This is a genomic window from Propionivibrio sp. (genome assembly GCF_041441355.1).
GTDB lineage: Bacteria > Pseudomonadota > Gammaproteobacteria > Burkholderiales > Rhodocyclaceae > Propionivibrio.
This window is the reverse complement of record NZ_JASDTF010000029.1, coordinates 1-55038: the sequence shown is the minus strand read 5'-3', so window position 1 is coordinate 55038 and position 55038 is coordinate 1. Positions and strand designations below refer to the sequence as shown.

57 protein-coding genes (1 of these 57 only partly in view) are annotated in these 55038 nt (G+C 65.2%); 36 read left to right on the top strand and 21 right to left on the bottom strand.

All coding sequences use genetic code 11. From position 1 onward, the window contains the following. Positions 1-358 carry the end of a cyclic-di-GMP receptor FimW-related protein gene (locus QMB55_RS11520; protein ID WP_497588855.1) on the top strand. The gene continues 1178 nt to the left of window position 1, outside the view, so only the last 358 of its 1536 coding nucleotides appear in the window; its start codon lies beyond the left edge, outside the window; its stop codon occupies positions 356-358. 118 nt (positions 359-476) lie between these two features. Here QMB55_RS11520 and yjgA read toward each other — a convergent pair whose 3' ends face one another. Further along, complete coding sequence (gene yjgA, locus QMB55_RS11515; protein WP_497588854.1) at positions 477-1037, bottom strand: ribosome biogenesis factor YjgA; 561 nt, start codon at positions 1035-1037, stop codon at positions 477-479. A 93-nt stretch (positions 1038-1130) separates the two neighbouring features. On the opposite strand from yjgA, the gene pmbA reads away from it, so the two are divergent. Next, positions 1131-2504, top strand: a complete 1374-nt coding sequence (gene pmbA, locus QMB55_RS11510; RefSeq protein WP_497588853.1) for a metalloprotease PmbA — start codon at positions 1131-1133, stop codon at positions 2502-2504. A 137-nt stretch (positions 2505-2641) separates the two neighbouring features. Next, a complete protein-coding gene (locus QMB55_RS11505; protein WP_497588852.1) occupies positions 2642-3724 on the top strand; it encodes a TRAP transporter substrate-binding protein in 1083 nt (360 codons plus the stop codon). A 72-nt stretch (positions 3725-3796) separates the two neighbouring features. On the opposite strand, the gene QMB55_RS11500 is transcribed toward QMB55_RS11505, so the two are convergent. Together QMB55_RS11500 and QMB55_RS11495 are read right to left on the bottom strand one after the other, a co-directional pair. Further along, a complete protein-coding gene (locus tag QMB55_RS11500) occupies positions 3797-5233 on the bottom strand; it encodes a TRAP transporter large permease (protein WP_497588851.1) in 1437 nt (478 codons plus the stop codon). After that, positions 5230-5826, bottom strand: coding sequence for a TRAP transporter small permease subunit (locus tag QMB55_RS11495; protein WP_497588850.1), 597 nt, complete (start codon positions 5824-5826; stop codon positions 5230-5232). Before QMB55_RS11495 ends, QMB55_RS11500 begins: the two co-directional genes overlap by 4 nt. A 260-nt stretch (positions 5827-6086) precedes the next feature. Between QMB55_RS11495 and QMB55_RS11490 the strand changes: the two genes are divergently transcribed. The 4 genes from QMB55_RS11490 to ribD all read left to right on the top strand — a co-directional run bounded on the left by QMB55_RS11490 (position 6087) and on the right by ribD (position 9699). Further along, a complete protein-coding gene (locus tag QMB55_RS11490; protein WP_497588849.1) occupies positions 6087-6743 on the top strand; it encodes a histidine phosphatase family protein in 657 nt (218 codons plus the stop codon). A 61-nt stretch (positions 6744-6804) separates the two neighbouring features. Continuing rightward, entirely contained in the window at positions 6805-8055 is a 1251-nt protein-coding gene (gene glyA / locus QMB55_RS11485; protein ID WP_497588848.1) for a serine hydroxymethyltransferase, read from the top strand. Positions 8056-8061: 6 nt separating this feature from the next. Next, positions 8062-8541: a transcriptional regulator NrdR gene (gene nrdR / locus QMB55_RS11480; RefSeq protein ID WP_497588847.1), complete on the top strand. Its 480-nt coding sequence runs from the start codon at positions 8062-8064 to the stop codon at positions 8539-8541. Between the two features lie 36 nt (positions 8542-8577). Continuing rightward, positions 8578-9699 (top strand): bifunctional diaminohydroxyphosphoribosylaminopyrimidine deaminase/5-amino-6-(5-phosphoribosylamino)uracil reductase RibD, encoded by a 1122-nt coding sequence (gene ribD / locus QMB55_RS11475; RefSeq protein ID WP_497588846.1) that lies wholly within the window; start codon positions 8578-8580, stop codon positions 9697-9699. On the opposite strand, the gene QMB55_RS11470 is transcribed toward ribD, so the two are convergent. From QMB55_RS11470 to QMB55_RS11455, 4 genes are all read right to left on the bottom strand, one after another. Then, positions 9696-10505: a HesA/MoeB/ThiF family protein gene (locus QMB55_RS11470; protein ID WP_497588845.1), complete on the bottom strand. Its 810-nt coding sequence runs from the start codon at positions 10503-10505 to the stop codon at positions 9696-9698. The genes ribD and QMB55_RS11470 overlap by 4 nt on opposite strands. Before the next feature lie 67 nt (positions 10506-10572). Continuing rightward, positions 10573-11001, bottom strand: coding sequence for a hypothetical protein (locus QMB55_RS11465; protein ID WP_497588844.1), 429 nt, complete (start codon positions 10999-11001; stop codon positions 10573-10575). Between the two features lie 24 nt (positions 11002-11025). Continuing rightward, positions 11026-12468, bottom strand: coding sequence for a S41 family peptidase (locus tag QMB55_RS11460; RefSeq protein WP_497588843.1), 1443 nt, complete (start codon positions 12466-12468; stop codon positions 11026-11028). A 21-nt stretch (positions 12469-12489) separates the two neighbouring features. Next, a complete protein-coding gene (locus tag QMB55_RS11455; RefSeq protein WP_497588842.1) occupies positions 12490-13851 on the bottom strand; it encodes a murein hydrolase activator EnvC family protein in 1362 nt (453 codons plus the stop codon). 88 nt (positions 13852-13939) lie between these two features. Between QMB55_RS11455 and QMB55_RS11450 the strand changes: the two genes are divergently transcribed. The 6 genes from QMB55_RS11450 (at position 13940) to QMB55_RS11425 (ending at position 16978) form a co-directional block, all read left to right on the top strand. Beyond that, a complete protein-coding gene (locus tag QMB55_RS11450; protein ID WP_497588841.1) occupies positions 13940-14248 on the top strand; it encodes an ArsR/SmtB family transcription factor in 309 nt (102 codons plus the stop codon). Between the two features lie 67 nt (positions 14249-14315). After that, a complete protein-coding gene (locus QMB55_RS11445; RefSeq protein ID WP_497588840.1) occupies positions 14316-14735 on the top strand; it encodes a rhodanese-like domain-containing protein in 420 nt (139 codons plus the stop codon). After that, entirely contained in the window at positions 14732-15007 is a 276-nt protein-coding gene (gene grxC / locus QMB55_RS11440) for a glutaredoxin 3 (RefSeq protein ID WP_497588839.1), read from the top strand. Before QMB55_RS11445 ends, grxC begins: the two co-directional genes overlap by 4 nt. A gap of 53 nt (positions 15008-15060) precedes the next feature. Beyond that, entirely contained in the window at positions 15061-15531 is a 471-nt protein-coding gene (gene secB / locus QMB55_RS11435; protein WP_497588838.1) for a protein-export chaperone SecB, read from the top strand. Between the two features lie 19 nt (positions 15532-15550). Continuing rightward, positions 15551-15985 (top strand): SH3 domain-containing protein, encoded by a 435-nt coding sequence (locus tag QMB55_RS11430; RefSeq protein ID WP_497588837.1) that lies wholly within the window; start codon positions 15551-15553, stop codon positions 15983-15985. Next, positions 15986-16978, top strand: coding sequence for an NAD(P)H-dependent glycerol-3-phosphate dehydrogenase (locus QMB55_RS11425; protein ID WP_497588836.1), 993 nt, complete (start codon positions 15986-15988; stop codon positions 16976-16978). It begins immediately after the preceding gene. 26 nt (positions 16979-17004) lie between these two features. On the opposite strand, the gene QMB55_RS11420 is transcribed toward QMB55_RS11425, so the two are convergent. Beyond that, entirely contained in the window at positions 17005-18990 is a 1986-nt protein-coding gene (locus QMB55_RS11420; RefSeq protein WP_497588835.1) for a methyl-accepting chemotaxis protein, read from the bottom strand. Between the two features lie 75 nt (positions 18991-19065). Continuing rightward, the gene (gene trmL / locus QMB55_RS11415) at positions 19066-19542 is read right to left on the bottom strand and encodes a tRNA (uridine(34)/cytosine(34)/5-carboxymethylaminomethyluridine(34)-2'-O)-methyltransferase TrmL (protein ID WP_497588834.1); all 477 of its coding nucleotides are present in this window, start codon (positions 19540-19542) and stop codon (positions 19066-19068) included. Between the two features lie 134 nt (positions 19543-19676). On the opposite strand from trmL, the gene QMB55_RS11410 reads away from it, so the two are divergent. The 17 genes from QMB55_RS11410 to QMB55_RS11330 all read left to right on the top strand — a co-directional run bounded on the left by QMB55_RS11410 (position 19677) and on the right by QMB55_RS11330 (position 37514). Further along, positions 19677-21389 carry a GspE/PulE family protein gene (locus tag QMB55_RS11410; RefSeq protein WP_497588833.1) on the top strand — a complete coding sequence of 571 codons (1713 nt, stop codon included), beginning with the start codon at positions 19677-19679 and terminating at the stop codon, positions 21387-21389. A 113-nt stretch (positions 21390-21502) separates the two neighbouring features. Next, on the top strand, positions 21503-22744 hold the full coding sequence (locus QMB55_RS11405; protein ID WP_497588832.1) for a type II secretion system F family protein: 1242 nt from the start codon (positions 21503-21505) through the stop codon (positions 22742-22744). Positions 22745-22754: 10 nt separating this feature from the next. Continuing rightward, on the top strand, positions 22755-23210 hold the full coding sequence (locus tag QMB55_RS11400; protein WP_497588831.1) for a hypothetical protein: 456 nt from the start codon (positions 22755-22757) through the stop codon (positions 23208-23210). A 65-nt stretch (positions 23211-23275) separates the two neighbouring features. Then, positions 23276-23863 carry a prepilin-type N-terminal cleavage/methylation domain-containing protein gene (locus QMB55_RS11395; protein WP_497588830.1) on the top strand — a complete coding sequence of 196 codons (588 nt, stop codon included), beginning with the start codon at positions 23276-23278 and terminating at the stop codon, positions 23861-23863. Between the two features lie 20 nt (positions 23864-23883). Beyond that, entirely contained in the window at positions 23884-24285 is a 402-nt protein-coding gene (locus QMB55_RS11390) for a type II secretion system protein (RefSeq protein ID WP_497588829.1), read from the top strand. 107 nt (positions 24286-24392) lie between these two features. Then, a complete protein-coding gene (locus tag QMB55_RS11385) occupies positions 24393-28562 on the top strand; it encodes a DUF6701 domain-containing protein (RefSeq protein ID WP_497588828.1) in 4170 nt (1389 codons plus the stop codon). After that, positions 28559-29050, top strand: coding sequence for a pilus assembly FimT family protein (locus QMB55_RS11380; RefSeq protein WP_497588827.1), 492 nt, complete (start codon positions 28559-28561; stop codon positions 29048-29050). The genes QMB55_RS11385 and QMB55_RS11380 overlap by 4 nt, the downstream gene beginning before the upstream one ends. Beyond that, positions 29047-29565 (top strand): type IV pilus modification PilV family protein, encoded by a 519-nt coding sequence (locus QMB55_RS11375; RefSeq protein ID WP_497588826.1) that lies wholly within the window; start codon positions 29047-29049, stop codon positions 29563-29565. The genes QMB55_RS11380 and QMB55_RS11375 overlap by 4 nt, the downstream gene beginning before the upstream one ends. Continuing rightward, positions 29565-30425 carry a prepilin-type N-terminal cleavage/methylation domain-containing protein gene (locus QMB55_RS11370; RefSeq protein ID WP_497588825.1) on the top strand — a complete coding sequence of 287 codons (861 nt, stop codon included), beginning with the start codon at positions 29565-29567 and terminating at the stop codon, positions 30423-30425. The genes QMB55_RS11375 and QMB55_RS11370 overlap by 1 nt, the downstream gene beginning before the upstream one ends. Beyond that, positions 30409-30837: a hypothetical protein gene (locus QMB55_RS11365; RefSeq protein ID WP_497588824.1), complete on the top strand. Its 429-nt coding sequence runs from the start codon at positions 30409-30411 to the stop codon at positions 30835-30837. Before QMB55_RS11370 ends, QMB55_RS11365 begins: the two co-directional genes overlap by 17 nt. A gap of 194 nt (positions 30838-31031) precedes the next feature. Further along, a complete protein-coding gene (locus QMB55_RS11360) occupies positions 31032-31925 on the top strand; it encodes a hypothetical protein (RefSeq protein WP_497588823.1) in 894 nt (297 codons plus the stop codon). A 10-nt stretch (positions 31926-31935) separates the two neighbouring features. Then, a complete protein-coding gene (locus QMB55_RS11355; RefSeq protein WP_497588822.1) occupies positions 31936-32634 on the top strand; it encodes a PilN domain-containing protein in 699 nt (232 codons plus the stop codon). After that, on the top strand, positions 32631-33290 hold the full coding sequence (locus QMB55_RS11350; RefSeq protein WP_497588821.1) for a hypothetical protein: 660 nt from the start codon (positions 32631-32633) through the stop codon (positions 33288-33290). The genes QMB55_RS11355 and QMB55_RS11350 overlap by 4 nt, the downstream gene beginning before the upstream one ends. Then, complete coding sequence (locus QMB55_RS11345) at positions 33275-33649, top strand: hypothetical protein (protein ID WP_497588820.1); 375 nt, start codon at positions 33275-33277, stop codon at positions 33647-33649. The genes QMB55_RS11350 and QMB55_RS11345 overlap by 16 nt, the downstream gene beginning before the upstream one ends. Before the next feature lie 25 nt (positions 33650-33674). After that, positions 33675-35414 carry a secretin GspD/PilQ domain-containing protein gene (locus QMB55_RS11340; protein WP_497588819.1) on the top strand — a complete coding sequence of 580 codons (1740 nt, stop codon included), beginning with the start codon at positions 33675-33677 and terminating at the stop codon, positions 35412-35414. Between the two features lie 23 nt (positions 35415-35437). Then, positions 35438-36274, top strand: a complete 837-nt coding sequence (locus QMB55_RS11335; protein WP_497588818.1) for an ExeA family protein — start codon at positions 35438-35440, stop codon at positions 36272-36274. Between the two features lie 4 nt (positions 36275-36278). Further along, positions 36279-37514, top strand: a complete 1236-nt coding sequence (locus QMB55_RS11330; protein WP_497588817.1) for a tetratricopeptide repeat protein — start codon at positions 36279-36281, stop codon at positions 37512-37514. Here QMB55_RS11330 and QMB55_RS11325 read toward each other — a convergent pair. Both QMB55_RS11325 and QMB55_RS11320 read right to left on the bottom strand, forming a co-directional pair. Further along, entirely contained in the window at positions 37507-39273 is a 1767-nt protein-coding gene (locus tag QMB55_RS11325; RefSeq protein WP_497588816.1) for a PglL family O-oligosaccharyltransferase, read from the bottom strand. The genes QMB55_RS11330 and QMB55_RS11325 overlap by 8 nt on opposite strands. Before the next feature lie 76 nt (positions 39274-39349). Further along, complete coding sequence (locus tag QMB55_RS11320; protein WP_497588815.1) at positions 39350-40048, bottom strand: ComFC family protein; 699 nt, start codon at positions 40046-40048, stop codon at positions 39350-39352. 153 nt (positions 40049-40201) lie between these two features. Between QMB55_RS11320 and bioB the strand changes: the two genes are divergently transcribed. The 3 genes from bioB (at position 40202) to gpmI (ending at position 43919) form a co-directional block, all read left to right on the top strand. Further along, entirely contained in the window at positions 40202-41203 is a 1002-nt protein-coding gene (gene bioB / locus QMB55_RS11315) for a biotin synthase BioB (protein ID WP_497588814.1), read from the top strand. Between the two features lie 19 nt (positions 41204-41222). Then, entirely contained in the window at positions 41223-42119 is an 897-nt protein-coding gene (locus QMB55_RS11310; RefSeq protein ID WP_497588813.1) for a methyltransferase domain-containing protein, read from the top strand. Positions 42120-42275: 156 nt separating this feature from the next. Next, complete coding sequence (gene gpmI / locus QMB55_RS11305) at positions 42276-43919, top strand: 2,3-bisphosphoglycerate-independent phosphoglycerate mutase (protein ID WP_497588812.1); 1644 nt, start codon at positions 42276-42278, stop codon at positions 43917-43919. Positions 43920-43997: 78 nt separating this feature from the next. Here the strand turns inward: gpmI and QMB55_RS11300 are convergent, their stop codons facing one another. Both QMB55_RS11300 and QMB55_RS11295 read right to left on the bottom strand, forming a co-directional pair. After that, positions 43998-44429, bottom strand: coding sequence for a CBS domain-containing protein (locus tag QMB55_RS11300; RefSeq protein ID WP_497588811.1), 432 nt, complete (start codon positions 44427-44429; stop codon positions 43998-44000). A gap of 82 nt (positions 44430-44511) precedes the next feature. Beyond that, the gene (locus tag QMB55_RS11295; protein ID WP_497588810.1) at positions 44512-45147 is read right to left on the bottom strand and encodes a c-type cytochrome; all 636 of its coding nucleotides are present in this window, start codon (positions 45145-45147) and stop codon (positions 44512-44514) included. A gap of 109 nt (positions 45148-45256) precedes the next feature. Here QMB55_RS11295 and yihA point away from each other — a divergent pair, with 109 nt between their 5' ends. The 3 genes from yihA to QMB55_RS11280 all read left to right on the top strand — a co-directional run bounded on the left by yihA (position 45257) and on the right by QMB55_RS11280 (position 48918). Beyond that, positions 45257-45970, top strand: a complete 714-nt coding sequence (yihA, locus tag QMB55_RS11290) for a ribosome biogenesis GTP-binding protein YihA/YsxC (RefSeq protein WP_497588809.1) — start codon at positions 45257-45259, stop codon at positions 45968-45970. Between the two features lie 243 nt (positions 45971-46213). Further along, positions 46214-47230 (top strand): porphobilinogen synthase, encoded by a 1017-nt coding sequence (gene hemB / locus QMB55_RS11285; RefSeq protein ID WP_497588808.1) that lies wholly within the window; start codon positions 46214-46216, stop codon positions 47228-47230. A 140-nt stretch (positions 47231-47370) separates the two neighbouring features. Beyond that, positions 47371-48918 (top strand): methyl-accepting chemotaxis protein, encoded by a 1548-nt coding sequence (locus tag QMB55_RS11280; protein WP_497588807.1) that lies wholly within the window; start codon positions 47371-47373, stop codon positions 48916-48918. Positions 48919-48975: 57 nt separating this feature from the next. Here QMB55_RS11280 and QMB55_RS11275 read toward each other — a convergent pair whose 3' ends face one another. The 8 genes from QMB55_RS11275 to aspS form a co-directional block, all read right to left on the bottom strand. Further along, on the bottom strand, positions 48976-50049 hold the full coding sequence (locus tag QMB55_RS11275; protein WP_497588806.1) for an acyltransferase family protein: 1074 nt from the start codon (positions 50047-50049) through the stop codon (positions 48976-48978). Beyond that, positions 50046-50657 (bottom strand): nucleoid occlusion factor SlmA, encoded by a 612-nt coding sequence (gene slmA / locus QMB55_RS11270; protein WP_497588805.1) that lies wholly within the window; start codon positions 50655-50657, stop codon positions 50046-50048. The genes QMB55_RS11275 and slmA overlap by 4 nt, the downstream gene beginning before the upstream one ends. A 47-nt stretch (positions 50658-50704) precedes the next feature. Then, on the bottom strand, positions 50705-51346 hold the full coding sequence (locus QMB55_RS11265) for a pyrimidine 5'-nucleotidase (protein ID WP_497588804.1): 642 nt from the start codon (positions 51344-51346) through the stop codon (positions 50705-50707). An 88-nt stretch (positions 51347-51434) separates the two neighbouring features. Beyond that, positions 51435-52322 carry an acetylglutamate kinase gene (gene argB, locus QMB55_RS11260; protein ID WP_497588803.1) on the bottom strand — a complete coding sequence of 296 codons (888 nt, stop codon included), beginning with the start codon at positions 52320-52322 and terminating at the stop codon, positions 51435-51437. A 192-nt stretch (positions 52323-52514) separates the two neighbouring features. Continuing rightward, the gene (gene nudB / locus QMB55_RS11255; RefSeq protein WP_497588802.1) at positions 52515-52973 is read right to left on the bottom strand and encodes a dihydroneopterin triphosphate diphosphatase; all 459 of its coding nucleotides are present in this window, start codon (positions 52971-52973) and stop codon (positions 52515-52517) included. After that, positions 52970-53425 (bottom strand): barstar family protein, encoded by a 456-nt coding sequence (locus tag QMB55_RS11250; protein WP_497588801.1) that lies wholly within the window; start codon positions 53423-53425, stop codon positions 52970-52972. Before QMB55_RS11250 ends, nudB begins: the two co-directional genes overlap by 4 nt. Continuing rightward, positions 53422-53850 carry a guanyl-specific ribonuclease gene (locus tag QMB55_RS11245; RefSeq protein ID WP_497588800.1) on the bottom strand — a complete coding sequence of 143 codons (429 nt, stop codon included), beginning with the start codon at positions 53848-53850 and terminating at the stop codon, positions 53422-53424. The genes QMB55_RS11250 and QMB55_RS11245 overlap by 4 nt, the downstream gene beginning before the upstream one ends. A gap of 6 nt (positions 53851-53856) precedes the next feature. Beyond that, positions 53857-55038, bottom strand: a 1182-nt coding sequence (aspS, locus tag QMB55_RS11240) for an aspartate--tRNA ligase (protein WP_497588799.1), incomplete at its 5' end; no start/stop codon positions are given.

Sequence of the window (55038 nt, the reverse complement as noted above, 5' to 3'; positions counted from 1 at the left end):
GCCCGAGGGCGGGGAGAACTGGGTGCTCGGCGTGGTGTGCCGTTTCGGCCGCGACGCGCAGGGGCGCGCCAGTGTCGGCATCCGCACGCTGTCGCGCCAGGCGCAGGGCGTCGAACTCGCGCCACGTGCCGCAGGCTTGGCGGCGGCCTCGGCCGTGCCGGCGATCTGGCTGCGCGAAGGCGACGCCGAGGGCGAAATGCGTTTCGTCCTCCCAGCGTCGGGCTTCGACGTGCGCCAGACCCTTGAGTGCGCAGACGCGGAAGGCGGGCCGTCGCGCGTGGTCCTGGCGCCGATCGAACTCGAGGAAAGCGGGAGCGGCTTCGAGATCGGGCGTTACCGCGTGCGGCCGGAGGCCTGAGCCCAAGGGTCGATCGCTGCGCGCATTCGAGCGCGCGGGACGGTCTTGGTAAAACCGAACTTCGGATTTTTTCTGGCGAGGCGTCCGCCGCGCGCGGGCTATCGAGCCCGGACCGGGGTCAGGCCGCGCCGGTGTCGGGCGTCGATTCGTCCCCTGACGCCGCGTCCGCAGCGTCGGTTTCCAGCGACTTGAGCGCCTGGAACAGCGCGCGGTAGTTGCGCGGCGGCTTTTGCTGCTCCTGTTCCTTGAGCGTGGCCCGGCGCAGGGTGCGCAGGTGTTGCAGGTCGGCGCCCGGGTGGCGCTCAGCGATGCCGTGCAGCACGCCCTCGTCGGCCAGCAGGTCGGCACGCAGGCGCTCGAGGCGGTGCAGGCGCGCGGTTTCGGCGGCCGAGTCGCCGCGCGCCTCGGCGATGGCAGCGCGGATGGGCTCGGCGTCGATGGCCCGCATCAGCTTGCCGATGTATTGCATCTGGCGTCGTTTGGCCTCGTCCTGGCGCTGCATGCGCTGGGCTTCGAGCACCGCCGTGCGCAGTTCGTCGGGCAGGTCGACCTTCTTCAGGCGTTCGCTCGGGAGGGTCACCAGATCTTCGCCGAGGGCTTGCAGTTCGGCCATTGCCTGTTTGCGCTGGGTTTTCGAGGGGCGGTCGAATTGATCTTCGTCTTCGGTGTGGTGGGGCATGCGTTCTTTCTCGGTGTGGGGCGGTCCGTCGGTCGGAGCCGGTGGACGGTGTACTGCTATGATAGCGGCTTTCCAACCGAGCTTCCCGTTCCCATGGCCCGTCGTCCCCTTGCTCCCGCCAGCGATTCGCGCTTCGCCACGCCCTTCGAAACCCTGCAGCACTTGGCGCAGGATGTCCTGGCCGTCGCCCGTGCGGGCGGGGCGAGCGACTGCGAGGTCGACGTCTCCGAAGGCTTCGGTCAGTCGGTCACCGTGCGCTGCGGCGAAGTCGAGACGATCGAGTACAACCGCGACAAAGGCATCGGTGTCACCGTTTATCTCGGCCAGCGTAAAGGACATGCCAGCACTTCGGACTTCTCGCCCGAAGCGGTGCGCGAGACGGTCGCCGCGGCGCTCAACATCGCCCGCTTTACCGCCGAAGATGCGTGTGCAGGGCTGGCGGACGCGGAGCTGCTCGCCGATCGCGAACACTCCTTCCGCGACCTCGGCCTGTACCGGCCGTGGTCGCTTTCGGTCGAAGCCGCGGTTGATGTGGCTCGGCGCTGCGAGGCGGCGGCCTTCGCCGTCAGCCCGCAGGTGAGCAATTCGGAAGGCGCCACGGTGTCGATTCAGGAAGGGCAGTTCGTCGCCGCCAACAGCCGCGGCTTCATCGGCGGCTACCCGACTTCGCGCCATTACGTCTCGTGCTCGGTGATCGCCGGCGAAGGTGACGCGATGCAGCGCGACGACTGGTATTCGATCGGCCGCGACGCCGCGCAGCTGGCGGCCCCCGAGGCCATCGGCGATTACGCCGCGCGGCGCGCGCTGTCCCGCCTCGGGGCGCGCAAGGTCAAGACCTGCAAGGTGCCGGTGCTGTTCGAGGCGCCGCTGGCCGCCTCCCTGATCGGCAACCTGGTGCATGCTGCAAGCGGCGGCAGCCTGTACCGCAAGTCGTCCTTCCTCGTCGATGCGCTGGGCAAGCCGGTTTTCTCGAAGCGGGTGAATATCCGCGAACTGCCGCACCTCCCGGGCGCGTTGGCCAGCAGCCCGTTCGACAACGACGGGGTGGCGACGCAGGACCGCGACTTGGTGGTCGACGGCGTGCTCAACGGTTATTTCCTCGGCGCCTATTCGGCGCGCAAGCTCGGCATGCGCTCGACCGGTAACGCCGGCGGTTGCCACAACCTGCTGGTGCAACCCGGCGAACACGATTTCGCCGGATTGATCAAAGGCATGCGGCGCGGCTTGTTGGTCACCGAACTGCTTGGACAGGGCGTCAATTACGTCAATGGGGACTACTCGCGCGGCGCTGCCGGTTACTGGGTCGAGAACGGCGAGATCGTGCATCCGGTCGAGGAGATCACCATCGCCGGCAACTTGCGCGAGATGTTCATGGACATCGAGGCGATCGGCAACGATGTGCTGGTGCGCGGCTCCAAGCAGGTCGGTTCGATCCTGATCGGGCGGATGAAGGTCGCCGGGCAGTAGGCCTGTGCCGGGTGGTTCCGGCGGGTTTTTGCGGTTTTATGCCGGCGGCGGCAATCGCTGCGCATCTTCATGGGGTTGTTTGGCTATAATCGAGCGGTTGCATGCCGATTACCAACATAACCCAAAGAGGATGAACCATGGAGAGACGTTCCTTTCTGAAGAAGGCCGGCGTCGGTCTGGCCGCTGGCGCAGTGGCCGCCCCCGCCCTGGCGCAGAACGCGCCGACGATCAAATGGCGGATTGCATCGAGCTTCCCGAAGAGCCTGGATACTCTGCACGGCACGGCCGAGTTCCTGGTCAAGCGGATCGCCGAGATGTCGGGCGGCAAGTTCCAGATCCAGCTCTTCGCTGCGGGCGAAATCGTTCCCGGGCCGGGCGTTCATGATGCGGTCAAGGACGGCACGGTCGAAATGGGCTTCACCTGCTCCTACTACTATTTCGGCAAGGAACCGACCTACTGCATCGACACCGCGATCCCGTTCGGCATGAACGCCCGCCAGGTCAAGGCCTGGTATCGTCAGGGCAACGGCGCCAAGCTGATGAACGAGTTCTTCGCCAAGTCGAACATCGTCTCTTTCCCGAGCGGCAATACCGGCGTGCAGATGGGCGGCTGGTACCGCAAGGAGATCAAGAGCGCGGCCGACTTCAAGGGGCTCAAGATGCGCGTCGCCGGCCTCGCGGGCGCAGTGCTGCAAAAACTCGGCGTGGTCCCGCAGCAGATCGCCGGCAGCGACATCTATCCGGCGCTCGAAAAAGGCACCATCGACGCCGTCGAGTGGGTCGGCCCCTACGACGACCAGAAGCTGGGCCTGAACAAGGTCGCCAAGTACTACTACTACCCGGCCTGGTGGGAAGGCGGTCCGCAGATCTCGACCTACATCAACAAGGCCAAGTGGGCAGAGCTGCCCAAGGAATACCGGGCGATGATCGAGGCCGCGTGCGCCGAAGCCGACGCCGAAATGTGCGCCCGCTACGACGCCAAGAACCCGGTGGCGCTCAAGCAGCTGCTCGGTTCCGGGGTCAAGGTGCTGCCCTTCCCGAAGGACGTGATGGAAGCCAGCTACAAGGCGGCGATGGAGTACTACGCCGAGACCTCGGCCAAGTACCCGGACTTCAAGAAGATCTACGACGACTACAAGAAATTCCTCGATGAGCAGAACTTCTGGTTCCGCGTCGCCGAGAACGAGTACGCCAAGTTCATGTACAGCCGCAAGGGCTGAGCGGTGGATGCCGTCTGAAACGGCCAAGAAAAACGGGGGCATGGCCCCCGTTTTTTTGTCCCCGTCGCGCCCTTATTTCGGGGCGGGCTGCAGTTCCAGTGACGGCGGGACGGACGGCTCGTCGTAGTGGGTGTCCGGCAGTTCCATCTGGATGTTGCTGATGTCGACCGTCGCCTCCTGAGCCAGGCTGAAGGTCACCATCTGCGGGAAGGCGATGACCAGCGCCACCATGATGATCTGGATGCCGACGAACGGAATCGCGCCCCAGTAGATGTCCGAGGTCTTTACCGACGCTGGCGCGACCGAGCGCAGGAAAAAGAGCGCGAAACCGAAGGGCGGGTGCATGAACGAGGTCTGCATGTTCACCCCGAGCAGGACGCCGAACCAGATCAGGTCGATGCCCAGCTTTTCGGCGACCGGGCCGAGCAAGGGGACGACGATGAAGGCCAGCTCGAAGAAGTCGAGGAAGAAGGCGAGCAGGAAAATCAGGATGTTCACCACGATCAGGAAGCCGATTTTGCCGCCGGGCAAGTTGCCCAGCAGGTGCTCGACCCAGAGGTGGCCGTCGACGCCGTAGAACGTCAGCGAAAAGACGCGTGCGCCGATCAGGATGAAGACGACGAAGGTGGTGAGCTTGGCCGTGCTTTCCATCGCTTGGCGCAACAGCGGCCAGGTGAGGCGCTTGCGCATCACCGCCATGATCAGGGCGCCTGCAGCGCCCATGGCGCCGCCCTCGGTCGGGGTGGCGATGCCGAGGAAGATCGTTCCGAGGACCAGAAAGATCAGCGTCAGCGGCGGCAGCAGGGTGGTGACGACGCGCAGTGCCAGCGCTTTGCCGTGCAGGCTGCGGGCCGAGAGCGGGAGCGCGGGTACCCACTGCGGACGGATGAAGGAGACAAGCAGTACGTAGCCGATGTAAAGGCCGGTGAGCACGAGACCAGGAACGAAGGCGCCGGCGTACATGTCGCCGACTGAGCGGCCGAGCTGGTCGGCCATGACGATCAGTACCAGCGAGGGCGGGATGATCTGCGCCAGGGTGCCGGAGGCGGCGATGACGCCGGAGGCGAGGCGCGGGTCATAGCCGTAGCGCAGCATGATCGGCAGCGAGATGAGTCCCATCGAGATCACCGAGGCGGCAACGACGCCGGTGGTCGCGGCGAGCAGGGCGCCGACGAAGATCACCGCGTAGGCGAGGCCGCCACGGATCGGCCCGAACAACTGGCCGATGGTGTCGAGCAGGTCTTCGGCCATGCCCGAGCGTTCGAGAATCAGGCCCATGAAGGTGAAGAAGGGCACGGCGAGCAGGGTTTCGCTCGCCATCACGCTGAAGATGCGATCAGGCAGCGCTTGGAAGAGTTGCGGCCCGAGCAGTCCCAGCTCGATGCCGATCAGGCCGAAGACGATGCCGTTGGCGGCGAGCGCGAACGCCACCGGGAAACCGGTGAGCAGGAAGATCACCATCGAAACGAAGATGATCGGGGCCATGTTGGCGATCAGGAATTCGCTCATTTTGCGTCTCCCTGTTGGGCGTGCGCCTTGATCACGGCGGCCAGTTCCTCTTCTGCGCTGGGGGCGTTCTTCTTCAATGTCGGGTCGGGGCAGGCGCCGCGTAGAAACCCGATACGTTTGATCAGCTCGGAGCTGGCTTGCAGGATGAGCAACAGGAATCCGGCCGGGATCATTAGGCGCGCCGGCCACATTGGCAGGCCGCCGGCGCTGTTGGACATTTCATTGCTCAGCCAGGCGTTGACGAAGACCGGCCAGGACAAAACCATGATCGCGATCGCCATCGGCAGGAGGAAGAAGAGGATGCCCAGGATGTCGATCCAGGCTTGGCCGCGGCGCGAGAAGCGGTTGGAGATCAGGTCGATGCGAACGTGTTCGTTGCGCAGTAGGGTGTAGCCGGCGCAGGCCATGAAAATCAGGCCGAACAGGTACCACTGGATTTCGAGCAGGGCGTTCGAGCTGTAATTAAAGGCGTAGCGCATCAGCGCGTTGCCGGAGCTGATCACGACGACGATCAGCACCAGCCAGATCGTGGCTTTGCCGATGCGCGTCGTGGTCGCGTCGATCAGGCGCGAGAGCTTGAGAAGGGCGTTCACGGTGGTCCTCGGGGTCTTTGGCGTGCAGGATTTATCGTTGTCGTCGCGACAGCGCGCTTGTATGGTGCGCGCTTGCCGTTTCCGGAACGCCGGGCCGCGGGGCTCGCAGACTTCGGGTTCCGCGCTGCAAGCGCGTGATTATGACACAGAAAATTGCTCAAAATGGCGCATTCGTGGGCGATTTCATTCGTTTTGCGGCTTCCCTTGTCCGGCGGGCGGACAACTGATTTAATTCTCTGTTTTTTGCACCTGAAACCATCATGTCCTCGAATCAAGCGACGCGCCTCTGCCTTGTCCGGCATGGCGAGACCGAATGGAACCTCGGCCAGCGCATCCAGGGGCACCGCGACATGCCGCTCAATGCCACGGGGCTGAACCAAGCCCAGGCGCTGGCTGTGGGCTTGACCGAACAGCGCTTTAGCGCGATTTATTGCAGCGACCTGCAGCGCGCTCGGCAGACGGCCGAACCCCTGGCGAAGGCCTTGGGCATGACGGTGAATATCGAGCCCGAGCTGCGCGAACGGAACTTCGGTTGTTGCGAGGGGCAGACTTTCGAGGAGATCATGGCCGGCGACGCCGAGGTGGCGCATGGGCTGACGTCGCGCCAGCCCGATTACGTCCTGCCCGGCGGCGAGAGCCTGCAGCAGCACTTGGCGCGCGTCGAGCGCTGCCTGTCGCGTCTGGCGCAGGCCCACGCTGGCGAATGCATTGCGGTGATCACCCACGGTGGCGTGCTCGACCTCGTGTATCGCCGCGCACGCGGCATTCCGCTTGGTCGGCCGCGCGACTTTCCGCTGCCCAACGCCTCGATCAACTGGATGACCGTCGATCGCGATTACTGGCTGATCGACGACTGGGGGCGGACCGAGCACCTCGGCGACGATTTCGTGCCCTTGCCTTTCGTCGTCCGCGTCTGACCCAGTCGTTCCGGGCTGCGTGCTACAATCTAATTCTTTTCAACGGCTTGTGAGGCATACGATGTTTTCCGCAAAAGATACATTGGCGAAAGTTGATCCCGAACTCTGGAAAGCGGTCGAAAACGAAAACCGCCGCCAGGAGGATCACATCGAGCTGATCGCGTCCGAGAACTACGTCAGTAAGGCCGTGATGGAAGCTCAAGGTTCGCAGCTGACCAACAAGTACGCCGAAGGCTACCCCGGCAAGCGCTACTACGGTGGTTGCGAGCATGTCGACGTCGTCGAGCAGATCGCCATCGATCGCCTCAAGGCCTTGTTCGGCGCCGATTGCGCCAACGTGCAGCCGAATTCCGGTTCGCAGGCCAACCAAGCGGTGCTGATGGCTTTCGCCAAGCCGGGCGACACGATCATGGGCATGAGCCTCGCCGAGGGCGGTCATTTGACGCACGGCATGCCGCTCAACATGTCGGGCAAGTGGTTCAACGTCGTCGCCTATGGCCTTGATGAGAACGAAGCCATCGACTACGAGAAGATGGAAGCGCTGGCGCGCGAGCACAAGCCGAAGATCATCATCGCCGGTGCTTCGGCCTATTCGCTGCGCATCGACTTCGAGCGCTTCGCCAAGATCGCCAAAGAAGTCGGCGCGATCTTCTGGGTGGACATGGCACACTACGCCGGCCTGATTGCCGCCGGCTGCTACCCCAATCCGGTGCCGTTTGCCGACGTCGTCACCTCGACCACGCACAAGACCCTGCGCGGTCCGCGCGGCGGCGTCATCCTGATGAAGGCCGAGCACGAGAAGGCGATCAATTCCGCCATCTTCCCCGGCCTGCAGGGCGGTCCGCTGATGCACGTCATCGCGGCCAAGGCCGTGGCCTTCAAGGAAGCCGCATCGCCCGAATTCCGTGATTATCAGGAGCAGGTCGTCGCCAACGCCCGGGTCATGTCGCGGGTGCTGGCCGAGGAGCGCGGCCTGCGTGTGGTTTCCGGCCGGACCGAATCGCACGTCTTCCTGATCGACCTGCGCGCCAAGAAAATCACCGGCAAGGAAGCCGAAGCGGCGCTGGGTAAGGCGCACATCACGGTGAACAAGAACGGCATTCCGAACGACCCGGAGAAACCCTTCGTGACCTCGGGCATTCGCATCGGTTCGCCGGCGATGACCACGCGTGGCTTTACCGAGATCGAGGCCGAGCAGGTCGCGCATCTCGTGGCCGACGTGCTCGAAGCGCCGAACGACGAGGCCGTTCTCGCCCGGGTGCGCAAGGATGTGGCTGCGCTGTGCGCCAAATTCCCGGTGTACGGTGCCTGACCGGAAATGAAATGTCCCTTCTGCGGCGCGGCGGAAACCACCGTCGCGGACACCCGCATCAACGACGACGGCGACATCGTGCGCCGTCGTCGGCGCTGTCTTTCCTGTGACAAGCGCTTTTCGACCTACGAGCGGGCGGAGATTCGCCTGCCGCAGGTCGTCAAGAAAAACGGTTCGCGCGTCGATTTCGACCGCGACAAGCTCTCCTCCAGCGTCTGGCTGGCGCTGCGCAAGCGCCCGGTGACGGTGGAGACGGTCGATGCCGCTTTGGCCCGCATCGAGGAAAAGCTGCTCACCCTCGGCGAACGCGAAATCCCGTCCGAGAAGGTGGGCGAGATGGTGATGCGTGAGCTGAAGAAAATCGACAAGGTCGCCTACGTGCGTTTCGCCTCGGTCTATCGCAACTTCGAGGACGTCGACGAATTCTCCGACCTCGTGCGTGAAGTCTCGCGTCCGCTCCGGCCCTTGCCGCGCCGCGGTCGTTGAGCGTTGCGGCGCGAGTCGCCTGCCTTTGGCTTGAACATGCCGCCCCATTCCCTCTCTTCCACGCCTTTGTTTTCCGCCGAGGACCACGCGCGCATGGCGCGCGCCTTGCGTCTGGCTGAATTCGGGCTGTATTCGACGGCGCCCAATCCGCGTGTCGGTTGCGTCATCGTCAAGGACGGGCAAGTGGTCGGCGAGGGCTGGCACCGCATCGCCGGCGAAGCGCATGCCGAAGTGCGCGCCCTGCAAGCGGCCGGGGCGCGGGCACGCGGCGCCACCGCGTACGTGACGCTCGAGCCGTGCAGCCATCATGGCCGCACCCCGCCGTGCGCCGAGGCCCTTGTCGCGGCCGGCGTGGCGCGGGTCGTGGCGGCCATGCAGGACCCGAATCCAAAGGTTTCCGGGCGCGGGCTTGCGTGCCTGGCGGCGGCCGGGGTGCGCGTGGAGTGTGGTCTGCTGGAAGCCGAAGCGCGTGAGCTGAATCTTGGCTTCGTTTCACGCATGACACGCGAGCGCCCTTGGGTGCGCGTCAAACTGGCGGCCAGCCTGGACGGCAAGACGGCGCTCGAGAACGGTGCCAGCCAGTGGATCACCGGCGAATCCGCTCGCCACGACGGGCACCGTTGGCGCGCCCGTGCCTGCGCCATCCTGTGTGGGATGGGCACCGTTCTGGCCGACGATCCTCAACTTTCCGTGCGCGGCATCGAAACGCCGCGCCAGCCGCTTAAGGTGGTGGTCGACAACCGCCTCGAACTGCCGCCGACCGCGCGAATGCTGGATGATGGTCGGACCCTGCTGGCCGCGCCACTCGCCGCCGATCCGGCACGGGCCGAGGCGTTGCGCGCGCGCGGCGCCGAAGTGCTGACGCTGCCGGCCATCGATGGGCGGGTCGACCTTGCGGCGCTGCTCGCCGAACTCGCCCAGCGCGGGGTCAATGAAGTGCATGTCGAAGGCGGTCCGCGCCTCAGCGGTGCTCTGTTGAGCGCGGGCTTGGTCGACGAGCTGTTGCTCTATCTCGCGCCGTCGTTGCTCGGCGATCAGGCGTGTGGGCTGTTTTCCGTGCCGGCGTTGACGTCGTTGGCGGAGAAGCAGAGCCTACGCTGGCAGGACGTGCGCCGGGTCGGCGACGACCTGCGCATTCTGGCCCGGCTGAGCGCTTAGCGCCCGAGCGTGCACTGCGCCGCCGGAGGCTCGGCGGACGGTGGTTCGAGCGGAGGTGCTTCCGGACTGCAGACCGGGCAAAGCGGGTCGCGTCCGAAATTGACCTGTCGCCATTCCGTCCGCAAAGCGTCATAAAGCTGCAGACGTCCCGTTGAAGGACGGCCGGTGCCGCTGATGAGCTTGATCGCTTCGGCCGCTTGCAGGCTGCCGATGACGCCAGTCAGCGGCGCGAAAACGCCCATCACCGCGCAGCGCGTTTCCTCGACGTCCTCGCCTTCCGGAAAAAGGCAGTGATAGCAGGGCGCATCGTCCTGGCGCGGGTCGAAAACGGCCAACTGACCGGAAAAGCGGATCGCAGCACCGGAGACGAGTGGCGTGCGCTGTGCGACGCAGGCGTGGTTGATGGCGTAGCGTGTGGCGAAGTTGTCGCAGCAATCGAGGACCACGTCGGCGCTGGCCACCAATTCGCTCAGTCGCGCCGGGCTCAGGCGCTCGGCCAGCGCTTGCACGCGCGTTTCGCGGTTCAGTTCCTGGAGCGCCTGGCGGCCGGATTCGGCCTTGTTGGCGCCGATGCGCGCCTCGCGATGCATGATCTGGCGCTGCAGGTTGGTGAGGTCGACGCTGTCGCCATCGGCGAGGAGGATTTCACCGACGCCGGCCGAGGCCAGGTAGAGCGCGGCCGGGGAGCCCAGGCCGCCGGCACCGACGATCAGCACGCGGGCGGCGAGCAGGCGTGCCTGTCCTTCGATGCCGATTTCGTTGAGCAGGATGTGTCGGCTGTAACGCAGCAGTTGTTCGTCGTTCATGGCATGGGGGCGCGCTTTGCCGTTAGGGCTGGCCAAGGCCGGGCGAGGGCAGGCAGCGGCGCGCGGCTTATTTGTATTCGCGCCACTCCGGCGGGGTGGTGTCGTGGTCGCCGTGCGGGTGGCGTTCCCAGGCTTGCGTGTAGGCTTGGTTCTGCGACTTGTTGCGCGGGCGTTCGCCGTCGGCTTCGAGGTTGTGCAGTTCGGTCTCCTCGACGTAATGCACGAAAGCGCGGATCAGCTTGCTGAGCAGCGTGTTGTCGAGGTGGTAGCCCTTGTCCTCGAGCGACGCCTCAAGCTCCGCCAGGGTGTGCGCGCGCAGGTCGTAACCGACGCCGAGCGAACGACGTTCGAGGTCGGGGCTGACGTCGACGTCGCCCAGGCGCTCCAATTCGTCAGCAGCCTCAGGCACTTGCCCGGGCGGGAACTTGGAGAAAACGATCGACCGCGCCTTGGGTATCGGCGCGGGGGCGATCGGTAAGACGGGCGGGCGTTTCATGCGCTACCTCCGTCGTTGCGGCGCTCAGGGCTGTTTAGGCTCGGTGAGGCTCAAGCCTTTGAGGTGGTTGAGCGCCTGGTTCAGCTGGTGATCCTTCTTTGACGCGAGTTCGCGGCTCGGCGGTTCATCCGCGTCCTCGCTGCCGGACGCCGGGGCCTTGCCTTGCGGTGCAGCCGGCTTGTCCTTGTCCGCCGGTTTGTCTTTGTCCGGCGCCTTGCTCTGCGGCTTCGTCGCTTCTTTACCCGCGTCTTTCTCGTTCGGGTTGCTCAGGTGGTGCTCGAGGTCCGCCTCGCGCAGGCGCGCGGCGGAAGTGCCGTTGGCGGTTTCCTCGACGATGATGTCGGGCACGATGCCTTTGGCCTGGATCGAGCGGCCCGAAGGCGTGTAGTAGCGGGCTGTGGTCAGCTTGATCGCGGTGTTGCCCGGCAGCGGCAGGATGGTCTGCACCGAGCCCTTGCCGAAGCTGGTGGTGCCCATGACGGTGGCCCGTTTGTGATCCTGCAGTGCGCCAGCGACGATCTCGGACGCCGAGGCCGATCCGGCGTTGATCAGCACGACCATCGGCACGTCGCGTGCAGCGGCGGGCAGGGCCTTGATGTAGTCGTCGCGGTTGCCGCGCAGGTAATCCTCGGGGGCGGCGAAGTACTGGTGCTTGGCATCCGGCGTGCGGCCGTCGGTCGAGGTGACGAGGACGCGCGGGGGCAGGAAGGCGGCAGAGACGCCGACCGCGGCGTTGAGCAGGCCGCCCGGATCGTTGCGCAGATCGAGCACCAGGCCACGCAGCGGGCCGCCCTTGTAGAGGTCGCCCAGGTGCTTGACCACCGACTGTGCGGTGTTCTCCTGGAAGGAGGTGACGCGCAGGTAGCCGTACCCATCCTCGAGGCGCTTCGATTTGACGCTCTGGACCTTGATGATCTCACGCGTCAGCGTGACTTCGATCGGCTTGGCTTCGCCCTTGCGCAGGATCGACAGCTTGATCTGGGTTTTTGGCTTGCCGCGCATGCGCTTGACGGCGTCCGAGAGGCTCAGGCCTTTGACCAGCGTGTCGTCGAGCTTGAAGATGAGGTCGCCGCTCTTGATCCCGGCACGGTCGGCCGGCGTGTCTTCGATCGGCGAGATGACTTTGACGAGGCCGGCGTCGTCCATGCCGACTTCGATGCCGAGGCCGCCGAATTCGCCTTGGGTGCCGACCTGGAGGTCCTTGAACGCGTCGGCGTCAAGGTAGGCCGAGTGCGGGTCGAGGTTGGAGAGCATGCCGCTGATCGCGTGGGTGATCAGCTTCTTGTCTTCGACCGGCTCGACGTAGCCCTGCTTGATGGCGTTGAAAACCTCGGCGAAAGTGCGCAGCTCCTCGACCGGGAGTCGGGCACGGGTGTCTTTCTCAGCCATTGCCGAGAACTGCAGGCTGATCAGAATTCCGCCGATCAGCCCGGCGCAAACCAGTCCGGTTTGTTTCCACTTACCCATCACTCAGGCTCCACGACGATGTCATTTAAAGTTGACCCATTTGAGGGGGTCGATCGGCTGCCCACGGTGCCGCAGTTCAAAGTATAAACCGGATTCAGGGTTGCCACCGCTGTTGCCGACCGAGGCTACCGTGTCGCCGCCGCGCACCGCATCGCCGACCTGCTTGAGTAGGGCGTCGTTGTTGCCGTAGATCGACAGGTACTGGCTGCCGTGGTCGACGATCAGGAGGTTGCCGAAGCCGCGCATCCAGTCGGCGAAGACCACGCGCCCTGCGGCGATGGACTTGACCTCGCCGCCCGAGGCGGCGCGGATGAACAGCCCCTTCCAGGTGCTGCCTTCCTGACGGGCGCTGCCGAAGCGGTTGGTGACGGTGCCGCGTACCGGCAGACGGAGGTTGCCGCGTAGCGCGGCGAAATTGCCGCTGGCGCTGGCGTCCGGGCTTTTGTCGTTGTCGATCCCGCTCTCCGCGGGGCGCGCGGGCGACGGTCGCGAAGCGTTCCCACGCTGGGCCTGGCGTTGTGCCGCTTCGCGTTCGGCGGCCGCGCGTTGCGCCGCTTCCCGGCGGGCGGCCTCGCGTTGCTGCTGGGCGATGATGCGGTTGAGGCGGTCGATCAGCTGGCCGAGTTGCTTCTCGTCGCGTTGCAGCGAGCCAATCTCCTTGCGCTGCGAGGAGAGTTGTGCCGAGAGCGAGTCGAGCATCGCCTTGCGCTGACCGCGCTGGGCAAGCAATTTGTCGTGCTGTTGTTTTTGCTGTCCTTCGACCGCGCTCAACTCCTCGGCGCGTTCGCGCGTGTCGGCGGCCAGCGCCTGTTTGCGCCGCAGCGTGTCGGCGATCTCCCGGGTCAATTGACTGCGGGCCTGGCCGATGATCGCCAGGTAGTGCAGGTCGCGCGCCGCCTGGTGCGGGTCGTCGCCGTTGAGCAGCAGGCGCAGGGCGTCGGGGTTGCCGCCCAGGTATTGACGGTAGACGAGGCGCTCAAGTTGCTCATGTTGCGCCTTCAAGCGTGTTTCGAGGTCGCGTGCTTGGCCGCCGAGGTCTTTCAGGGTGTTTTGCAGGCGTTGGCGCTGAGTGCCGAGTTGATGCAGCTCGCGCTGGGTGGTCGAGATGCTCTGTTCAACCCCTTTGAGCTGGTCGGCGGCGCTGGCGCGTTTGCCTTCGGTGGCCGCCATTTCCTTGCGCAGCGCGTCGATCTGATCGCGCAGTTCCTTGAGGTCGCTTTTCTTCTCCGCGACGTCGGCACGCGTGGCAGCGCGCTTGTCCTGCGCTGGGGCCGGGGTGGGCCAGAGCGCAGCGAGCAGGAAAATGCCGCTCAGGCTTGCGGCGAAGGCGATCGTGCGGAGGGAATGCAAAGGGCGGGCGCGATTGGGGCAGGAACGTTCCATGGCGACTAAGCAGGGTTCCGTGGGGACGGCCCCCGGGAACGGGAATTATTTTATAATGATTCCCCACACTTCACGAGTCCGGGTCGCCGTGGCCATTCAAGTTAGTCTGATCGACAAGCAGGAGCACATCGAACAAGCCGCGCGCGCCTTGAAATCGATCTCCCATCCCTTGCGCCTGAAAATCCTGTGCGTGATCGGCGACCAGGAGGCCTGCGTGCAGGAAATCGTCGAAGCGGTCGGGACCTCGCAGAGCAACATTTCGCAGCACCTGGCCATCCTGCGCGAAAAAGGCATCCTGATGACCCGTAAGGATGCCAATCGGGTTTACTATCGCGTCGGCGACGGCCGCACGCTGCAACTGATCGGAATGATGCGCGAAGTGTTCTGCGGCGGTTGATCCGCTGCGGCCACGCCCGGTCTTTCCGGTTTTCAATCTTCAACCTTAGCCGTACTTGGAGTTCGACTTGGAATTCATTCAGCAAAACCTGTTCATGATCGCCGTGGCCCTGATCAGCGGCACGATGCTGCTGGTCCTGTCGGTGCGTCGCCCGGGCGGGCACAACGCCCTCAGCCCGGCGAAAGCGATCCAGCTCATCAACCGCGAGGACGCGTTGGTGATCGACGTGCGTGAACAGGCCGAATACGTCGGCGGACACGTTGCCGATGCGCGTCACCTGCCGCTGGCCGACCTCGCCAACCGCGCCGGTGAACTCGATAAGTTCAAGGCCGGCCCGGTGCTGGTCGTGTGCCAGACCGGCGCCCGCAGTGGCGGCGCGTGCCGGACCCTGGAAAAGCTCGGCTTCGCTAAAGTCCACAGTCTCGAAGGCGGCGTTGCCGCCTGGTCCGAGGCCGGTCTGCCGCTCAAGAAGGGGGCGCGCAAATGAGTACCCGCCCGCGCGTCCTGATGTACTCGACGGCCGTTTGCCCGTACTGCGTGCGCGCCGAGAACCTGTTGCACGCCCGCGGCGTCGAGGCGATCGAGAAGGTTCGCGTCGACCTCGATCCCGAGCGTCGCGCCGAAATGATGGAGCGGACTTCACGCCGTACCGTGCCGCAGATTTTTATCGGCGAAACCCATGTGGGCGGCTGCGACGACCTGATCGCCCTCGATCAGGCTGGCAAGCTGCTCCCTCTGCTGGCCGGCGAAAGCGTCTGAGGCCACTTCGTCCCTCGTTACCCCATTTCAACCTCTAAAGAAAAGATATCGTCATGAGCCAGGAAGCCGCACCGTCGTTCGCGATCGAAAAACTCTATGTCAAGGACATGTCGCTCGAGGTGCCGAATGCGCCGGAGATTTTCCTTGAAAGCGAAAGCCCCGAGATCGGCCTGCAACTGCAGACCGCCGTTACGGCGCTGGGCGAGGATGCGTTCGAAGTCACCCTGACCACGACGGTGACCGCCAAGCTGGGCGAAGAGAAGACCGTCTTCCTCGTCGAAGTGGCGCAGGCCGGTATCTTCCGCGTGCGCAACGTGCCCGAGGACAACCTGCCGCCGCTGCTCTCGATCGCCTGCCCGAACATCCTCTTCCCGTACGCGCGCGAAGTCGTCTCCGACGTCGTCTCGCGTGCCGGCTTCGCGCCGGTGGTCCTGCAACCCGTCAACTTCGAAGCGCTCTATGCTGCGCGCCTCGAGCAGGCGGCCGCCGAAGCCGCCGCCGCGGAGCAGGCCACGGTTCAATAAACGCGCAGGCGAGGGCGTCATGAAGCGATTTCTACCGTTGATCGTTGCCGCGTTCGTGCCACTAGCGGCCAGCGCCATCGAGTACCGCTCGGTGGAGAGTGCGACGGTGCTGTACGACGCCCCGTCGCTGCGCGGTGCCAAGCTGTTCGTCATCAAGCGCGAGACGCCGGTCGAGATCGTGGTCTCGGTCGAAGGTTGGGCCAAGGTGCGCGATGCCGAAGGCGGGTTGGCGTGGATCGAAAGCAAGCATCTGGTCGAGCGGAGGACGGTCATCGTCCGCGTCGACGTCGCCGAGATTCGCCAGAAAGCCGACGAAACCTCGCCGCGGGCCTTTGCCGCGGAAAAGAACGTCGCCCTGGAGTACCTTGAAACCCTCCCCGGTGGCTGGATCAAGGTCCGTCACCGCGACGGACAAAGCGGCTACGTGCGCGCCAATCAGGTCTGGGGCGGCTGATTGAAGCTTACCGTCCTGGCGGCCGGTGCCTGGGGGACCGCGCTGGCGCTGGCGTTCGCCCCTCGCCATGCGGTGACCTTGTGGGCGCGTGAGCCGCAACTCGTCGCCGACCTCAAAAACGAACGCGAGAACCGGCGTTTCCTTCCCGGGTTCGCGTTTCCTGATTCTCTGGCCGTCGAGGGCGATTTCGTGCGTGCCGTCGAGGCGACCGAACTGGTTGTGCTGGCGACGCCGCTCGCCGGCCTGCGCTCGACCCTGAAGCAACTGCGCGGGGCACGTCCCGATTTGCCGCCCTTGCTCTGGGTGTGCAAAGGGCTCGAAGCGGGCAGCGCCAAGCTGCCGCATCAGGTCGTCGCCGACGAGCTGGGCGCGAGCGCCGTGTGCGGCGTGCTGACCGGCCCGAGCTTTGCCGAGGAGGCGGCACAAGGCTTGCCGCTGGCGATCACCCTGGCCTCGTGCGACAGCGCTTTTGCCGAGGCCGCGGCACGCGAATTGCACAGCCCGCGTTTCCGCATCTACGCCAACGACGATCTGGTCGGGGCGGAAGTCGGCGGGGCGGTGAAGAACGTCATGGCCATCGCCACCGGCATCTGCGACGGGCTTGGGTTCGGGCTCAATGCCCGCGCCGCTTTGATTACCCGCGGTTTGGCCGAGATCGCCCGTCTGGGCGTGGCGCTCGGCGGTCAGCCGGCGACCTTCATGGGTTTGGCCGGGATGGGCGACCTCATCCTGACCTGTACCGGCGCGCTGTCGCGCAACCGCAAGGTCGGTCTGGCGCTGGCCGAGGGCCGGCCGCTGGCACAGATCCTGATTGACCTCGGGCACGTCGCGGAGGGCGTGGGGACGGCGCGCGAGGTCGCTTCATTGGCCGCGCAGATGGGCATTGACATGCCCATCACCCAGGCCGTCGACGACATTCTGCAAGGGCGGCGCGGCGCCCAGGCCGCCGTCGAGGCTTTGCTCAACCGCGACCCCAAGCGCGAAGGCCAGTAAACCGGCCTCCGCGCCGGAGGTGAGGCTCAGGTGCGGAACGAACTGAACTTGTTCTGCAGCCCCTGCGCGAGCTGATCGAGTTCGCGCAGCGTCAGGGTGGCCTGTTGCAACTGCGCTTCAGCCGCCTGCATGCGTCCGGTGATGGCTTCCGCACTTTGCGCCATGAGCGTGGTGGCACTTTTCTCTTCGCGCGTTGAATGCGAGATGTCGTCCATCTTGCTGCGTACCGCATCCATGTTGCCGCGAATGCCCGAGATGCCCTCGGCGGCGGTGCTCGAACTGGCGACGCCATCGCGCGCCGAACTGAGCGTTCGCTCCATGGTGTCGACGGCGTGCAGCGTCTCCTTGCGGATGCCGTCGGTCATGGTGTTGATCTGTTGTGTCGCCGCGCCGGTGCGCTCGGCGAGCTTGCGCACCTCGTCGGCCACCACGGCGAAGCCGCGGCCCTGTTCGCCCGCGCGCGCGGCTTCGATGGCGGCGTTGAGCGCGAGCAAGTTGGTCTGGTCGGCGATTTCCTTGATCACTTGGGTGATGCCGCTAATTTCCTGGGCGCGGCGGTTGAGTTCCTCGAGCAGTCCGGCCAGATTCTCGACCTCGCCGGCCGAGTGTTCGACCTTGGCGGCGACTTCGGCGACGCTGGCCGAAGACGCTTCGGAGAGCTGGCTGGTGCTCTTGACGAGTTCGTCGGCTTCGCTGACGTTGTCCGCGATGTGGGCGATGCTGACGGTGATCTGCTCGATTGTCGCGGCATTGCTGGAGCTTTGGTCGGCGAGCGCCTGGAAGTCGTTCGACATCCGATCCAGGGTGCCGTTGACGGTGTGCACGCCGGCGGTCAGGCGCCCGGCCTCGTCGCGGATTTCCGCAAACATGGTGCGCAGGCTGGCAAGGAACGTGTTGAAGTGCCGGGCCGTCTCGGCGATCTCGTCGCGTCCGGCGATGTCGATCTGACGGGTCAGGTCGCCGCCGCCGCGGGCGATTTCCTGCATGATCTGGCTGATCCGGCTGATGCCTGAAGTGATGCGCTGGGCCATCGCGAAGGCGACCAGCACGGCGGCGACGACGAAGACCAGACCGATCAGGAAAATCTGGCTCATCAGCGCGCGGCTGCTGGCGAGGAGTTCGTGCCGGTCGATGACGCTGATGATCTTCCAGCCGGCGCGCGAGGCGTCCATCACCAGGCCGACTTTTTCCGTCCCGTCCTGCATGAAGCGGAAGTTCGGCGTGCTCTTGGCGACGGCTTCGGTCAGCTCAGCGATGTTGAGGGTGCCGATCTGCTTGCCGAGCAATTCCTTGTTCGTCGGGTGCGCGAGGACGGTGCCATCGTTTTCGGTGACGATCAGGAAGCCGGTTTCGCCGATGCGGATCTGGCCGACGATTTCCGAGAGCTGCTTGAGCGACATCGCGATGCCGGGGATGTAGAGCACCTCGCCGTCAGGGCCGTTGTAGCTCTTGACCGCAGAGGTGACGAAGTCGCCAATGGTCGAGAAGTAGGCCTTGCTCAGGATGGGCTTGCCGCGCTGCGCCATGGCCTGGCTCCACCACGGGCGTTTGCGCGGGTCATAGCCGGCGGCAAATTGTTTGTTGGTCTGGGTGGTGATGAAGCCGCCGTAGCGGGTGCCCATGAAGAACTCGGGGTTCTCCGGGTGCGTCTTGCCCATCAGGGTGAAGTGCGCATGCAGCTGCTTCTCGGCCTCGCCGCGAGTGAGCGCGGTGAGGTCGGTCGGTGTCGTCTTGTCGGCAAAGCTGTTAACCGTCGCGTCGATGCGTTGCGCGGCCGGGTGTTGTCCCATCGATTCGAGGTTGTAGAAGGTGTTGTCGATCATCACCTTGATGACGTTGTCGACTTGCTTCATTTCGCCCCCGGCGCGGGCGATGAATTCGCTTTCCGATTTCTGTCCAAGTGAAACGTTGAGCAAAACCAGAATGCAGACCAGCGGGACTGCCACCAGGGCGGTCGAACTCAGGAACAGGCGCTTTTTGATGCTGCCTGAACGAAGGAAGGAGAAAGGCATGCGACGACTCCTGAAGCGGCGCGAATACACGCCATGCCGTCACTATAGTGCTCGGCGCGAGAGCCGGGCAAGCGTCTAGCCGGCCGCCTCGCACGCCCCGTCGTAAGCCTGCTGGCGCCAAGCTTCGAACACCGTCACGGCCACCGCGTTGGAGAGGTTGAGGCTGCGCTGTCCGGGCAGCATCGGCAGGCGCAGACGTTGCTCCTCGGGAAAGCTGGCAAGCAGCGCCTCGGGCAGCCCACTCGTTTCGCAGCCGAAGACGAAGGCGTCGTCGGCACGAAACCGCGGCGCGTCGAAGCGCTGCGTGGCGCGTGTGGTCATTGCAAACAGGCGGCGTCCGGCGAGTGCCGTCAGGCAGGCGTTCCAGTCGGCATGCCGATGCACGCGCGCGAACTCGTGGTAGTCGAGCCCCGCGCGCTTGAGCTGGCGGTCTTCCCAGCGGAACCCGAGCGGTTCGACGAGGTGCAGTTCGGCGCCGGTATTGGCGCAGAGGCGAATGACGTTGCCCGTGTTCGGGGGGATCTCGGGTTGGTACAGGACGACGGCGGTCAAGGCTGGCTCCGTGGCGTTGCAAAAAGTAAAAGCGGGGGGAAAGTCCGGCGCAGCGTGGTGTTTCGCCGGGCATCGGCTAGAATCATGCGGTTGGCAAAGAAGATGAATGACACAGGCTTGGTGCGGAGCGTTCTATGGTTCGGCCGGAAAAAATCCGTCTCGGTGATTTGCTTATCCAGCAGGGCTTGCTCAGCGACGAGCAACTGAAATTCTCGCTGGACGAGCAAAAACGCAGCGGGCGCAAGCTCGGGCGTATTGTCGTCGAAAGCGGCTTCGTCACGGAAGAGGCGATTTCCAGGGCCTTGGCCGGCCAACTGCGCATTCCCTTCCTCGACCTCAAACAGCACAGTCCACGTCCAGAGCTGTTGCAATTGCTGTCCGAGGCTCAGGCCCGGCGCTTCCGCGCCGTGGTGTTCGACGAGGCGGGCGGGAATCTGCGCGTCGGTTTTGTCGATCCGACCGATCTTGCCGCCTACGACGAGATCGTGCGCCTGACGCGTCGGCAGATCGATCCAGTCGTCGTTTCCGAAAGCCAGCTGCTGGCGCTGATCGACCGCGCTTACCGCCGCACCGAGGAAATCAGCGGCCTGGCGCGCGAGTTGACGGCCGACCTTGGCGACGTGCCGGTTGAATTCGGCGAGTTGTTCGCCACCGCGCCCGGGGCCGAGGATGCGCCGGTGGTCAAGCTTTTGCAGACGGTGTTCGAAGAGGCCATGCGGTCGCGTGCCTCGGACATCCACCTCGAACCACAAGAGCGGGCGCTGCGTGTGCGTTTTCGCATCGACGGGCTGTTGCACGTGCAGATGGAGGCCGATGCCAAAATTGCCCCGGCGCTGGCGCTGGCGCTGCGCCTGAAGCTGATCTCCGGCCTCGATATTTCCGAAAAACGGTTGCCGCAGGACGGACGTTTTGCGATCAAGGTCCGCAATGCCATGGTCGACGTGCGTATCTCGACCATGCCGACGCAATACGGCGAATCGGTGGTCATGCGTTTGCTCAACCAGAACACCGGCCTGCTGGGGCTTGACCGCCTCGGCCTGCCGGCCGACATGCTCGAGCGCCTGCGCCGCTGCGTGCGTCGCCCGAGCGGCATGGTACTGGTCACCGGGCCGACCGGCAGCGGTAAAACGACGACGCTCTACGCCGCGCTTTCTGAACTCAACACCTCCGAGAAGAAGATCATCACCGTCGAGGACCCGGTCGAATACCGATTGCCGGGGATCAACCAGGTCCAGGTGCACGAGAAGATCGATCTTTCCTTCGACCGTGTGCTGCGTTCAGCCTTGCGTCAAGACCCGGACATCGTTCTGGTCGGCGAAATGCGCGACCAGACGACGGCCGAGATCGGCATGCGCGCGGCGATCACCGGGCACATGGTGCTGTCGACGCTGCACACCAACGACGTAGTCTCCACGCCGATCCGCCTGCTGGACATGGGAGTGCCGCGCTACATGGTCGCCCTTTCGCTGCAGCTCGTCGTTGCCCAGCGCCTGGTGCGCGTGGTGTGCGAGAACTGCGCCGAACCGTATACGCCGGCGCCGCACGAGCACGAATGGCTGCGTCTTGAGCTCGGCGACGCCGTGGACCGCCAGCGCTACCTGCGCGGTCGCGGGTGCATGCACTGCGGTAACACCGGCTATCAGGGCCGGACGGGCGTTTACGAGATGCTCGAAATGACGACTGAACTCGTCGAGGCGATCAACAGTGACGACACCGGCCGCTTCGTCCAGGCCGCCCGCCGCCAGATGGCCGGCGAAACCCTGCGCCGCGATGCCGTTCGCCAGGTTGTGCGCGGGCGGACGACGGTCGAAGAAGCAATGCGCATCAGCAATCAGTTTGAGGATTGAGTGAAGATGCCTAAGCGCAACGGGTTCGGTGTAAACGGCGAGAGCGCACAGCAGGAAGTGGCGCCGATGGCGGTCGACACGGTTTCCTCCGGGGCCAAGATTCGCCCCTAGCCATGCCTGCATTCACCTATAAAGCCCGCAATGGCGCCGGCGACCTGATCGAAGGCACGCTCGAGGGCGTGTCTGCAGGGGTGGTGGCCGACCAGTTGCGCGGGCAGGCGTTGACGCCGGTGTCCATCGTCGAGGCGCAGGGGCGTCCGGAAGCGCGTGGCGCGACCGGCGTTCCCGGGGCGGGCGTGACGTTGTTCCGGGCGAGGGTGTCGCAGGTCGATCTCCTGCTCTTCAGTCGTCAGATGCACACCCTGCTCAAGTCGGGAGTGCCCATCCTGCGCGCCCTGAACGGGTTGCAGGAGGCGGCGATCAACCCCGAACTGCGGCGTGTGATCGGCGAGATTCGCGAAAGCCTGGAGGGCGGGCGTGACCTGTCGCAGGCCATGGCCCGGCATCCGCGCGTCTTCTCGCCCTTCTACCTGTCGATGGTGCGTGTCGGCGAGGCGACCGGGATGCTCGAGGACGTTTTCTACCGTCTGTTCGAGCACCTCGAGTTCGAGCGCTACATGCGCGAACAGGTCAAGACCGCGCTGCGCTACCCGATGTTCGTGGTGGCCGCGATGGTCGCCGCCATCGTCATCGTCAATCTTTTTGTCATCCCGGCGTTCGCCAAGGTGTTCGCCGGCTTCGGCGCCGAGCTGCCGTTGATGACGCGTTTGCTGCTCGGGTTTTCGGACTTCATGGTCGAGTTCTGGCCCGCGCTGCTCGCCGTTGGGCTGGGCGCAGTATTCGGTTTTCGCGCCTGGGTCGGTACCGCGGCCGGGCGACTGGCCTGGGATCGACTCTCGTTGCGCATTCCGATTGCCGGGAAAATCCTGCACAAGGCCGCGCTGTCGCGCTTTGCGCGCAGCTTCGCGCTCGGTCAGCGCAGTGGCGTGCCGGTGATGCAGGCCTTGTCGAACGCCGCGCAGACGGTCGACAACGTCCACGTGGCGCGCCGCATCGAAGCCATGCGCGAGAGCGTCGAACGTGGCGAAAGTCTGCTGCGGGCCGCCATCGGCGCCGGCATCTTCACCCCGGTGGTGTTGCAGATGGTCGCCGTCGGCGAGGAATCGGGCGCGGTCGACGACATGATGGAAGAGATCGGCGACATGTATCGTCAGGAGGTCGAATACGAACTGAAGACGCTCGGCCAGCAGATCGAGCCCATCCTCATCGTCCTGCTCGGCATCCTCGTCCTCATCCTGGCGCTCGGCATCTTCCTGCCGATGTGGGATCTGGGCAAGGTGGCGATCAAGCGCTAGGGCGCGGACGATGGCCAGCGCCCCGCGGCGACGCTACGAATTCGCGGTGCTGGTGCTGATCATCGGTGCGCTGGCGCTGCTGCTCCTGCAGGCGCTCGAGCGCGCGCGGCGCGAAATCGAGGACGCCGCCGTGCAGAGCGAAATTGCCGCCCTACGCATCGCTTTGCTCGAACGTGCGGCGCACCGCGAGGTGCATGGCGGCACCTGGCCTGCGAGCGACAACCCCGTCGACTGGGCCGGACGGGCGCCGGAACCGTACCGCGGCACGCTGTCCGTTGCGCCGGCCGGCCATGGCGTCTGGTATTTCGATACGACGCGACGCGAGCTGGTTTACCTCTACCGCAGCGGCGACAGCGCCCGCTTTCGGCTGGAGCGCGCCGCGCCGATGGCCGGCAGCGATACGGTTCCGGGGCGGCTCGCCGGCATCGGCCTTCGACGCGTGGACGCCACAGTGGGCGAGCGCTAAGCAGGCAAGAGGCGTGCAGCGTAATGCAAGGGGAGTATCATGACGGCTTCAGGCGAGGACACGAGATGAATGACCGCACCCGCAAGCTCAGACTAGACCGGCCGGCGAAGCCGTCGGGCGGATTCACGTTGATCGAACTGATCGTCGTGGTCATCATCCTTGGCATCCTTGCCGCGGTGGCCCTGCCGCGCTTCATCAACCTGCAGCGCGATGCCCGCATCGCCAAGCTGCAGGCGGCGCGCGGCAGTGTCTCGGCGGCGTCGGCGCTGGTGCATGCGACGACGCTCTCGCGCGGCGGTGTGGCCGATCCGGCCGCCTGCCCGGGCGGCGGCGGTGTGGCCAACAACAGCCCGGCCGCGACTGGAACGGTCTGCTCCGAAAGCGGCGTCATCCACCTCGTCTGGGGCTATCCGGCGGTCACTGCCTTCGGTGGTAACCCCGGCATCCTCTCGGCCGCCGGGCTGACCGGCATCTTCAACCCGACCCAGGCCCAGCTCGAGGCCGAGGGCTACACCTACACGCAAGGCGGCGCGATCGCGACTTTCGGCGTCACCGGTGCGCCGGATGCGGCCAACTGTTTCTTTACCTACACCCAACCCAATCAAGCCAACGTCGCCGCAACGATCAGCGGCCTGACCATCGGCGGATGCTGATTTTTACAAGGAGAACGGCAATGAAAACCATGCAACGCGGCTTCACCCTCATCGAACTGGTGGTGGTGATCGTCATCCTCGGAATTTTGGCGGCGACGGCGCTGCCGAAGTTCATCGACCTTCGTACCGAGGCCAGTACGGCAGCCGTTCAAGGGGTCGCCGGAGGCATGGCTTCGGCGATGGCGATCAATTACGCGGGTTGTCAGGCTGTTGGCGATAAGGTTACGACAAATAAATGCGCCAATGTAGTTAACTGCGACGGCGTCGGGAGCATCATGCAGGGGGGGGTCCCGGCGAATTATCAAGTCGGGAGCGTGGCTTTGAGCGGTACGGGAACGACGGCGACTTGCACTGTTTCGACGGTTTCTACTCCTGCTTTTTCTGCCACTTTTGCAGGCATTGGTGCTGGCAATATCCCGTAATAAAATGAGCAGAAGTTAGACGGGAGCGCGGCTAGTGCTTCTGTCTCGAATGATTCGCCTGGAACAGCCTGCGAGCCGGATCGCAGGCTGTTCGTTTAGATTGGTACATGCGCCATATGGTGAATCCCTCGTTCTCGTGTCTGCGATTTCTTGTTTTGTGGACATTGATGCAGGTGCTTGCCACAGCACAGGCGGCCACTTGCTCTCCAACCCGAAGCGGTAGCTGGAGCGACGCGACAATCTGGAGCTGCAGCGCCGTTCCCGGCGCGGCCGATACGGTCGAGGTTAATGGCGGCTACGTGGTGACGCTCGATGCGAATGCGACGGTGGCAGCGGTTACCCTTAATAGCGGCACCTTGCAGCATATCAGCGCTACGAACTACACGCTGACAGTGAGTGGTGCCCTGACGGTGAATGGGCATGGCATCGTCGCGAACACCGGGGCGGGCGTCTTTACGCTCGCCGCCGCTGGACTGAACAACTACGGGAAACTTGAGGCCGACCGCCTGGCGCTGACGGGTAACCTGTCGCATGGCTCGAATGCGCAACTCGTGGTCGGCAGCCTGATTTTCCAGAAGGCAGGAACGCAAAGCGCCGAGTTCTACGGGACTGGCGCGACGGTGACCGATCTGACGGTGAATTCCGGAACGACGCTGGACTCATCGAGCTATTCGAACCTTCGTGTTCAGGGCAATCTGAGCAATCTCGGCACTTTTTCCCTGTCGAATGCGACGATCATCGCGAATGGTGCGGCGGCGCAGACCTTCGGCGGTACGGCGCCCCTTGTGTTGGGTGACTTGCAAATCAACAACAGTGCCGGCGTCACGCTCGCTGTCGATGTAACGGTCAATGACGATCTGCTCCTGACTTCGGGGGTTATTTCCGCACCAAGCGCGACGCTGATCGTTGGGAAAGCTTGTGCGCAGGGTCCGATCAGCGGGGCTTCGGCGGCGAGCTATGTCAACGGCAATCTAAGGCTGAACTTTCCCAGTTACGCTACGTCCTGCCTTTTCCCTTTGGGCAGCGGCGGACGCTATGCCCCGCTGACCATAAACTATTCCTGGCAGCCGGGGTTGAGCGATGGCACGATCACCGCGCGCACGACCAGCGGCGACCATCCCGATACGACGGCGGGATTTTCGCCGATTGGCGCTAATGTCAGCGTCAATCGCTACTGGAGCTTGATTCCCGGTGCGGGGATCAATATTGGCGCTTACTCGGCGACGTTCCAATTTTGTAATGCCGCCGGGTGCGGTGGTTCGGACCTCGACAGCGGCGCGAATCCGAATAACTTCATCGTGGCGTTCAAACAGTCGGGAGTTTGGTCGTCGCTGACTCCGAGCGGTAGCTCAGCAACGACGCGGACGGTGAGCGGTGTCACCGGGTTCGGTGAGTTCGCGATCGGTGAGCCGGGCGTCCCTGCGCCGATCGCCGATTATCACTTCGACGAATGCAGCTACAACGGTACAACTGGAGAGGTGATCGACAGCCAGGGGAGTTACCACGGCACCTCTGGCGGGGCGACGAAACCCTCGACCCAGGCGGATGCGGTGGTCGGGCGTTCGCTCAACCTCGCTGCGCTCAATCAGTATGTGACTACCGGCAGCGCGGTGCCCTTGCCGGGCAACTACACCGTCGCGTTCTGGAGCAAATTCCCGCTTGGTCCGCTCAGTGGCCAACGGTATTACGTGGCGGCCTCACTGGGAGCGACCTCCAACCTCTGCCGGGGCGATTTTCTTTTCTTCGACAGCAACAACGCTTATCGCTGGGGGGTGTATTCCCGGAGCGGCGGAACCGACAACGGAACGACCTCAATCAACAGCTTGACGGCCGGCTGGCACCATTTGGCCGTGGTGGCGAATGGCGGTTCGACGACGCTGTTCATCGATGGGGTGCAAAAAGATACCGTCGCCAATACGGCCAACGCAGGCGGTTCGGGGTACGGCTTGCGCACCCTCGGCAGTTCCTGCGATGACCTGAACAACCAGGCCTACCGCACGCCGATCGACGAGTTCATGGTGTTCAACCGGGCCTTGAGCGCAAGCCAGGTGAGCCAGATTTACGCCAACCAGAAAAACCAGAAAAACTATAACGGCACCGATAGGCCGCCGGTCTGCAACCCCGGTCCTCACCACTTCGAAATCCAGCATGCCTCGGGCAGCGGGCTGACCTGCGCGATGAGTGCATTGACCGTTCGCGCCTGCGCCAACGCGGCATGCACCGCGCTCTATACCGGCGGCGTGAGCGGCAGCCTTACCGCCAGCGGTGCGCCGACCGTGGCCTGGGACGGAACTTCCGGGGGCGCGTCGGGCAGTGGTTTCGTGATCCCCGTGGGCGCGAGTTCAGTGACCAAGAACGTGCAGGTGAGCACGCCGGGCAGCGTCGTGTTCGGCGTGAGCGGGGCGATTCCGACCAGTTGCACTTTCGGTGCGCCGCAATGCACCTTCAGCGCCAGTGATGCCGGCTTGTTCGTGACGAATTCGCTCACCGGCAGTGAGGCGACGATCCCCGCGCAGACCGCCGGAATCACGAGCGCACAGCTTTATCTGCGGGCCTTGCAGGCGTCGACGAGCAATCCGGCGGTGTGCACCCCGGCAATCGCCGGGAAAACGGTGGCGGTGAACCTGGGTTATGCCTGCAACGACCCGACCACCTGTTCGAGCGGCAACCGGCTGACGGTCAATTCGACGGCGGTGGCCGGCAGCCCGAACAGCAGCCCGACGCAGAACAGCACCCCGGTCAACCTCAATTTCGATGCCAACGGCTCGGCGCCGATCACCCTTAATTACGCCGACGTCGGGCGCATCACGCTGTACGCCAGCACGACGGTGACGCCACCGGGTGGCTCTGCCGCTAGCCTGCGCGGCAATTCCAACGCCTTTGTCGTCAAGCCCTTCAGCTTCGTGCTGGGCGGCGTGCAATGCCAGGGCGCGACGGCCAACCCCGGCGCGGCCGACGCGCAGGGCGGAAAATTCTGTCCCGCGGGCGAGGATTTTTCGCTGACGGTGACGGCGGTGGCCAGCGGTGGCGTGGCGACGCCGAATTATGGCCGTGAAGTGATGGCCGAAAGCGTCCGTTTGGTGCCGGCGCTGGTGGGCGGGCTGGGGCTGACGGGCAACCCGGCCGTTACGGGGAGTTTTGGCAGCTTCAGCAACGGGGTTGCAAGCGGCACTGCCTTCTCCTGGGGGGAGGTCGGGATCATCACCTTGCAGCCCGGTGTTGGCGACAGCGATTATCTCGGCGCGGGCGATGTGCTCGGTGCGGCGAGCGGCAACATCGGCCGCTTCTATCCCTACGCCTATACCCTCGATGCGAGCGCCGTCAGCAACCGACCCACGGCCTGCGCGCCGGGGATGGGCAGCTTTACCTACATCGGCGAGCCCGACCTGCGCCTTGACCTCACGCTTTCCGCGCGCAACAAGCAGAACGGGGTGACGGAGAACTATCGCAGTTCGGCGACCGCCGCGAACAATTTCGCCAAGCTGAACACGGGCGCGCAGTTCAAGCTCGCGGCGGCGTCGGGAGTGACCCAGTTCCCCGAAGGCGCGAGCAGCCGCTACACCGGTTTCGTCGGCAGCGCGACAGCCGATGTCGCGCCGACCTGGGCCAACGGCAGCAGTGCGCTGCGCATCTACAGCCGCCTCGCGCGCGCGGTCGGCTTCGAGGAATTCTTGCCTACCTTTACGCCCGGCATCCGCCCGGTGGACAGTGATAACGTGGGTTTGCAGGTCTATTCCGGCAGTGCCTGGAGCGCTGCCTGGGACCTGGATACCGATGCCAGCGTCGGCAACGACCATAAGCTCGTCGGTGTGACCGAATTACGCAGCGGCCGCATCCGCTTGCAGAACACCAACGGCTCGGAACTGCTGCCGCTACCTGTGCCCTTGCAGATTCAGTACTGGAGCGGGGCGACGCAGGGTTGGCAACTCAATGCGGCGGATACGTGTACGAAAATCGAAGCGACCAATTTTGCGTTTTCCTTCGGCGGCAATCTGAGCGCTTGCGAAACCCGCATCCAGGTCGGCGGCGCTGCGCCCAACTACACGGCGACGCTCTCGGCGCCGGGGGCGGGCAACTTGGGCTGGGCCGACCTCACGCTCAACCTCGGGGCGACGGGCTCGGGTACGCAATGCGCGGTCGGTGGTGGCGCGGCGACGGCCGCTGCGCCGTGGCTGCAGTTCAACTGGAAAGGATCGGTCGACAACCCGAGCGCGCGCGCGACTTTCGGCGTCGTTCGTTCCGGGCCGGTGATTCACCGCCGCGAGGTGTTCCGGTGAGTCGTCAGGGGCGTGTCCGCGGCTTCACCCTGGTCGAGCTGGTGGTGATCCTGATCGTCCTCGGCATCCTTGCCGTGGTGGCGATTCCGCGCTTTTTCGACAATGCCTTCAGCGAACGTGGCGTTCACGACGGCGCCAAGGCGGCGATCCAGCATGCGCGCAAGGTCGCGGTCGCCAGCCGGCGCTATGTGTGCGCGGCGGTCGCGGCCGGCGGCGTGACTTTGAGCATGGATGTGCGCGAGCCCGACGGCTTGGTCGATGCCGTGAATTGCACGGCGGCGGTGAACCTGCCGGTGCCGCAACAGGGCTGCCCGGCCAACCAGGTCTGCGCGCGGCCCGGCGTCGTGCTTGGCGGCGCGGTAGGGGTGATCTTCGATCCGCTCGGGCGGCCGGTTAATGGAGATCGATCTCTGGCGGGCGCGGCGACGATCACCGTGACCGGCCAGCCGAACATCGTCGTCCAGGCCGATTCGGGGTGGGTGCAATGAGCTGCGCGCGTGGCGCCCAGCGCGGGCTGACGCTGATCGAGCTGATCATCTACATCGTTGTCGTACTCGTCGGACTGGCCGGCGTGCTGACGGTGTTCAACACCACGGTGCGCGGCAGTGCCGATCCGGTGGTGCGCAAGCAGGCGCTGGCGCTCGCTGAGGCGATGCTGGAGGAAGTGCTGGCCAAGGACTACCAGAACGACCCGACGGACCCTGGAAATCTCAGTGACACGGTGGGGTGCACGCCGAATACGCCTGCTAGCTTGCCGCGGTGCCGAGTCAACACGCCGGTCGACCGCGCCAACTACAACGACGTCGACGATTACAACGGCTGGAATCAGGCGGGCAACAGCCAGGCGGTGGGCACTGCGCCGGCAGCGCTGGCGGGCTACGCCGTGACGGTGGCCGTCGGCGCGCCGGCTGCGGTGAATGGCGTGATGCTCAAAGCCGTCACGGTGACCGTCACGCGTGGCGCGGAAACGGTCACCCTGCAGGGCTGGCGGGGGAATTTCTGATGCGCGCCTTCACACGTATTTTTGCGCAACGCGGCTTCACGCTGGTCGAGGCCATCGTGGTCATCGTCATCACCGGCATCATCGCGGCCGGCGTGGCGGTGTTCATCCGCGCGCCGGTCGAGGGCTACGTCGACAGCGTGGCACGCGCCGAACTGACCGACGCCGCCGATACCGCCTTGCGCCGCCTTTCGCGCGACGTAAATTCGGCGCTGCCCAATTCGCTGCGCCAAGGGCCGGGTGCAGCGTGCATCGAGTTCCTGCCCGCCCTGGGCGGCGGACGCTACCGCGTGGCGCCACGGGCAGATGGAACGGGCAACATCCTCGACTTCACGCAGAACGACCCAAGCTTCGACGTGCTGGCGCAGAACGGGTTGCCGCCGACGGGCGGTTTCGGCAACAGCAGTGTGGTGGTCTATAACCTCGGCATCCCCGGTGCCAATGCCTACGACCCGAACGACCGCAACCGCGCCGCGATCAATGCGGGCGCTTCGAATGCCGGGCTGATCACGCTGGCCGCGGCGAATCAGTTTCCCTTCCGTTCGCCGGGCAACCGCTTTCAGGTCATTCAGAACGCATCGGTGGTTTATTACTGCGCTGGGAGCGCCATTTGGCGCGCCTCGCGGGCCTTGCCGGCGGGCGTCCTGGCGGCCCCCGCGGCCTGCCCGCAGGCTGATTTTGCGGGCGCGACGGTGCTCGTCGGCAACGTCGATTGTGCGCAGTCGAGCTTCGCCTACAACGCTGCCGTGTCGCAGCGCAACGGCATCCTCGCGCTGACGCTGGTGCTCACTCAGCCCGCCTCGCGCGGCATCAACGAAACGATCTCGCTCTATCAGGAGGTGCAGCTTGATAACACCCCCTGAGCACAGGAACGGCGGTTTTGCCATCGTCTCGGCACTGTTCATCCTTGTCGCGCTGGCCGCGCTCGGCGCCTTCATCGCCGTCGTCTCGGGCGGGCAGCAGATCGGCAGCGCCTACGACGTGAACGGGGCGCGCGCCTACTACGCGGCACGTTCGGGCGCCGAGTGGGGCGCCGCGCTTGCGCTTGGCGCCAGTACCTGCAATGCGGCCACCATACTCCCCGCCAATGTGGCGCCCAACGGCATGACGGTGACGGTCGGGTGTGCCGTGACGGCAAACGGCAATGCGATAGAAGCCGGGCTCGGAACGATCTGGACGATCACCGCGACGGCGTGCAATCAGGCGGTATGCCCCGGTAACGCCGCCGTAGCCAACTACGTCGAGCGGCGCGTGGTGTGGGTGGTCGAACGATGAGTTGTGCGTGGTGTTCGGACGTTCATAAAGTGTTGTGTGAAAAGCCCGGAAACGGCCTGAGGACGGGCTTTTCATTGTTTCCGCAGGGCTTAAGCGGTATGCTTGGACAGCATACAAGCAGATGAAAACGAGGCAAAACAAGGGCCATGCTCTCTTTTTTGAGCAAACAGCGTAAACCGGGGTGGATGGCGGTCGTGTCGGGCGCAGAGGGCGTGACGCTTGCGCACGTCTTGCGTCCACGCGGCCTCAAGCCGCGCCTGTCCCGCCTTGAGACCTTCGCGGTCGAGCGCGACGTGTCCGATGCCTTGACGCGTCTGCGAGCCTCGGGGCTGGCGGGATACGCTTGCACGACCTTGCTGTCCTCCGGCGATTACGTGGTCTCATCGCTCGACGATCCCGGGGTGCCGCGCGAGGAGCGGCGCGAGGCCCTGCGCTGGGCGCTCAAGGATGCGGTGCCCTTTGCCGTCGATACCGCCTGCGTCGACGTCCTCGACGTGCCTGCCGGCAGCCTCGGGCCGGGGCGTGCGCCGGGTGTCCTGGCGGTGATCGCCGACGAGGGGGCGGTACGGCGTCGGGCCGCCCCCTTCGAAGCGGCGAAGCTCGATCTGGCGGCGATCGACATCCCTGAACTCGCGCAGCGCAACGTCGCCGCCCTACTCGAAGACGAAAACCGTGGGCTGGTGCTGCTGCGCATCGATGCCGAGGGCGTGATGCTCACGCTCACCTGGCGCGGCGAGCTCGTTGCCGTTCGCCGGCGTGACGACCGCGACATCCAGGCGGTCAACCACGGGCATTTCCCGGATGCCGAGACGGCTGGCGAGCGTCTGAGCCTCGAATTGCAACGCAGCCTCGATAACTTCGACCGCCAGTACGGGCAGATTGCCGTGTCGCGCGTCGTCCTGTCGATGCCGGCCGATTCCGAGCGCCTGTTGGACGCGCTGCGGGCCGGCAGCGACCTTCCGGTCGAGCCGCTCGATCTCGCTTCAGTGCTTGATCTGAGCGCCGTTCCCGCGCTGCGCGATCCGCGCGAGCAGGCCCGGCATCTGCTGGCGATCGGAGCGGCTTTGCGCGATGAGGTGGCAGTGTGAAGGGGCGCAGATGAGCCAGCAGATCAACCTCTATGAAGCGCGGTTACGCCCGGTGCGCGAGTGGGCGACGGGGCGCCGGCTGGTCATCGCCGGTACTTGTGCCCTCGTGCTGTGTATCGCCGGTGTGCTGGCGGTGCGCGGGCTCGCCAGCGAGCGGGAGCAGGCGCTGGCCCAGGCGCAGGCGGCGCTTAAGGCTGAACAGGAGCAACTGGCGCAACTCACGCGCCAACTGGCCGAACGCAAGCTGCCGCCGGCCTTGCAAGGCGAACTCGAACAAGCGCGTGCGCTGCTGGGCGCGCGCCGGGAGGTGTTGGGCGTGCTCGACTCGGGCGCCTTGGGCAGCACGCAGGGGTTTGCGCCGGTGTTCGTGGGCTTTTCGCGCCTGGCCTCGGCCGACCTTTGGCTGACCGGCTTTTCGGTCAGCCACGGCGGGGCCGACATTGAAATTCGCGGCAGGATGTTCGACGCCGCACGCTTGCCGGCTTACGTGCAACGCTTGAGCGCCGAGCCGGCCTTCCAGGGGCGTCGCTTTGCCGCCTTGACCTTGCAACGCCAGACTCCGGAGGCCGAAGCGACGGCGGGTTCCGCAGCCGTGCCAATGCCGACAGGCGCGCCCACGGTTCCGGTAGCGACGGGCCCGCGTTTCGTCGACTTCGTGTTGCGCTCGGAGCGGGGCGGTGCGGAGACCAAGGAGGGCGCCGCGCCATGAGAACGCTGTGGGATGCGTGGTTGCAGCGTTTCGACGCACTGGCCGGGCGCGAGCGGCGCTTGATCGGGGGGGCGCTGCTGGGCGGCATCGTGCTGCTCGGATGGTCGCTGGGTTTCGATCCGGCCTTGACTCGCCTGCGCGTGGCCGAACGCGGTTTGGCTGACCTCGCCGTGCAGCGGCCGGCGCTGCAGGCGCAGATGGCCGCCTTGCAAGCGCCGGGGCTGCAGCCGGAAACCCAGGCGCGGGCCGAGTTGCAAGGCTTGCAGCAGGAACTGGCGCGTCTCAACGAACGCTTTGTCGCGCTCGAGAGCACCCTGGTGCCGCCGCAGCGCATCCCGGTCCTGCTCGAGGAAATGATCGGCCGACGCAGCGGCTTGCGCCTCGTCAGCCTGCGCACGCTGCCGGTCAAACCAGTGCTTGAGCCGAAAGGCGGCGCCGGTGCCCCTGCAGCGGGGGCGGCGCTCTACAAGCACGGCGTCGAGCTTCGCCTGGAAGGGGATTATGCCGCGCTGGCCGATTACCTCGCGCGCTTGGAAAACAACGGCCAGAAGCTGCTCTGGGAGCGTGTTGCCTTGTCCGCCGAGCCGCATCCGCGGCTCGTGCTGACGCTGACGGTCTATACCTTGAGCCTGGAGCGGACATGGCTGATCGTCTGAGCCTCGTGTCAGGCCTGCTGGCATGGGCGTTGCTGCTGCCGGCTGGCGCGTGGGCACAGCACGGGGCTCTGGCTGATCCGACGCGGCCGCCGCCCGGCGTTGACAGCGGAGCGCCTGCGGTCGAGGCCGGAGCGTCGCTGTTGCAATCGGTGCTGATTCCGAAGAAAGGCCGGCCGGTGGCGGTGATCGGTGGGCAGACGGTGCCGCTGGGCGGCAAATACGGCGACAGCACGCTGACCGCCATCAACGAGCGCGAAGTCGTGCTCGAAGGGCCGGATGGCGTCGAACGGCTGCGGCTGACGCCGGCAGTCGAGAAAACGATGATCAAGCATCCTCCCGCGCGCAGGGCGCGGGAGTAGGGGAGTTGCAGGAATGAGGAGTGCCATGAGACCGATGTTCAAGCTGCTGTTCGCTCTGTTGATTCTGGCCATGGCCGGGTGCGCAGTGCAGCCGCGCGCGCCGGGCCAGACCTTCGACCGGATCGGCGAGGAAATGCAGGGCGCGGTCGGCAGCCGGAGCAAAGGGACGGACGATGCGCTCGGTCAGGCCATGTTGCCGCCCTTGCAGCTCGATCTGCCGGCGTCGGCGCAAAGCGTCGAGCCACGCTTCGACTTGGCGGTGAGCAATGCGCCGGCGGCGCAGGTGTTCATGGCGCTGGTCAGCGGCACCCGCTACAGCATGCTGGTGGCGCCGGAAGTGGCCGGCAACGTGACCGTTAACCTCAAGAGCGTGACCGTGCGCGAAGCGCTCGAGACGCTGCGTGACCTGTACGGCTATGAGTTCCGGTTTCAGGGCACGCGCATCCACATCCAGCCGAACACGATGCAGACCCGGCTGTTCCAGATCAATTACCTGGCCAACAAGCGCCAGGGGCAGTCGGAAGTGCGCGTGATTTCGAGTTCGATCTCGGCTTCGACGAGCAATCCGACGACGCCGGGAGCCCCGGCGGTGCCGGGCGTTCCGGCCGGCAGCGGGGCGACGAGCACGACGGCGTTGCCAAGCAGCCAGATCTCGACCACGCAGACGGCCGATTTCTGGCGCGATCTGGCGCAGGCGCTGAGCACCGTCGTCGGCACCCAGGACGGGCGCGCGGTGGTGCTCAACCCGGCATCCGGGGTGGTGATGGTCAAGGCCATGCCGAGCGAATTGCGCGCCGTGGAAGACTACCTGCGCATGACGCAGCTGATCGCCGAGCGGCAGGTGATGCTCGAAGCCAAGATCATCCAGGTGCAGCTCAACGAACAATTCCAGGCCGGGGTGAACTGGAACTACTTTGGCGGCGGCGACAACCGTTTCTCGGTCGGTGCCATGCAGCCCGGGGTCAGCCTCAATACCGGCGGCAAGGCCAATTCCGCGAGCACCAGCACCGGTGGCGTGATCGGCCCCGGAATCGGGGTTTTGCCCGGCGCGGGCGGCGCGGCGGCGGCGACCAAGCTCGGCTCGGGCTTCTTCGGCCTGGCTTTCCAGAGCGCCAACTTCGCCGCTTTGCTCAACTTCCTCGAAACGCAGGGCAACGTTCAGGTGTTGTCGAGCCCGCGCATTGCCAGCGTCAACAACCAGAAGGCGGTGCTCAAGGTCGGCACCGACGAGTTCTACGTCACCAACGTCAGCTCGACCACCACCACCACCGGGGCGAGCAACGTGACCACGCCGACGATCACCCTGCAGCCCTTCTTCTCGGGGATCGCGCTCGACATCACGCCGCAGATCGACGGCGAGAACAACATCGTGCTGCACGTGCATCCGTCGATCAGCGTGGTCACCGAAAAGCAGAAGGTGATCGACTTGGGCTCGCTCGGGCAATTCACCCTGCCGCTTGCCAACAGCACGGTCAACGAAACCGACAGCGTGGTGCGCGTGCAGGACGGCAACATCGTCGCCATCGGCGGCCTGATGAAACAGGAACAGGGCGTGAGCAGCAACGGGCTGCCGGGAACGACCAGTTCGGGCGGCCTGGGCCTGCTCTTTGGCGGTCGTTCGAACTACAACAACAAGAGCGAACTTGTGATCCTGATCAAGCCGACGATCATCCGCAACGAATCGAGCTGGAAGGACGACCTGGTCGAGACGCAGCAGCGCCTGCTCGAATACGACCCGCGGCGTTCGCCGGCGCCGCGCCAGTAAGCCGGGCGGAGCATGGAGCGCGCGTGTATCAGAAACATTTCGGGCTGAACGAACTGCCTTTCGGGATCACCCCGGACACGGCTTATGCCTATTCACTGCAGCACCATCAGGAGGCGATCAATACCCTGCTGCTGGCGCTGACGCAGGGCGAAGGCTTCGTCAAAATCAGCGGCGAGGTCGGTACCGGCAAGACCCTGCTTTGCCGGCGCCTGCTGCAGACCTTGGGTGATGAATGGGTGAGTGCCTACTTGCCTAACCCGAGCCTGGGGCCGGACATGCTTCTGCAGGCCTTGGCCGAGGAGTTGGGGCTCAAGGATGCATGCGGCCTTGAGCCTTACCGGCTGCTGCGCCGCGTCAATCACGCCTTGCTCGACTTCGCACGGGCGAGGAAGCGTGTGGTGGTCTGCATCGACGAAGCGCAGGCGATGCCGATCGAGACGCTCGAGACCTTGCGTCTGCTCTCCAACCTCGAAACTGAAAAACGCAAACTGTTGCAGATCGTCCTCTTCGGGCAGCCCGAGCTCGACGAAAAACTGCGCCGTCCTGAGGTCCGACAGCTGCAACAGCGAATTGCCTTCCACTACCGCCTCGGCGGTTTGAAGCGCGACGAGATCGGACTCTATGTTGCGCACCGGCTCTACGTCGCCGGCTACCGCGGCGAAGGGCTGTTTACTGATGCCGCCCTGCGGGCCCTGTTCGAGGCCAGCGCCGGCACGCCGCGCCTGGTCAATATTCTGGCGCACAAGGCGCTGCTCTCGGTGTTCGGCGAAGGGCGTCAGAGTGTCCACCGGCGGCATGTGCGTGAGGCGCGGCGCGATACCGAAGGCGCGCGGCCGATGCGCTGGTGGCGATGGTGGTGACGCGATGAGCCTGATCAATCAGATGTTGCAGGACCTCGAAGCCCGGCGCGCCACCCAGGTCCCGGGGCTGACGCTGCCCAGCGCGGTGCGGCCCTTGCCGGCGCTACGCGAGCCGCGTCGGTCGCGTCAACTGCTTCTGGCCGCAGCGGTGCTGGCGTTGGCGGCGGTGGCCTTGTGGCGCTTCGACGACGTCTGGCCGCGCCTGCGGAGCGCCTTGGCGACTTCCGGCGCGGGGCATGAAGCGTCCTCCGCGCCCCCGGCGTACGCCTCCAATCCTGCTGCTTCTGCCGCCGCAGTGCCTGCCGAGCCGCCGACGCCAGCCGTCTCAGCCCCGCTTGACCCCGTCCCGCTTGCGCACGCGCCGGACAGTGCTGGCGAGCCCCTGCGTCTCTCCGAGCAACTGCAGTTGCAACCTGCAGTGACGACTCCCGCTGCGCCTGTCGCGGCAAGCGGAGCGCGTTCCGAGCGTGGCGAACGCGAGAAAACTCAGCCGTTGGCTTCAGCGTCGCGCGCGAGTGCCGAACGCGCACCGGCTCAGGAGCGTGGGAAAAGCACCGGAAAAGAGAGCGGAAAGAGTGGTAACGCCGAGGGCGGGGCAACGGAGAAAGTCGCCGGGAAGGATGCCCGGCGAGGGGCTGTGGCCGATGCGGCGATCACCCGCAGTGCGGCACAGCCTTCAGCACGTGAACGCGCTGAGGCCGACTATCGTCAGGCGATCGCGGCGATCAACCAGGGGTGGCTCGATGAGGGGGCTAAGCAGTTGCGCGAGGCCTTGCGCCTGGACGCCCTCCATGCGCCGGCCCGGCAGTTGCTCGTGCGCTTGCAACTGGAAGCCCGGCAGACCGAAGCGGCGATGCAAGTGCTGGCCGAAGGGCTTGAAGTTTTGCCGGCGCAGATCGGCTGGGCGATGAGCTTGGCGCGCCTGCACGCCGAGCGTGACGATTACGCCGCAGCTTGGCGCGTTCTCCAGCATTCCGAACCGGCGGCCGGCGCCAACGCCGATTACCAGGGCTTTGCCGGACATGTCCTGCAGCGCCTCGGCAAGCCGCAGGAGGCCGCGCAACATTACCGGCGCGCCCTGCGCAGCGCCCCGGACGACGGCCGCTGGTGGCTGGGCCTGGGGTTGGCGCTGGACGCCGAAGGGCGCACCGATGAAGCGCGCGACGCCTGGCAGACGGCACGACGCAGCGGCAAGTTGTCGCCCGAACTGCAGCGCCTCGTCGAGCAGAAGCTCAGGTAGCGTCGTCAGCCCTCGGTGTTTGCTTCGTCTTGGGCAGCAGGCCGCGAAGCGGCATGAGTTCCGGATATTCGCGCAGCAGGATGGTCAATTGGTGCGCGGCCGTGGCCTTGTAGGCCGGATGGCTGGCGATGGCGCGGTGCAGCGCTTGCTGCGCCTCTTCCGTGCGCCCCGTGAGACCGAGCAGAAACGCGTATTTGTAAGCGATGGCGTCGGCAGGGGAGAGGCGGAGCGCCTGTTCGCCGACGACGATTTTGTCCGCAAGCGCTTCGCGACTGACCGTCATTTGAAAGGCATAGACCAGTTCGACGTAATGAGCGAAGAGCGAGTTGCGGTGCAAGCGGGAAAGCATGGACACGGTGGTGTTCCAGTCCTGTCGTTCGGCTTGCGGTCGGAGTTTCGGGTTGAGGGCGTGCTCGAGGCTGCGGTAATCGCGCCCCAGATTTACCAGCGTTACCGTACCGAGCAGCAACATGCCGCTCAGCACCACTCGGCCGAGGTTGGTGCGTTGAAGGGGCCAGCCGTCTCGACTTCCTGCGCCGAGCAGCAGGGCCGCGATGCCGAGGAAGAACGTGTGCCAAAGCGGGTATTCGAGCTGGCTGTGGATGCCGATGACGAGCAGTATTCCAGCAACCCAAACGCGCGCGCATGTCCAGTCCTGGCGAGCGAAATGCAGCCACCAGGCGAGCGTGGTGCCTATCAAGAGTAGCGCCCCGCCGAGCCCGTATTCGGCGAGCAGGTGCATGACGATGTTGTGCGCGTGTTCGCCGCCGCCGACGTAAGTGTCGGGGTGCTCCCCCGCCAATCGAAAGGCGGTGAAAGGGAATTGCCCGACGCCGTAGCCCAGCCAGGGGTGGTCGGTAAACATGCGCCAGGCGGTATGCCAGAGCTGGAGGCGGATCGAGGTCCCCTCCACTTCACGGAAAATGCGCTCGCCCGCAAGGTTGGTCTGCAGGCTGCTGCTGAGTTGGAGGTGACTGAACAGGAATTGCAAGACGATGCAGAGGGTGGCCAAGCCTGCGGCGGCGCATGCCAGTCGGCGCAAATCCGGGCTTGGTGTGCGGCGCGCTGCCCAAAAGGCCAGCAAGGTCATCGCCGCGGCGTAAAGCAGGACGCTGCGCGACCCCGTCAGGCTGGCGGCGCTGAGGAGTGTGGTTCCGGTGACAAAAAAACTGACCGTGCCCAGCGTGCCGCGGGCGTGGAGGAACAAGGCCGAAACCAGGCCCAGCCACAGGTAGTTGGCAAGGTGGTTGGCCTGGGCGAGGTTGCCGCCGCCTTTGACGTGAGCGAAAACATAATTCGCCCAAGCCAAACCAAGGTCCGGGCTCATGAGTTGGCAGGCAAGCAGGAGGGCGGACAACAGACTGCCGACTAAAAGCGCGAGGGCGCCGGTGACGGCCAGCCGTTCCAGGCTGATGTGGTGGGTGAGCGCTCGGCCGAGGACGAGCATGAGCGTGCCCCAGAGCAGATAGAGCAGCACGAGCAATGCTTGCGTGGTCGATGGCGCTCGGCCGAACGCCAGATGCAACAGGGTCAGGGCGGCGAGACCGAAGGGCAGCAGGGAGATCCGGGGAAGCGAGAGGTGGGCGTAAACCTTGCTTTGCAAAAGGAGCGTTGCGGCCAGCAGCGCACAGGCTGCGGCCGTCCATTCCGGATAGAAGGTTGGAATCGGATGGAAATGATGGGGGTTGAGAAAAGGCAGCGTAAGCATGGCGCACAAAGCGGCCAGGCTGGCGCGGGTGTGCCAGGTGAGGGTTTGCATTGCGGAGGGATGCGTGCTTATGCCGTTGGTGTGGCTGCGATTATGCGGGCGTTCGGCCGGCGACGGAAGCCTGGGTTCATGTGTCCTGCGCCGGCAGGGCGCGCGCCAGGACGAGGGCGTCGACGCGCACGGCGCCGTGCAATTTGAGCGTGCGTGCGGCTTCGTCGAGTGTCGCACCGCTGGTCATCACGTCGTCGACGAGCAGGATGCGGCAGCCGCTCAGGTCGTCGTTGCAGTGAAAAGCGCCGCGCACGTTGCGGTGGCGTGCGGCCAGAGCTTGCTCGGCCTGAGGCGGCGTGTCGAGTCGGCGTTCCAGCAGATCGGTGGCGAGCGGTCGGCCACGAACGGCGGCGAGCGGGCGGGCGAGCAGCACGGTCTGGTTGAAGCCGCGTTGACGCAACCGCGCGGCATGGAGCGGCAAGGGAACGATGCGATCGGCGTCGACTCCCTGTCCGATCCGGGTCAGTTCTTGACTCAACCACGGGGCGAGCGAGAGCCGGTGGCCGTATTTGAAATCCTGAAGCAGGCGGTCGAAAGGATAGGTGTACCGGAAGGCGGCGCGGACGCTGTCGAAGTGAGGCGGAATGCGCAGGCAGGCACCGCAGGCGCTTCCCGTCGGCGAGGGGCGGGCGCAGTGCGGGCAGGCTGGTTGCGGCGCGCGCGGCAGGTCGGCAAGGCAGGCCGCGCAGAGCGGCGTCGGGCCGCGCGTGGCGTCGGCGCAGAGCAGGCAGTCCTGTGCGTGTCCGATATGGTGACCATTACCGATTGCAGCCATCCGCGCGCTTTCAAGTCCTTGTTTCGGGGTAAAATTACTCCTTTCCCGCCGGGTTGGGTACGCTTTTATGCCCCCGGTCTGTTGGCTGGCTCGCGATGCCCGATCGCTGCGCGGTATGGCGTGTGAGCAGCACTTTTCTGCAAGGTTTTACCGATGAATACGATTGCTCCCGCAACGGCCGAAGCCGTGGCAACGACCGCTGCGCCCGCAGCCCCCGCCGCAGCTTCGGCGAAGTGGACCGTCTCGCAGGTCGAGGCGTTGTACCAGTTGCCGCTGATGGATCTCTTGTACCGCGCGCAGCAGGTGCACCGTGAGAACTTCGATCCGAACGAAGTGCAGCGTTCGTCGCTGATTTCGATCAAGACCGGCGGCTGCCCCGAAGACTGCAATTACTGCTCGCAGTCGGCGCGCTACAAGGCGACCGAGCGCGAGGCGCTGATGCAGGTCGAGGATGTCCTCGCTGCGGCGCGCGAAGCCAAGGCCAAGGGTGCGTCGCGCTTCTGCATGGGCGCGGCCTGGCGCGGGCCGAAGGAAAAGGAGCTGGAGGTCGTTACCCAGATGATTCGCGAGGTCAAGGCGCTGGGCATGGAAACCTGCGTTACCCTGGGCATGCTCAAGGACGGCCAGGCCGAGCAGCTCAAGGAGGCCGGCCTCGATTACTACAACCATAACCTCGACACCGACGCCGAGTTCTACGACAAGGTGATCACCACCCACACCCACGCCGATCGCGTCGATACGATCAGCAAGGTGCGCGGTGCCGGGATCAAGGTCTGCTCGGGCGGCATCCTGGGGATGGGCGAGTCGCGCCGCAACCGCGCGGCGATGGTTGCCCAACTGGCCAACCTCAATCCGGCGCCGGATTCGGTGCCGATCAACAACCTCGTGGCGATTCCCGGCACGCCGCTGGCCGAGAAGGACAAGATCGACAACTTCGAGTTTCTGCGCACCATCGCCGCGGCGCGCATCACCATGCCCAAGAGCTTCGTTCGGCTTTCGGCCGGGCGCGAGGTGATGAGCGACGAAATGCAGGCGATGTGTTTCTTTGCCGGCGCCAACTCAATCTTCTACTGCGACAAACTGCTGACCACGACCAACGCGGGTGTGGACCGCGACCAGCAGCTGTTCGAGAAGCTTGGCCTGCGTGCGATCTGATCAGTAACCCCTTGCTGGCTTGAACCCGACGCCCCCCTTCGTCGACGTCCGCCAGGTGCGGCGCAACGCTGCACGCGCCGCCAGAAACTACGCGGACTACGAAGCGGCCGCCGTGCTGCCCCGCGAAATTGCGGGGCGCATGCTGGAGCGGCTCGATTACGTCAAGATCGAGCCGCAACGCGTCCTCGACCTCGGCTGCGGCCCGGGTGCGACGCTCGCTGCGCTGGGCGAACGCTATCCACGGGCGCAGGTGATTGGCGCCGATTTCTCCGAGCCGATGCTGCGCGCCAGCCTGGCGCCGCGCAGCCGCCTGCGCTGGCTGATGCCTTTTTTGCGCGGGGCGAAGAGTGCGCTCGTCGCCGCCGACGCAGCGGCCTTGCCCTTTGCCGCCGGTTCGCAAGGACTCGTCTGGTCGAACCTGCTCCTGCATTGGCTGGCCGATCCGCAACCGGCGCTGCGCGAGATGCACCGCGTGCTCGAAGTGGATGGCTTGCTGATGTTTTCCACCCTCGGCCCGGACTCGCTCAAGGAGCTGCGCGCGTGCTTCCCTGACGGCGCGGCGCGCAGCCTGCGCTTCATCGATCTGCACGATTACGGCGACATGCTTGTCGAATGCGGTTTCGCCGATCCGGTGATGGACGCCGAACGGCTGACCGTGACCTACCCCTCTTTCGATGCGCTGGTGGACGAGTTGCGCCGCAACGGCGCCAGCAACGGCCTCTTCGACCGACCGCGCGGCCTTACCGGGCGGGGGGCTTGGGCTGCGGCACGTGCGAACTACGAGGCGTTGCGCCAAGATGGCCGCTTGCCGGTGACGCTGGAAGTCGTCTACGGCCACGCCTGGAAAGTCGCGCCGAGGAAAACCGCCGACGGTGCGGCCATCGTCCGTTTCGACCCGAAACAGCGTTTGCGCTGACGCGCCCGTTCCGCGGCGGATTCCCCTCTGCCTTTCGTCAGGGCGACCGCGGGGCGCGGATTTGCTATGATCCCGAGCTTGTCGCGCCCGCTGCCGGGGCTATGCTGAAGCCCGGGGCGACGCCTCGCGTTCTCAATCGTTTCGGGAATTCACGCCATGCTGCAGAAACTCGCTTCCTTCCCCGGGATTACCGGCCCTGTGGTGACCATCGTCATGGACGGCTACGGCCTCTCCAAGAGCGAAGTCGGCAACGCCATCGCTGCGGCCAAGAAACCGACCCTCGACCGGCTGTTTGCCAATTACCCGAACATCGCCCTGCGTGCGCACGGCACCGCCGTCGGCATGCCGTCGGACGAAGACATGGGCAACTCGGAAGTCGGACACAACGCCATCGGCGCCGGGCAAGTCTACAGCCAGGGCGCGGCGCTGGTCGCCGACGCCATCGCCAGCGGCAAGATCTGGGAAGGGCAGGCTTGGAAGGACGTCGTGGCGGGCCTTGCGGGGCCGGCGTCGACCTTGCATTTCCTGGGGCTCTTCTCCGACGGCAACGTGCACAGCCACATCGATCACCTCAAGGCGCTGGTCACGCGTGCCAAGGCCGAGGGCGTGCGCCGCGTTCGCCTGCACATCCTGCTCGACGGGCGCGACGTGCCGGAAACCAGCGCGCTTGACTACATCGAGCCCTTCGAAGCCTTCCTTGCGGGCTTGAACGGTGCGGACTTCGACGCGCGCATCGCCTCCGGCGGCGGGCGGATGAAGATCACCATGGACCGTTACGACGCCAACTGGAAGATGGTCGAAGAAGGTTGGAAAACGCACGTGCTCGGCGAAGGCGTTCAGTTCGCGAGTGCCGCCGACGCGGTGCGGGCACTGCGCGAGCAGTTCCCGGGCACCATCGACCAGGACCTGCCGGCCTTCGTCATTGCCGAGAATGGCCAAGCACTCGGCCCCATCGTTGACGGTGACAGCGTGGTGCTCTTCAACTTCCGCGGCGACCGCGCGATCGAGATCACGCGCGCCTTCGAAGATGCTGCGCTCGACAAGTTCGATCGCGTGCGTTTGCCGCGCGTGACCTACGCCGGCATGCTGCAGTACGACGGCGACTTGAAGCTGCCGCGCCGCTTCCTCGTCGATCCCCCGGCCATCCAGGACACCATGGGCGAATGGTTCGCCAAGGCCGGAATCACTCAGTTTGCGTGTTCGGAGACGCAGAAGTTCGGTCATGTGACCTACTTCTGGAACGGCAACCGCTCGGGCAAGTTCGACGGCGAAACCTACTGCGAAGTGCCGAGCGACGTGGTGCCCTTCGAGCAGCGGCCGTGGATGAAGTCCGCCGAGATCGCCGACGCGATGATCGAGGCCCTGCGAAGCGGGCAGTACCGCACGTTGCGATGCAACTTCGCCAACGGCGACATGGTCGGCCACACCGGCAGTTTTCGCGCCGCGACGATGGCCGTCGAGGCCGTCGATCTGGCGTTGGCGCGCATCTTGCCGGTGATCGATGCGATGGGCGGAGTGGCGCTGATCACGGCTGACCACGGCAATGCCGACGAAATGTACGAGGTGAACAAGAAGACCGGCGCGCCGGCAACCAACAAGGACGGCTCGTTCAAGGCCAAGACCGCGCACACGCTCAACCCGGTGCCGCTGATCCTCTACGACAACGTCACCGGTGGCAAGCTGGGGCTGAAAGCCTTGCCGGGGGCCGGGCTTTCGAACATCGCCGCAACCACGGCCAACCTGCTTGGCCATGAGAAACATGCCAAGTGGGACGAGAGCGTGCTCGAAATCCGCGCCTGAGCCTGGATGCGTGCCGGCGTTGCCGGTGCCGCAAGCAAAAATGCCGATCCTGCGGGGTCGGCATTTTTGCATTGAGCCTCAGCCGGTGATGTATTTTTCCATCTGGCCGATGATGAACTGCTGCTGGCCCAGGAGTTCCTTGACCACGTCGCCGATCGAGATGACGCCGACGACATTCTGCTCGGCGTCGAGGATGGGCAGGTGGCGGAAGCGTTTTTCGGTCATCAGCGCCATGCATTCCTCAAAGCTGGTGTCGAGGCCGACGTAGCAAACCCGCCCGGTCATCACTTCGCTGACCTTGGTGTTGCGCGAAGCCTTGCCTTGAAGGATGACCTTGCGCGCGTAATCGCGCTCGGAGAACACCCCGACGAGTTTCCTGCCGTCGAGGACCAGGAGCGCGCCGACGTCGTATTCGGCCATGATTTCCAGGGCGCGCAGGACGGACTGTTCAGGGCTGATGGCCGCGAGCTTGCGCGGCCGGCTGTCGATGAACTGCTTGAGCGTTCTCATGGGACTCCCTTCGTGCGTCGGACGACCGGAAAGGGCCCGCGCGCCAAGCGGCGTGCGGGAAGCGAGCGGATTCAGAACGCGTTTAGCGCAGGCCGGCGATGTAGTCGGCAACCGCCTTGATCTGACGGTCCGACATCTTGTCGGCGATGGTGCGCATCATGCGCTCAGGATCGTTGGAGCGCTCCTCGGCGCGGAAGTTCTTCAACTGCTGGACGGTGTATTCGGCATACTGTCCTGCGAGGCGCGGGTACTGCGACGGCAGGCCTGCGCCGGCCGGACCGTGGCAACCGGCACAGGCCGGAATGCCGCGTTCGAAGTCGCCCTTGCGCCAGAGTTGCTTGCCGACTTCGACGAGCTTGGGGTCGGTGGCCGCCGAAGGCTTGATCTTCTGCTTGGAGAAATAGAGCGCGATGGCGCTCATGTCTTCCGGCGAGAGCATCGAGGCCATTCCGGCCATGATGTCGTTGGGCCGGGCTGCAGGCTTGCCGTCGCCGGGTTTGAAGTCGGCGAGCTGCTTGTGCAGGTAGTCGGCGCCTTGGCCAGCCAGGTTCGGGTAGGCCGAAGTCGGGCTGTTACCGTCGGGGCCGTGGCAAGCCGCGCACACCGTTTCCGCGGTCTGTTTTGCCTTGGCGAGGTCGGGCGTGGCCGGGCTGCTGTCGGCCGCGAAGGCGGTCAGGCTGCCGGTCAGTAGAAGCGCGAGGGCCGCGGTGCGAATCATGTACAAACTCCTGTCAATGAGTCAGGGTCCGGAGAAGGCACTCTCCAAACCTGTTATTCTATAGCACTTCAGGCTGGCTCCAAGCTCGCCGTGCAACTGCCCATCCGCCATGCCCGTATTCAATAAAGCCGAATTTCTGACCACCGTCGCGCGTCTTGACGATCTTCCTCTCGATGCCTTGCGCGAGGTGGCCTTCGCTGGTCGTTCCAACGCCGGAAAATCGTCGGCGATCAACACGCTCGCCAACCATACCCGGCTGGCCTTCGTCTCGAAGACCCCCGGCCGTACCCAGCACCTCAACTACTTCCGCGTCGCCGACGGGAAATTCCTCGTTGACCTGCCCGGTTACGGTTACGCCAAGGCGCCCGAGGAGATCCGCGCCCAGTGGGAAGGGCTGCTCGCCCCCTACCTGCGTTATCGATCGCCGCTGGTCGGTCTGGTCGTGATCATGGATTGTCGACATCCGCTGACCGACCTTGACCTGCAGATGCTCGAATGGTTCGCGCCGACCGGCAAACCGATCCACGTTTTGCTCTCCAAGGCCGACAAGCTGACCCGCCAGGAGCAGGCCGACGTGCTGCGCGAAGTCGGTGCCGTACTGGCGCGGCTGGGCGAACACTGCACGGTGCAGCTTTTCTCCAGCCTCAAACGGACTGGCGTTGCCGAAGCCGAAGCCGTTCTCGGAGCCTGGATGGACATGGCGGTTCAGCCCGATCTGCCGCCGCCGTCAGCGCCGCGGACGGAAAAGCAGGCCCGCCCTCGCAACCGCAAGGCCATCGGCTGGAGCGCGCGGAGCGCAGGAGGGCGGAAAACGAAAGTTTGAAAAGTGGGAGAGGCCGCCCCATCCATCATCCAGTTTGTGGCCTAAAAAACAAAACGCCCCCGGCCAAGGGATAAGCCGGGGGCAAAATGCCTTACCTAGACGTAAGGCGCCCGCTCAGGGAGATGAAGCGGGAGACGGCGTGCACCATCTGCAGATTGAGAGTCGATCCCATTTGATTAGTTCCCGGCGCGTCGCATTTTGCGCCCGAGGGCGATGGAAACTCGCCCGCCAAGGAGGATAAGGATGAGTACTGGCGCAGGTTTTCCTTCGACGCGGATGCGGCGCATGCGTCGCGACGATTTTTCACGCCGCCTGATGCGCGAGACGCGGTTGAGCGTCGACGATTTGATCTACCCGGTGTTCGTCTTGGACGGCGAAGGGCGGCGCGAACCGGTTGCCTCGATGCCGGGCGTCGAGCGGCAGAGCCTCGATCTGCTGCTCAAGACGGCCGAGCGGGCCTCTGCGCTGGGCATTCCGGCGCTGGCCCTGTTTCCGGTGGTCGATGCGGCGGGAAAAACCTGGGGGGCGGAAGAGGCCTGGAATCCCGATGGCCTCGTGCCGCGCGTCGTTCAGGCCTTGAAGCGCGAGTTTCCCGAGCTGGGCGTCATCACCGACGTGGCGCTCGACCCCTACACCGCGCATGGCCAGGATGGACTGATTGTCCGGGATGATCCGCGGGCCTACGTGCTCAACGACGAAACCCTCGAGGCGCTGGCGAAGCAGGCACTCACCCACGCGCAGGCCGGCGCCGATGTGGTGGCGCCTTCGGACATGATGGACGGACGGATCGGACGGATTCGCCACGCACTCGATGCCGACGGGCAGATTCACACCCGCATCCTCGCCTATTCCGCCAAATATGCCTCCAGCTTCTACGGGCCTTTCCGCGATGCGGTCGGTTCGGCGGGCAACCTCGGCAAAGGCAACAAATACACCTACCAGATGGACCCGGCGAACAGCGACGAGGCGTTGCGTGAGGTTGCACTCGACCTTGCCGAAGGCGCGGACATGGTGATGGTCAAGCCCGGGATGCCTTACCTCGACATCGTCCGTCGGGTGAAAGAAACGTATCCGGTCCCGACCTTCGTTTATCAGGTCAGCGGCGAATATGCGATGCTCAAGGCTGCGGCCATGAACGGCTGGCTCGATGAGCGCGCGTGCGTCCTGGAAAGCCTGCTGGCTTTCAAGCGCGCCGGGGCGGATGGCGTGCTCACCTATTTTGCGCTCGACGCGGCCGAAGCTTTGCGCGCCGACGGTTAAGTCCGCTGCGCTGGCCGGAGCAGGCTAAAGTCGCGGGGCATTTTGCCGTGTACCCAAGCAGGTGTGCGTCCCGGAAAAAGCCGGGTTGCCTAAATAAAAAATACGATACGTGGAAATAGGTTTAGGGGGAGGGGGAGACCGTGTTCAAGCAGTTGCAAATCGGGATGCGCCTGTATCTCGGGTTCGGGGTCGTGATCGTCCTCACGGCCGCATTGGCGGTGTATGCCATTCTCAATATGCCGGGTGGAGAGCGGAATTACATGCTCTGTGCCTTGGCCGCAGTCGTGGCGGGCGGCGGCATTTTCGCTTGGCGACTGACGCGCAGCATCGTTCGGCCCTTGCAGGATGCGAAGCATCTGGCCGGCGCGATTGCGATCGGTAACCTCAACGTCGAAATCGAGGCCGGCAGCGGTGATGAGATCGGCGAATTGCTGGCCGGGATGCAGCAGATGAGTCTCAAGTTGCGCGGGGTGATCGCCAACGTGAAGATCGTTTCTGACAGCGTCGCGCTGGGCAGCCGACAGCTTTTCTCGGCCTCCGACGAGTTGAGCACCGGGGCTGAGTCGCTGACGCAGAAGATTGAAGAGATCGTCGCTGCCATGAACCAGGTCTCGGCAGCGATTGCCGATGTCGCCAATCATGCGGCGAGTTCGGCGGCGGCGAGCGAACAGTTGCTGGAGAGTGCCGAGCAGGGACGGGCGGCGGTGGCGACGACGGCGTCCGACATGGAACGCATCGCACAGGTGATCCAGTCCGCGGCTCAAACGATGAGCGAACTCGGGCAGAGTTCGGCGCAGATCGGGCAGATCATCGGCGTGATCAACGACATCGCTGGTCAAACCAACCTGCTGGCCCTCAATGCGGCGATCGAAGCGGCGCGGGCTGGCGAGCAGGGGCGAGGATTCGCGGTGGTGGCGGATGAGGTGCGCAGCCTCTCCGAACGGACCAGCCAGTCGACCAAGGACGTGACCTCGCGGGTGCAGGACATCCAGCGGGCCTCCGAGAGTTCGGTGAGCGCGATCCGGCACGGCAGCGACGAAGTTGGCAAGGGCGTGAGCCTGGCCCAGCAGGCGCGTCGTTCGCTCGACATGATCGTCGAGACTTCAGGACAGAATGAAGAGAAGGTGCAGAGCATCGCCAGTGCGACCGAGGAACAGTCCTCAGCGGTCGGCGAGGTGACGCACAACCTCGAAGGCATTGCCGAGATCACTCGCGGTTCGCTAGCAGCGAGCCAAAGGATCAAGACCTCCGCGGGCGACCTGGCCAAGCTTTCGTCGGAATTGCGTGGCCTGATCGCCTTCTTCAAGGGGACGACGGCCGAGGCCGAGGCGTTGGTGCGGCGCGCAACCGCGCACATCAAAGCCGTCGGGCGCGAACGGGCGTTCGCCGATCTGAGCGACAAGAAGGGCGATTTCGTCAATCGCGACCTGTTCGTCTTCGTCTATGACCTGCAGGGGCGCTGCCTTGCGCATGGGCGCAACAGCGAGAAGATCGGTGAAAACATGCTCGACTTCAAGGACCCGACCGGCAAGTACATCGTCAAGGAACGGATCGAGATCGCGCGCACCCGCGGGCGCGGCTGGCAGGAATACAAGTCGGTTGATCCGACGACCAAGCGCCTCGAGAACAAGGCGGCTTACATCGAAGTCTGCGATGACCTGATCGTTGCCGCAGGCGCGTACAAGTAGCGTCGGACCTTAGCGGAGCAACGCGGCCGGTCGAGGTTCTGGACCGGCCGTTATTTTTTAACGCGCCGGATTCGGCGTGGCGCGCGGGCTGCGCCACCAGCCCCGCGTCGCCAGTTCGACGTGGCGATGGAAAAGTGCGCCAACCGCGAGGCTTGCGCCCCAGGCGAGGACGATTCCGAGCAACTGCAGCCAGGGCGTGTGGGGGACGAAGCGTTCGAAGACGCCGTTGACCACCAGGCAGACCGGGAAGTGGACGAGGAAGACGCTGTAGGAAACCTTGCCCAGCCAGCCGATCAGCGAGGACGATGGCCAGGCGGCCAGCCGCGGTTGGAAGCGGGAGAGTGCGAGCAGCAACGCGACGACGAGCGCCATGGCGATGCGCGAGCGGAAATCGAGCGCCAGGGCCGCGACGGCGATGGCGACGGCGAGCAGGAATTCGGGCGAGACGCGGCCAGGACGTACCCCCCAGTAGGCCATCGCACCGAGACCGTAAGCGCCGACGAAGTAGATCGCCCAGTTGTCGAGGCTAGGGGCGCGGTTGAAAACGAAGAGCGAGGCTGCAAGCAAGGCCATGACGAGCGCACGCCCGAGGCGGGCGGCCTGCGCGGGAAGGTGGGCGGCGCGGGCGGCGAGCCAGAGCGTGAGGCAGAGCAACGCGTAAAGCTGGAAGTCGATGCCGATGTACCAGACGCCGGCCGAGAGGCCGTCGAAGCCGAAGTGGCCGTGCAGCAGCACGAGGTGGGTGAGCAGTTGGCCGAGGCTTGGCGCCTCGGGGATGGAGTCGTGCGCCATCAGCTGGCGGGCAATGGCGGCGCCGACGAGGGCGAGTGCAAGCGCGGCAAGGTAGGGCGGGACCAGCTTGAGAAAACGCTTGCCGAGCAATTGTCCGAGCGGGCGGGCAACGAGCGTCCCGTCGCGGGCCAGGCTTTGTGCGGCCAGGAAGCCGCCGACGACGAGGAAGGTTTGCACCGCGACGCGTGCGTACTGGGACAGCCAGGCGAAGAGTTCGGGCGCCAGCGGCGCGGCGTAGTCGGACATCGGGCCGTAGAAGGCCAGGTGATGCAGGACGATGATCTGGGAGATGATCGCCTTGAGGGCGTCGATGAGGGCGTGGCGGGGTTCGGAGCTCATGTGGAGGCGGGTTGGGGCGGGCTTTGACTCAGGCAGGCGACGAGCAGGATCGGCCATTGTTGCGGCCATTGTGCGGCCGGTTCGCGGACGAAGCCGCTCTTGGCGTATTGCTGCCAGCGGCCGACGACGAAGCAGAGCAGGGCGTTGGACAGGGCCGCGAATTCGGCGTCCGGGGCCAGCTGCTGCTGGGTGGCGGCGACGCGCAGCGCCTGCTTGAGCGCGGCTTCGATCTTGTCGTGCAGCAGGTTGATCCGGGCTTGCAGCCTTTCGTTCTCATTGACCAGCGCATCGCCGATCAGGACGCGGGTCATGCCGCGGTTGCGCTGCGCGAAATTGAGCAGCAGCGAGAGCATGTGTTCGACTTGGACGAGGCCGTCGCGCTCGTCCTCGGCGATCCGGTTGATGACCCCGAAAAGGCTGGTCTCGATGAACTCGATCAGGCCTTCGAACATCTGCGCCTTGCTGGCGAAGTGCCGGTAGAGCGCGGCTTCCGAGCATTCCAGCTTGGCCGCCAGGGCAGCGGTGGTGATTTTCTCCCCCTTGGGCTGCTCGAGCATGCTGGCCAGCGTTTGCAGAATCTGCAGTCTTCTTTCGCCCGGTTTTGCCATGAGCATCGTCCTGTATGCGTTTGTCAGATTTGAAGGGCCGTCGCCGATTATAGCCTGCCGAGGTGGGCGGGCAAGTCGAGCAGCCGGGTGACCCTGACGTCGGTACAGGCGGCGCGGCGCGTACCCGGAGCGATCCAGACGGTTTTCATGCCCAGGCGCTTGGCGGTCGCCAGATTGGCGCGCGTGTCTTCGACCAGGATGCATTGCCGCGGTGCGAGGCGTTCGCGCTGCAGCAGGCGAAGAAAGGCGCCGGCATGCGGCTTGGGCAGGTAATCGAGTTGCTCGATGCAATAGACCTTGGCAAAGCAGTGCGCAATGCCCAGTCCGCCCAGCACCTGCTGGACGTACGCCGCGGGGGCGTTGGAGAAGATGATCTTGCGCCCCGGGAGACGCTCGAGCAGGGCGGCGAGGCCGGGTTCGGCGATCAGGTGCGCGCGTAGCTCGGGGATTCGGTGCGTTTCTTGCAGAAAGTGCGCTGGATCGACGCCATGATGGCGCACCAGTCCTCGCAGGGTGGCGCCGTAGCGACGCCAGTAAAGGGCGCGCAAGTGGTCGGCAGTGGCCTCGTCGACGGCCAGATGTTCGCGGATGTAGGCCGTCATCGCCCGGTCAAGGTGCGGGAAGATGCGCGCCTCGGCGTCGTGTAGCGTGTTGTCGAGGTCGAACAGCCAGGTGCGCTGACGGGGCATGGTGGGGAAGAATCCTGGGCAGAAGAAGCGCAAGGCCGCCGGAACGGTGTGTTCGCGGCGGCCTCGGGCGAGGTGTCCTTCGTGGTGCTTAGGCGTTCTTGATCATCGTGCCGAAGCCGTGGTTGGTCAGGATTTCGAGCAGCAGTGCATGTTCGACGCGGCCATCGATGATGTGCACGCTCTTCACCCCGTTACGCGCGGCGTCGAGCGCCGAGCCGATCTTGGGCAGCATGCCGCCGTGCAGCGTGCCGTCCTCGACCAGCGCGTCGATCTGGGTCGGGGTGACGTCGGTGATCAGCTTGCCGGCCTTGTCGAGCACGCCCGGGGTGTTGGTGAGCAGGATCAGCTTTTCGGCCTTGAGCGTTTCGGCGATCTTGCCGGCGACGACGTCGGCGTTGATGTTGTAGGTTTCGCCCTCTTCGCCGACGCCGATCGGCGCGATCACCGGGATGAAGGCGCCGGCTTGCAGGTGGCTGATCAGCGAGGGGTCGACATGGGTGATGTCGCCGACCATGCCGATGTCGATCAGGTCGGCGTGGTTGTCGCGGTTCTGGAGCAGCAGCTTCTTGGCGCGGACCATGCCCGCGTCTTTGCCGGTGAGACCGACGGCTTTGCCGCCCGCCTGGTTGATGAGGTTGACCACGTCCTTGTTGACCTGGCCGCCGAGCACCATCTCGACGATTTCCATCGTCTCGGCGTCGGTGACGCGCATGCCCTGGATGAATTCGCCCTTCTTGCCGACGCGGGTCAGCAGGTTCTCGATCTGCGGGCCGCCGCCATGGACCACCACGACGTTCATGCCGACCAGTTTGAGCAACACCACGTCGCGCGCGAAGCAGGCCTTGAGGCTTTCGTCGACCATGGCGTTGCCGCCGAATTTGACGACGATGGTCTTGCCGTGGAAGCGCTTGATGTAGGGCAGGGCTTCGGCCAGGATGGCGGCCTCTTGCGCCGGCGAGAATTGGGGAAGGGTCATGGTCGGGCTCCTCAAGAAGATGCGAAATTTTACCTGCCGGGCGCGCAAATAAAAAGCCGATTCCGGCGTGCGGCGCGTGTTGGGGCCGGGTTCAGAGGCCGGTGCCGGTGGGCGTTTCTTCCGCCGCGCGTAGGTGGCGATTCGCCGTGCCAGGAACGAGACAGGGCGGGCGTTAGAGCAGCGCTGGACGCCTTATTCGGTGGGCTTTCCGTGCCGGCCCTGAGCGAGGGCGAGAATGGCGTCCCGATTGCTCCAGGAGAAGCAGCGGGGGGCTGCGTCTTGCCAGGGGAGCCAGCCGTAGTTCGAGTGCTCGTTGGGCGCGAGCTGGATCGCGCAAGGGGCCGGAATTTCCAGCGAGAACACGTGTTCGGTGTTGTGGGTGACGCCCGGGGCGTAGCGGTGCCGCCATTCGGGGAAGATTTCGTAGACGTTGGTCTGCTGCCAGTCGCGCAGCGCGGCGTCGGGAAAGGTCAGCCCGGTTTCTTCCTGCACTTCGCGGCGTGCAGTGTCGCGCAGCGTTTCGTCGTATTCCTGGCTGCCCGTGACCGATTGCCAGTAGCCCGGATGCGCGGCGCGCTCGAGCAACAGGATCTGCAGGTCGGGCGTGTGGATGACGACGAGGACGGAAACCGGGCGCTTGGGGGCGGTCATGCCACGGTCGGCAAGGCGGCGAGGCCGTCGGCGCGCAGGTCGTAGAAGACCCAGAAGGGCACACCGTCTTCGCGCCAGTAGTCGGCCGCGTCGGCAAACACCGCGTTGAGCGCGGCGAAGGCGCTTTCGTCGGCGTGCAGGCGGTCGGCGCCGCGGATCAGGAGGACGTAGCCCGGCGCTTCGTGCCAGGAAAAATCGGTCAGGCAGTCGTGCAGCGCGTCGAGGTTGTGGCCGTACCAGTCGGGGAAGGCGAGGGCGCGACCGATTTCGCTGAGTGCGGCATCGAGGTCGGCCGCGTCGCCGAGGTCAACGGCGTACTGAGCATAGCCGAGGTCTTGCGTCGCCTGTTCCAGCTGGGCGCTGCCGCTGTGCGGCAGGTGATAGACCCCGGCGTGCTCCGGGTGGGCGAGCAGGGGCTCCAGACTGCGTGACGGTCGGTCGGTAGCGCTCATTGCCGAATCCGGCGGAAACTGCCGTAGTGATCGTCGGTGTAGTAGTACTCGCCCGAGGTGGCGACATCTCCGCCGCGGCCTTCGCCGGCGACGATGCGCCGGGCGCCGCGATCACGGCTGCCGGGGGTCGGGACGGTATATTCGCGGTAGTAGCCCTTGGCCTGCATGGGCAAGCGCTTTTCCCGATTGCCGAAGGTGCTTCCGTCCTTGCGCGGATACGGGAAGGGGCCGCCGCGTTGGATCAGGGCCAGGGTTTGCTTGGCTTCGGGCGGTAGTTCGGCGAGTTGAACCGTCGGGTAAGTGTCGGCGCGCAGCGCCTCGCGCGCCAGCGCGTTCGGACCGAGTGGCCCGAATCCGAGCAGCGCGGCGAGCGCGAGGAGGGTGACGAGGCGCAGCGAGGCGGCCCAGCGCAGGACGGTGCGCATCGCGGCTTAGGCCTTAGCGACGTCGACCTGCGTTTCGACTTTCTGGCGCAGGCGGATGTGCAGTTCGCGCAGTTGCTTTTCGTCGACCGGGCTCGGGGCGTCGGTGAGCAGGCATTGCGCGCGCTGCGTCTTCGGGAAGGCGATGACGTCGCGGATCGATTCGGCACCGGTCATCATCGTCACGATGCGGTCGAGGCCGAAGGCGATGCCACCGTGCGGGGGCGCGCCGTAGCTCAGGGCGTCGAGCAGGAAACCGAACTTGAGACGGGCTTCGTCCTCGTCGATCGCGAGGGCCTTGAACACCTGCTGCTGGACGTCGGCGCGGTGAATCCGCACCGAGCCGCCGCCGAGTTCCCAGCCGTTGACCGCGAGGTCGTAGGCCTTGGCGAGGCACTTGCCGGGATCGGTGGCGAGCAGCTCAATGTGCTCGTCCTTGGGGCTGGTGAAGGGGTGGTGGCAGGCGACCCAGCGCTTGTCTTCCTCGTCGTAGTCGAACATCGGGAAGTCGACGACCCACACCGGCTCCCAGCCCTTGCCGTTCACGTGGCCCTTCTCGTGGCCGATCTTGACGCGCAGGGCGCCAAGGGCGTCGTTGACCACCTTGGCCTTGTCGGCGCAGAAGAAGAGGATGTCGCCGGTTTCGGCACCGGTACGCGCCATGATGGTCGTGAGCGAGGCCTCGTCGAGGTTTTTGACGATCGGCGACTGCAGCCCGGTTTCGTTGATCTGGCTGGCGTCGTTGACTTTGATGTAGGCGAGGCCCTTGGCGCCGTAGATGCCGACGAACTGCGTGTAGCCGTCGATCTCGCCGCGCGTCATGCTGGCACCGCCCGGAACGCGTAGCGCGGCGACGCGGCCGGTATCGCTGTTGGCAACGGTGGCGAAGACCTTGAACGGGACTTCGCGCACGACGTCGGTGATCTCGGTGAGCTCAAGCGTCACGCGCAGGTCGGGCTTGTCCGAGCCGTAGCGGCGCATCGCTTCGGCGTAGGTCAGGCGCGGGAAGGGATTCGGCAGGTCGGTGTCGATGGCTTCCTTGAAGACGCGGCGGATCAGCTCTTCCATGAGGCCGGTGATTTCGGCTTCGTTGAGGAAGGAGGTTTCGATATCGACCTGGGTGAATTCGGGCTGGCGGTCGGCGCGCAGGTCTTCGTCGCGGAAGCACTTGGTGATCTGGTAGTAGCGGTC

What these genes read in the sequence shown, in the direction of transcription:
- yjgA (WP_497588854.1), bottom strand. Translation starts at nt 1,037, where the DNA reads ATGCCCCACCACACCGAAGACGAAGATCAATTCGACCGCCCCTCGAAA.
- pmbA (WP_497588853.1), top strand. Translation starts at nt 1,131, where the DNA reads ATGGCCCGTCGTCCCCTTGCTCCCGCCAGCGATTCGCGCTTCGCCACG.
- QMB55_RS11505 (WP_497588852.1), top strand. Translation starts at nt 2,642, where the DNA reads ATGGAGAGACGTTCCTTTCTGAAGAAGGCCGGCGTCGGTCTGGCCGCT.
- QMB55_RS11500 (WP_497588851.1), bottom strand. Translation starts at nt 5,233, where the DNA reads ATGAGCGAATTCCTGATCGCCAACATGGCCCCGATCATCTTCGTTTCG.
- QMB55_RS11490 (WP_497588849.1), top strand. Translation starts at nt 6,087, where the DNA reads ATGTCCTCGAATCAAGCGACGCGCCTCTGCCTTGTCCGGCATGGCGAG.
- glyA (WP_497588848.1), top strand. Translation starts at nt 6,805, where the DNA reads ATGTTTTCCGCAAAAGATACATTGGCGAAAGTTGATCCCGAACTCTGG.
- nrdR (WP_497588847.1), top strand. Translation starts at nt 8,062, where the DNA reads ATGAAATGTCCCTTCTGCGGCGCGGCGGAAACCACCGTCGCGGACACC.
- ribD (WP_497588846.1), top strand. Translation starts at nt 8,578, where the DNA reads ATGCCGCCCCATTCCCTCTCTTCCACGCCTTTGTTTTCCGCCGAGGAC.
- QMB55_RS11470 (WP_497588845.1), bottom strand. Translation starts at nt 10,505, where the DNA reads ATGAACGACGAACAACTGCTGCGTTACAGCCGACACATCCTGCTCAAC.
- QMB55_RS11465 (WP_497588844.1), bottom strand. Translation starts at nt 11,001, where the DNA reads ATGAAACGCCCGCCCGTCTTACCGATCGCCCCCGCGCCGATACCCAAG.
- QMB55_RS11460 (WP_497588843.1), bottom strand. Translation starts at nt 12,468, where the DNA reads ATGGGTAAGTGGAAACAAACCGGACTGGTTTGCGCCGGGCTGATCGGC.
- QMB55_RS11455 (WP_497588842.1), bottom strand. Translation starts at nt 13,851, where the DNA reads ATGGAACGTTCCTGCCCCAATCGCGCCCGCCCTTTGCATTCCCTCCGC.
- grxC (WP_497588839.1), top strand. Translation starts at nt 14,732, where the DNA reads ATGAGTACCCGCCCGCGCGTCCTGATGTACTCGACGGCCGTTTGCCCG.
- secB (WP_497588838.1), top strand. Translation starts at nt 15,061, where the DNA reads ATGAGCCAGGAAGCCGCACCGTCGTTCGCGATCGAAAAACTCTATGTC.
- QMB55_RS11430 (WP_497588837.1), top strand. Translation starts at nt 15,551, where the DNA reads ATGAAGCGATTTCTACCGTTGATCGTTGCCGCGTTCGTGCCACTAGCG.
- QMB55_RS11420 (WP_497588835.1), bottom strand. Translation starts at nt 18,990, where the DNA reads ATGCCTTTCTCCTTCCTTCGTTCAGGCAGCATCAAAAAGCGCCTGTTC.
- QMB55_RS11410 (WP_497588833.1), top strand. Translation starts at nt 19,677, where the DNA reads ATGGTTCGGCCGGAAAAAATCCGTCTCGGTGATTTGCTTATCCAGCAG.
- QMB55_RS11405 (WP_497588832.1), top strand. Translation starts at nt 21,503, where the DNA reads ATGCCTGCATTCACCTATAAAGCCCGCAATGGCGCCGGCGACCTGATC.
- QMB55_RS11400 (WP_497588831.1), top strand. Translation starts at nt 22,755, where the DNA reads ATGGCCAGCGCCCCGCGGCGACGCTACGAATTCGCGGTGCTGGTGCTG.
- QMB55_RS11395 (WP_497588830.1), top strand. Translation starts at nt 23,276, where the DNA reads ATGAATGACCGCACCCGCAAGCTCAGACTAGACCGGCCGGCGAAGCCG.
- QMB55_RS11390 (WP_497588829.1), top strand. Translation starts at nt 23,884, where the DNA reads ATGAAAACCATGCAACGCGGCTTCACCCTCATCGAACTGGTGGTGGTG.
- QMB55_RS11385 (WP_497588828.1), top strand. Translation starts at nt 24,393, where the DNA reads ATGCGCCATATGGTGAATCCCTCGTTCTCGTGTCTGCGATTTCTTGTT.
- QMB55_RS11375 (WP_497588826.1), top strand. Translation starts at nt 29,047, where the DNA reads ATGAGCTGCGCGCGTGGCGCCCAGCGCGGGCTGACGCTGATCGAGCTG.
- QMB55_RS11370 (WP_497588825.1), top strand. Translation starts at nt 29,565, where the DNA reads ATGCGCGCCTTCACACGTATTTTTGCGCAACGCGGCTTCACGCTGGTC.
- QMB55_RS11355 (WP_497588822.1), top strand. Translation starts at nt 31,936, where the DNA reads ATGAGCCAGCAGATCAACCTCTATGAAGCGCGGTTACGCCCGGTGCGC.
- QMB55_RS11350 (WP_497588821.1), top strand. Translation starts at nt 32,631, where the DNA reads ATGAGAACGCTGTGGGATGCGTGGTTGCAGCGTTTCGACGCACTGGCC.
- QMB55_RS11345 (WP_497588820.1), top strand. Translation starts at nt 33,275, where the DNA reads ATGGCTGATCGTCTGAGCCTCGTGTCAGGCCTGCTGGCATGGGCGTTG.
- QMB55_RS11340 (WP_497588819.1), top strand. Translation starts at nt 33,675, where the DNA reads ATGAGACCGATGTTCAAGCTGCTGTTCGCTCTGTTGATTCTGGCCATG.
- QMB55_RS11330 (WP_497588817.1), top strand. Translation starts at nt 36,279, where the DNA reads ATGAGCCTGATCAATCAGATGTTGCAGGACCTCGAAGCCCGGCGCGCC.
- QMB55_RS11325 (WP_497588816.1), bottom strand. Translation starts at nt 39,273, where the DNA reads ATGCAAACCCTCACCTGGCACACCCGCGCCAGCCTGGCCGCTTTGTGC.
- QMB55_RS11320 (WP_497588815.1), bottom strand. Translation starts at nt 40,048, where the DNA reads ATGGCTGCAATCGGTAATGGTCACCATATCGGACACGCACAGGACTGC.
- bioB (WP_497588814.1), top strand. Translation starts at nt 40,202, where the DNA reads ATGAATACGATTGCTCCCGCAACGGCCGAAGCCGTGGCAACGACCGCT.
- gpmI (WP_497588812.1), top strand. Translation starts at nt 42,276, where the DNA reads ATGCTGCAGAAACTCGCTTCCTTCCCCGGGATTACCGGCCCTGTGGTG.
- QMB55_RS11300 (WP_497588811.1), bottom strand. Translation starts at nt 44,429, where the DNA reads ATGAGAACGCTCAAGCAGTTCATCGACAGCCGGCCGCGCAAGCTCGCG.
- QMB55_RS11295 (WP_497588810.1), bottom strand. Translation starts at nt 45,147, where the DNA reads ATGATTCGCACCGCGGCCCTCGCGCTTCTACTGACCGGCAGCCTGACC.
- yihA (WP_497588809.1), top strand. Translation starts at nt 45,257, where the DNA reads ATGCCCGTATTCAATAAAGCCGAATTTCTGACCACCGTCGCGCGTCTT.
- hemB (WP_497588808.1), top strand. Translation starts at nt 46,214, where the DNA reads ATGAGTACTGGCGCAGGTTTTCCTTCGACGCGGATGCGGCGCATGCGT.
- QMB55_RS11275 (WP_497588806.1), bottom strand. Translation starts at nt 50,049, where the DNA reads ATGAGCTCCGAACCCCGCCACGCCCTCATCGACGCCCTCAAGGCGATC.
- slmA (WP_497588805.1), bottom strand. Translation starts at nt 50,657, where the DNA reads ATGGCAAAACCGGGCGAAAGAAGACTGCAGATTCTGCAAACGCTGGCC.
- QMB55_RS11265 (WP_497588804.1), bottom strand. Translation starts at nt 51,346, where the DNA reads ATGCCCCGTCAGCGCACCTGGCTGTTCGACCTCGACAACACGCTACAC.
- argB (WP_497588803.1), bottom strand. Translation starts at nt 52,322, where the DNA reads ATGACCCTTCCCCAATTCTCGCCGGCGCAAGAGGCCGCCATCCTGGCC.
- nudB (WP_497588802.1), bottom strand. Translation starts at nt 52,973, where the DNA reads ATGACCGCCCCCAAGCGCCCGGTTTCCGTCCTCGTCGTCATCCACACG.
- QMB55_RS11250 (WP_497588801.1), bottom strand. Translation starts at nt 53,425, where the DNA reads ATGAGCGCTACCGACCGACCGTCACGCAGTCTGGAGCCCCTGCTCGCC.
- QMB55_RS11245 (WP_497588800.1), bottom strand. Translation starts at nt 53,850, where the DNA reads ATGCGCACCGTCCTGCGCTGGGCCGCCTCGCTGCGCCTCGTCACCCTC.